Origin of the sequence: Streptomyces alanosinicus (assembly GCF_014650595.1) — a bacterium.
Lineage (GTDB): Bacteria > Actinomycetota > Actinomycetes > Streptomycetales > Streptomycetaceae > Streptomyces > Streptomyces alanosinicus.
On the sequence record NZ_BMVG01000006.1, the window covers coordinates 286861 to 342235 of the forward strand.

Annotated in this window: 55 protein-coding genes, 1 tRNA gene and 2 pseudogenes (2 of these 58 running past the window's edge); 35 read left to right on the plus strand and 23 right to left on the minus strand. The window is 70.0% G+C overall.

Annotation, left to right across the window (positions count from 1 at the left end):
- Positions 1 to 422 carry the 3' portion of a peptidylprolyl isomerase gene (locus IE277_RS16460; protein ID WP_189953025.1) on the plus strand. Its footprint begins 112 nt before the window's first position, so the window shows 422 of its 534 coding nt (coding positions 113-534); its start codon lies beyond the left edge, outside the window; its stop codon occupies positions 420 to 422.
- A gap of 127 nt (positions 423 to 549) precedes the next feature.
- Positions 550 to 1440 (plus strand): rhomboid family intramembrane serine protease, encoded by an 891-nt coding sequence (locus tag IE277_RS16465; RefSeq protein WP_189953027.1) that lies wholly within the window; start codon positions 550 to 552, stop codon positions 1438 to 1440.
- Between the two features lie 245 nt (positions 1441 to 1685).
- Here the strand turns inward: IE277_RS16465 and crgA are convergent, their stop codons facing one another.
- Positions 1686 to 1940 carry a cell division protein CrgA gene (crgA, locus tag IE277_RS16470; RefSeq protein WP_189953028.1) on the minus strand — a complete coding sequence of 85 codons (255 nt, stop codon included), beginning with the start codon at positions 1938 to 1940 and terminating at the stop codon, positions 1686 to 1688.
- A gap of 152 nt (positions 1941 to 2092) precedes the next feature.
- Here crgA and IE277_RS16475 point away from each other — a divergent pair, with 152 nt between their 5' ends.
- Genes IE277_RS16475 through IE277_RS16500 form a run of 6 tightly spaced genes read left to right on the plus strand, consistent with a single transcriptional unit; the run spans position 2093 to position 6349 of the window.
- The gene (locus tag IE277_RS16475; protein WP_189953030.1) at positions 2093 to 2881 is read left to right on the plus strand and encodes a DUF881 domain-containing protein; all 789 of its coding nucleotides are present in this window, start codon (positions 2093 to 2095) and stop codon (positions 2879 to 2881) included.
- A 32-nt stretch (positions 2882 to 2913) separates the two neighbouring features.
- Positions 2914 to 3606, plus strand: coding sequence for a class E sortase (locus IE277_RS16480; protein WP_189953032.1), 693 nt, complete (start codon positions 2914 to 2916; stop codon positions 3604 to 3606).
- Positions 3607 to 3658: 52 nt separating this feature from the next.
- Positions 3659 to 3820 (plus strand): hypothetical protein, encoded by a 162-nt coding sequence (locus IE277_RS16485; protein WP_189953034.1) that lies wholly within the window; start codon positions 3659 to 3661, stop codon positions 3818 to 3820.
- On the plus strand, positions 3817 to 4455 hold the full coding sequence (locus IE277_RS16490; RefSeq protein ID WP_189953036.1) for an aminodeoxychorismate/anthranilate synthase component II: 639 nt from the start codon (positions 3817 to 3819) through the stop codon (positions 4453 to 4455). The genes IE277_RS16485 and IE277_RS16490 overlap by 4 nt, the downstream gene beginning before the upstream one ends.
- Complete coding sequence (locus IE277_RS16495) at positions 4452 to 5564, plus strand: class E sortase (protein ID WP_189953038.1); 1113 nt, start codon at positions 4452 to 4454, stop codon at positions 5562 to 5564. Before IE277_RS16490 ends, IE277_RS16495 begins: the two co-directional genes overlap by 4 nt.
- Positions 5565 to 5593: 29 nt before the next feature.
- Complete coding sequence (locus IE277_RS16500; protein WP_189953040.1) at positions 5594 to 6349, plus strand: class E sortase; 756 nt, start codon at positions 5594 to 5596, stop codon at positions 6347 to 6349.
- Between the two features lie 20 nt (positions 6350 to 6369).
- Here the strand turns inward: IE277_RS16500 and IE277_RS47185 are convergent, their stop codons facing one another.
- The 9 genes from IE277_RS47185 to IE277_RS16540 all read right to left on the minus strand — a co-directional run bounded on the left by IE277_RS47185 (position 6370) and on the right by IE277_RS16540 (position 16136).
- A complete protein-coding gene (locus tag IE277_RS47185; protein WP_229881594.1) occupies positions 6370 to 6537 on the minus strand; it encodes a hypothetical protein in 168 nt (55 codons plus the stop codon).
- A gap of 81 nt (positions 6538 to 6618) precedes the next feature.
- The gene (locus IE277_RS47190; protein ID WP_229881597.1) at positions 6619 to 6804 is read right to left on the minus strand and encodes a hypothetical protein; all 186 of its coding nucleotides are present in this window, start codon (positions 6802 to 6804) and stop codon (positions 6619 to 6621) included.
- A gap of 555 nt (positions 6805 to 7359) precedes the next feature.
- Positions 7360 to 7719 (minus strand): peptidase inhibitor family I36 protein, encoded by a 360-nt coding sequence (locus tag IE277_RS49530; protein ID WP_373310801.1) that lies wholly within the window; start codon positions 7717 to 7719, stop codon positions 7360 to 7362.
- A gap of 182 nt (positions 7720 to 7901) precedes the next feature.
- Positions 7902 to 9896 (minus strand): Stk1 family PASTA domain-containing Ser/Thr kinase, encoded by a 1995-nt coding sequence (pknB, locus tag IE277_RS16515; RefSeq protein WP_189953043.1) that lies wholly within the window; start codon positions 9894 to 9896, stop codon positions 7902 to 7904.
- A 172-nt stretch (positions 9897 to 10068) separates the two neighbouring features.
- Positions 10069 to 11538: a peptidoglycan D,D-transpeptidase FtsI family protein gene (locus IE277_RS16520; protein WP_189953045.1), complete on the minus strand. Its 1470-nt coding sequence runs from the start codon at positions 11536 to 11538 to the stop codon at positions 10069 to 10071.
- Positions 11535 to 12986 (minus strand): FtsW/RodA/SpoVE family cell cycle protein, encoded by a 1452-nt coding sequence (locus tag IE277_RS16525; protein WP_189953047.1) that lies wholly within the window; start codon positions 12984 to 12986, stop codon positions 11535 to 11537. Before IE277_RS16525 ends, IE277_RS16520 begins: the two co-directional genes overlap by 4 nt.
- A gap of 27 nt (positions 12987 to 13013) precedes the next feature.
- Complete coding sequence (locus IE277_RS16530) at positions 13014 to 14594, minus strand: Stp1/IreP family PP2C-type Ser/Thr phosphatase (protein ID WP_189953049.1); 1581 nt, start codon at positions 14592 to 14594, stop codon at positions 13014 to 13016.
- A 140-nt stretch (positions 14595 to 14734) separates the two neighbouring features.
- Positions 14735 to 15268 carry an FHA domain-containing protein FhaB/FipA gene (locus IE277_RS16535; RefSeq protein WP_189953051.1) on the minus strand — a complete coding sequence of 178 codons (534 nt, stop codon included), beginning with the start codon at positions 15266 to 15268 and terminating at the stop codon, positions 14735 to 14737.
- Positions 15269 to 15278: 10 nt separating this feature from the next.
- Complete coding sequence (locus IE277_RS16540) at positions 15279 to 16136, minus strand: FHA domain-containing protein (RefSeq protein WP_189953053.1); 858 nt, start codon at positions 16134 to 16136, stop codon at positions 15279 to 15281.
- Between the two features lie 523 nt (positions 16137 to 16659).
- Here IE277_RS16540 and IE277_RS16545 point away from each other — a divergent pair.
- Positions 16660 to 16743: transfer RNA gene (locus IE277_RS16545), tRNA-Leu, on the plus strand.
- A 423-nt stretch (positions 16744 to 17166) separates the two neighbouring features.
- Here IE277_RS16545 and IE277_RS16550 read toward each other — a convergent pair.
- Positions 17167 to 17784 carry a TetR/AcrR family transcriptional regulator gene (locus IE277_RS16550; protein WP_189953055.1) on the minus strand — a complete coding sequence of 206 codons (618 nt, stop codon included), beginning with the start codon at positions 17782 to 17784 and terminating at the stop codon, positions 17167 to 17169.
- Positions 17785 to 17946: 162 nt separating this feature from the next.
- Here IE277_RS16550 and IE277_RS16555 point away from each other — a divergent pair, with 162 nt between their 5' ends.
- From IE277_RS16555 to IE277_RS16575, 5 genes are all read left to right on the plus strand, one after another.
- Complete coding sequence (locus IE277_RS16555) at positions 17947 to 18375, plus strand: nuclear transport factor 2 family protein (protein ID WP_189953308.1); 429 nt, start codon at positions 17947 to 17949, stop codon at positions 18373 to 18375.
- On the plus strand, positions 18372 to 19214 hold the full coding sequence (locus tag IE277_RS16560; protein WP_189953056.1) for an NmrA family NAD(P)-binding protein: 843 nt from the start codon (positions 18372 to 18374) through the stop codon (positions 19212 to 19214). The genes IE277_RS16555 and IE277_RS16560 overlap by 4 nt, the downstream gene beginning before the upstream one ends.
- A 239-nt stretch (positions 19215 to 19453) precedes the next feature.
- Complete coding sequence (locus tag IE277_RS16565) at positions 19454 to 20908, plus strand: DUF2252 domain-containing protein (protein ID WP_189953058.1); 1455 nt, start codon at positions 19454 to 19456, stop codon at positions 20906 to 20908.
- A gap of 178 nt (positions 20909 to 21086) precedes the next feature.
- On the plus strand, positions 21087 to 21899 hold the full coding sequence (locus IE277_RS16570; RefSeq protein WP_189953061.1) for a hypothetical protein: 813 nt from the start codon (positions 21087 to 21089) through the stop codon (positions 21897 to 21899).
- A 50-nt stretch (positions 21900 to 21949) separates the two neighbouring features.
- Positions 21950 to 22297 (plus strand): rhodanese-like domain-containing protein, encoded by a 348-nt coding sequence (locus IE277_RS16575; RefSeq protein WP_189953063.1) that lies wholly within the window; start codon positions 21950 to 21952, stop codon positions 22295 to 22297.
- 132 nt (positions 22298 to 22429) lie between these two features.
- On the opposite strand, the gene IE277_RS16580 is transcribed toward IE277_RS16575, so the two are convergent.
- The 6 genes from IE277_RS16580 to paaA all read right to left on the minus strand — a co-directional run bounded on the left by IE277_RS16580 (position 22430) and on the right by paaA (position 27431).
- Positions 22430 to 23572, minus strand: a complete 1143-nt coding sequence (locus IE277_RS16580) for an acyl-CoA dehydrogenase family protein (protein ID WP_189953065.1) — start codon at positions 23570 to 23572, stop codon at positions 22430 to 22432.
- 167 nt (positions 23573 to 23739) lie between these two features.
- Entirely contained in the window at positions 23740 to 24804 is a 1065-nt protein-coding gene (locus IE277_RS16585) for a 2Fe-2S iron-sulfur cluster-binding protein (protein WP_189953066.1), read from the minus strand.
- Complete coding sequence (gene paaD / locus IE277_RS16590) at positions 24804 to 25370, minus strand: 1,2-phenylacetyl-CoA epoxidase subunit PaaD (protein WP_189953068.1); 567 nt, start codon at positions 25368 to 25370, stop codon at positions 24804 to 24806. Before paaD ends, IE277_RS16585 begins: the two co-directional genes overlap by 1 nt.
- The gene (gene paaC / locus IE277_RS16595) at positions 25364 to 26095 is read right to left on the minus strand and encodes a 1,2-phenylacetyl-CoA epoxidase subunit PaaC (protein ID WP_189953070.1); all 732 of its coding nucleotides are present in this window, start codon (positions 26093 to 26095) and stop codon (positions 25364 to 25366) included. The genes paaD and paaC overlap by 7 nt, the downstream gene beginning before the upstream one ends.
- Positions 26092 to 26379 carry a 1,2-phenylacetyl-CoA epoxidase subunit PaaB gene (gene paaB, locus IE277_RS16600; protein WP_014673816.1) on the minus strand — a complete coding sequence of 96 codons (288 nt, stop codon included), beginning with the start codon at positions 26377 to 26379 and terminating at the stop codon, positions 26092 to 26094. Before paaB ends, paaC begins: the two co-directional genes overlap by 4 nt.
- Entirely contained in the window at positions 26376 to 27431 is a 1056-nt protein-coding gene (gene paaA / locus IE277_RS16605) for a 1,2-phenylacetyl-CoA epoxidase subunit PaaA (protein ID WP_189953071.1), read from the minus strand. The genes paaB and paaA overlap by 4 nt, the downstream gene beginning before the upstream one ends.
- A 728-nt stretch (positions 27432 to 28159) precedes the next feature.
- Here paaA and IE277_RS49535 point away from each other — a divergent pair.
- From IE277_RS49535 to IE277_RS16620, 3 genes are read left to right on the plus strand one after another with little or no spacing between them, the layout of a single operon-like run.
- A complete protein-coding gene (locus IE277_RS49535) occupies positions 28160 to 28798 on the plus strand; it encodes a DUF5819 family protein (RefSeq protein WP_373310802.1) in 639 nt (212 codons plus the stop codon).
- Complete coding sequence (locus IE277_RS16615; protein ID WP_189953076.1) at positions 28795 to 30006, plus strand: HTTM domain-containing protein; 1212 nt, start codon at positions 28795 to 28797, stop codon at positions 30004 to 30006. Before IE277_RS49535 ends, IE277_RS16615 begins: the two co-directional genes overlap by 4 nt.
- Before the next feature lie 10 nt (positions 30007 to 30016).
- Positions 30017 to 30772, plus strand: a complete 756-nt coding sequence (locus IE277_RS16620) for a TrmH family RNA methyltransferase (protein ID WP_189953078.1) — start codon at positions 30017 to 30019, stop codon at positions 30770 to 30772.
- A gap of 16 nt (positions 30773 to 30788) precedes the next feature.
- Here IE277_RS16620 and paaN read toward each other — a convergent pair whose 3' ends face one another.
- Positions 30789 to 32480 carry a phenylacetic acid degradation protein PaaN gene (paaN, locus tag IE277_RS16625; RefSeq protein WP_189953080.1) on the minus strand — a complete coding sequence of 564 codons (1692 nt, stop codon included), beginning with the start codon at positions 32478 to 32480 and terminating at the stop codon, positions 30789 to 30791.
- A 160-nt stretch (positions 32481 to 32640) separates the two neighbouring features.
- Between paaN and IE277_RS16630 the strand changes: the two genes are divergently transcribed.
- Positions 32641 to 34155, plus strand: coding sequence for a 3-hydroxyacyl-CoA dehydrogenase (locus tag IE277_RS16630; protein ID WP_189953082.1), 1515 nt, complete (start codon positions 32641 to 32643; stop codon positions 34153 to 34155).
- On the plus strand, positions 34152 to 34739 hold the full coding sequence (locus tag IE277_RS16635) for a TetR/AcrR family transcriptional regulator (protein ID WP_189953084.1): 588 nt from the start codon (positions 34152 to 34154) through the stop codon (positions 34737 to 34739). Before IE277_RS16630 ends, IE277_RS16635 begins: the two co-directional genes overlap by 4 nt.
- A gap of 94 nt (positions 34740 to 34833) precedes the next feature.
- Here IE277_RS16635 and IE277_RS16640 read toward each other — a convergent pair whose 3' ends face one another.
- Entirely contained in the window at positions 34834 to 35319 is a 486-nt protein-coding gene (locus IE277_RS16640) for an Lrp/AsnC family transcriptional regulator (RefSeq protein WP_189953086.1), read from the minus strand.
- A 190-nt stretch (positions 35320 to 35509) separates the two neighbouring features.
- Between IE277_RS16640 and pdhA the strand changes: the two genes are divergently transcribed.
- The 8 genes and pseudogenes from pdhA to IE277_RS16680 all read left to right on the plus strand — a co-directional run bounded on the left by pdhA (position 35510) and on the right by IE277_RS16680 (position 43065).
- On the plus strand, positions 35510 to 36664 hold the full coding sequence (gene pdhA / locus IE277_RS16645; protein WP_189953089.1) for a pyruvate dehydrogenase (acetyl-transferring) E1 component subunit alpha: 1155 nt from the start codon (positions 35510 to 35512) through the stop codon (positions 36662 to 36664).
- Positions 36661 to 37665, plus strand: a complete 1005-nt coding sequence (locus tag IE277_RS16650) for an alpha-ketoacid dehydrogenase subunit beta (RefSeq protein WP_189953091.1) — start codon at positions 36661 to 36663, stop codon at positions 37663 to 37665. Before pdhA ends, IE277_RS16650 begins: the two co-directional genes overlap by 4 nt.
- The gene (locus IE277_RS16655) at positions 37665 to 39071 is read left to right on the plus strand and encodes a dihydrolipoamide acetyltransferase family protein (protein WP_189953093.1); all 1407 of its coding nucleotides are present in this window, start codon (positions 37665 to 37667) and stop codon (positions 39069 to 39071) included. Before IE277_RS16650 ends, IE277_RS16655 begins: the two co-directional genes overlap by 1 nt.
- Positions 39072 to 39141: 70 nt before the next feature.
- On the plus strand, positions 39142 to 40053 hold the full coding sequence (locus IE277_RS16660; RefSeq protein ID WP_189953096.1) for an NTP transferase domain-containing protein: 912 nt from the start codon (positions 39142 to 39144) through the stop codon (positions 40051 to 40053).
- Complete coding sequence (locus IE277_RS16665; protein WP_189953098.1) at positions 40050 to 41399, plus strand: molybdopterin molybdotransferase MoeA; 1350 nt, start codon at positions 40050 to 40052, stop codon at positions 41397 to 41399. The genes IE277_RS16660 and IE277_RS16665 overlap by 4 nt, the downstream gene beginning before the upstream one ends.
- Positions 41396 to 41875: pseudogene (locus IE277_RS16670) on the plus strand (potassium channel family protein); the annotation flags it as partial. The gene IE277_RS16665 and the pseudogene IE277_RS16670, both read left to right, overlap by 4 nt.
- 279 nt (positions 41876 to 42154) lie before the next feature.
- Positions 42155 to 42601 (plus strand): hypothetical protein, encoded by a 447-nt coding sequence (locus tag IE277_RS16675; protein WP_189953100.1) that lies wholly within the window; start codon positions 42155 to 42157, stop codon positions 42599 to 42601.
- A 239-nt stretch (positions 42602 to 42840) separates the two neighbouring features.
- On the plus strand, positions 42841 to 43065 hold the full coding sequence (locus IE277_RS16680; protein ID WP_373310803.1) for a hypothetical protein: 225 nt from the start codon (positions 42841 to 42843) through the stop codon (positions 43063 to 43065).
- A 630-nt stretch (positions 43066 to 43695) separates the two neighbouring features.
- Here IE277_RS16680 and IE277_RS16685 read toward each other — a convergent pair.
- Positions 43696 to 45006 carry an NsdA family TPR-like regulatory protein gene (locus IE277_RS16685; RefSeq protein WP_229881599.1) on the minus strand — a complete coding sequence of 437 codons (1311 nt, stop codon included), beginning with the start codon at positions 45004 to 45006 and terminating at the stop codon, positions 43696 to 43698.
- A 261-nt stretch (positions 45007 to 45267) separates the two neighbouring features.
- Here IE277_RS16685 and IE277_RS16690 point away from each other — a divergent pair, with 261 nt between their 5' ends.
- Positions 45268 to 45831, plus strand: coding sequence for an ATP-binding protein (locus tag IE277_RS16690; RefSeq protein ID WP_189953310.1), 564 nt, complete (start codon positions 45268 to 45270; stop codon positions 45829 to 45831).
- Between the two features lie 338 nt (positions 45832 to 46169).
- Entirely contained in the window at positions 46170 to 46439 is a 270-nt protein-coding gene (locus tag IE277_RS16695) for a hypothetical protein (RefSeq protein WP_229881600.1), read from the plus strand.
- 431 nt (positions 46440 to 46870) lie between these two features.
- Here IE277_RS16695 and IE277_RS16700 read toward each other — a convergent pair whose 3' ends face one another.
- Complete coding sequence (locus IE277_RS16700; protein WP_189953107.1) at positions 46871 to 47650, minus strand: GntR family transcriptional regulator; 780 nt, start codon at positions 47648 to 47650, stop codon at positions 46871 to 46873.
- 168 nt (positions 47651 to 47818) lie between these two features.
- Here IE277_RS16700 and IE277_RS16705 point away from each other — a divergent pair, with 168 nt between their 5' ends.
- From IE277_RS16705 to IE277_RS16720, 4 genes are all read left to right on the plus strand, one after another.
- Positions 47819 to 48166 (plus strand): SCO3933 family regulatory protein, encoded by a 348-nt coding sequence (locus IE277_RS16705; RefSeq protein ID WP_189953109.1) that lies wholly within the window; start codon positions 47819 to 47821, stop codon positions 48164 to 48166.
- Positions 48166 to 49467 carry an FtsK/SpoIIIE domain-containing protein gene (locus IE277_RS16710; protein ID WP_189953111.1) on the plus strand — a complete coding sequence of 434 codons (1302 nt, stop codon included), beginning with the start codon at positions 48166 to 48168 and terminating at the stop codon, positions 49465 to 49467. Before IE277_RS16705 ends, IE277_RS16710 begins: the two co-directional genes overlap by 1 nt.
- Positions 49464 to 49661 carry a hypothetical protein gene (locus tag IE277_RS16715; RefSeq protein ID WP_189953112.1) on the plus strand — a complete coding sequence of 66 codons (198 nt, stop codon included), beginning with the start codon at positions 49464 to 49466 and terminating at the stop codon, positions 49659 to 49661. The genes IE277_RS16710 and IE277_RS16715 overlap by 4 nt, the downstream gene beginning before the upstream one ends.
- Before the next feature lie 296 nt (positions 49662 to 49957).
- Positions 49958 to 51319, plus strand: a complete 1362-nt coding sequence (locus IE277_RS16720) for a replication initiator (RefSeq protein ID WP_189953312.1) — start codon at positions 49958 to 49960, stop codon at positions 51317 to 51319.
- A gap of 147 nt (positions 51320 to 51466) precedes the next feature.
- On the opposite strand, the gene IE277_RS16725 is transcribed toward IE277_RS16720, so the two are convergent.
- Positions 51467 to 53146: a recombinase family protein gene (locus IE277_RS16725; RefSeq protein ID WP_189953114.1), complete on the minus strand. Its 1680-nt coding sequence runs from the start codon at positions 53144 to 53146 to the stop codon at positions 51467 to 51469.
- 18 nt (positions 53147 to 53164) lie between these two features.
- Between IE277_RS16725 and IE277_RS16730 the strand changes: the two are divergent.
- Both IE277_RS16730 and IE277_RS16735 read left to right on the plus strand, forming a co-directional pair.
- Positions 53165 to 53863: pseudogene (locus tag IE277_RS16730) on the plus strand (potassium channel family protein); the annotation flags it as partial.
- A gap of 74 nt (positions 53864 to 53937) precedes the next feature.
- Positions 53938 to 54918 carry an NAD(P)H-quinone oxidoreductase gene (locus tag IE277_RS16735; protein ID WP_189953116.1) on the plus strand — a complete coding sequence of 327 codons (981 nt, stop codon included), beginning with the start codon at positions 53938 to 53940 and terminating at the stop codon, positions 54916 to 54918.
- A 21-nt stretch (positions 54919 to 54939) separates the two neighbouring features.
- Here IE277_RS16735 and IE277_RS16740 read toward each other — a convergent pair whose 3' ends face one another.
- On the minus strand, positions 54940 to 55375 hold the 3' portion of the coding sequence (locus tag IE277_RS16740; RefSeq protein WP_189953118.1) for a hypothetical protein. It continues 302 nt past the right edge of the window; 436 of the gene's 738 nt are visible here — the last part of the coding sequence; the start codon falls outside the window, past its right edge — the gene reads right to left on this strand; its stop codon occupies positions 54940 to 54942.

Genomic DNA, 55375 nt, shown 5'->3' on the forward strand with positions numbered 1-55375 from the left:
GTCAGCGCGAGTGGACGAACCCCAGCACGGGTCAGAAGACCACCGCGCCGCTCTACGACGGCACGGTCTTCCACCGCGTCATCAGCGGTTTCATGATCCAGGGCGGCGACCCGCTGGGCAACGGCACCGGCGGCCCCGGCTACCAGTTCAAGGACGAGTTCCACCCGGAGCTGTCCTTCAACAAGCCGTACCTGCTGGCCATGGCCAACGCCGGCCCGGGCACCAACGGCTCGCAGTTCTTCATCACCGTCTCCCCGACGACGTGGCTGACCCGCAAGCACACCATCTTCGGTGAGGTCACCGACGAGGCCAGCCAGAAGACGGTCGACACGATCGCCGGCGCGCAGACCAACCCGCGCAACGACCGTCCGGTCAAGGACGTGGTCATCGAGTCCGTCGTCATCGAGACGCGCGAGGGCTGAGCCCACCGCTCCCCGGACCGAGTTCCCCGGACCGATCCCACGGGGAACCAAACGCCCCGCTCGTCCGTACCAACGATGAGCGGGGCGGGGTACTGCCGGGGCAGCCCACGACAAGCAAGGGGAACCGATGGAAGAGGCCGCAGCAGCCGCACAGGACGCTCACCGCGTGCCCGTGTGCTACCGGCACCCGGACCGTGAGACCGGCGTGCGCTGCACCCGCTGTGAGCGCCCCATCTGCCCCGAGTGCATGGTCAGCGCCTCGGTCGGCTTCCAGTGCCCCGAGTGCGTACGCGGCGGCAGCGGCACAGGACACGCACCGACGGCGTCCCAGCCGCGCACCCTCGCCGGCGGCACGGTCATGGCCGACCCGCGGCTGCTCACCAAGGTGCTGATCGGCATCAACCTCGCCGTCTTCCTGGTGCAGCTCTCCGTGGGCGACAGCTTCACCAACCACTTCGAGCTGATCGGCCGGGCCCAGTACTCCCTGTTCGGCCCCGTCGAAGGCATCGCCGAGGGCCAGTACTACCGCCTGCTGACCGCGATGTTCCTGCACGGCGGCTACACCCACATCCTGTTCAACATGCTCAGCCTGTGGTGGATCGGCGGCCCCCTGGAAGCGGCCCTCGGCCGCGCCCGCTATCTCGCGCTGTACTTCGTCTCGGGACTGGCCGGCAGCGCGCTCACCTATCTCCTCGCCGAGCCCAACATGCCCTCGCTCGGCGCCTCCGGCGCGATCTTCGGCCTCTTCGGTGCGACCGGCGTGCTGATGCGCCGCCTCAACTACGACCTGCGCCCGCTGGTCGCCCTGCTGGCGATCAACCTGATCATCACCTTCACCCCGGGCTTCAACATCGCCTGGCAGGCCCATATCGGTGGTCTCGTCGCCGGTGTCGCCGTGGGCTATGCGATGGTCCACGCTCCGCGCGAGCGCCGGACGCTCGTCCAGTACGGCGCCTGTGCGGTCGTACTCGCCGTCGTGGTGGTGCTGACGCTGGTCAGGACCGCTCAGCTCACCTGATCCACACCTGATACCGAACCGTTGTCCACAGCCTGTGGCGGATCTTGTGCATGCCGTGCGGGCACAGTTGTGCCCCCTGTCGCTCGGATGTGTTTCCGCAGGTCAGACAGGGGGCGAACTGGTGTATGGGGGCCGGTAGGTCAGTCACACCGGCGTCAACCCTCGATGAGTTATCCACAGATCGTCTTTCTTTTCCCCATGTGGAAAACGGCTGTGGATAACTGGGTGGATAGCCCTGGGCAGAGCTACTTCCACTGCGTGGAGACACCGAAGCCGGCGGCGATGAAACCGAAGCCGACCACGATGTTCCAGTTGTCCAGGGCGTCGATGGGCAGCGAGCCATCGGTCACATAGAAGACGACGATCCAGGCCAGACCGATCACGAACATGGCCAGCATGACCGGCGCGACCCAGGCACGGCTGTTCAGCTTGATCGTCTGTGTCTGCTTCGCCGTCGGCGGCGTGTAATCGGCCTTCTTGCGGATACGTGACTTCGGCACGAGGGTCTCTCCTGTCGATGCGCTGCGTGGCCGCGCAGATAGCTGGGTCGGGCTCGGGGCAGCGTACAAGGGCGCAATATGACGACTCTGTGTGCTCCCCCGGGCGTCCGTTAGCGTAGTGCTTCCGTGGCGCCGAAGGAGATAAGGGTACGTTGAGCAATTCTGCCGACTCCCCCGGGACGCAATCAACGGCCTCCGGCTATAGCAGCCGGCCGCGTCTTCGCCCTGCGCGGATGCTCACGGCGGCCGTCTTCGCCCTCGCGGGGCTCATCTTCTTCACCAGCTTCAACACGGCCAAGGGCACCGACATCCGCCAGGACGGCTCCCTGCTGAAGCTGTCCGACCTGATCCAGCAGCGCAGCCGTAAGAACAAGGAGCTGGACGAGTCCAACGCGGCCGTGCGCGGGAGCCTGGAATCCCTCGCCGAGAGTGACGACGGCAGCACCAAGGCGCAGGACCGCAAGCTCAGCGGTCTGGAGCGGAGCACCGGCACCCAGCAGCTGACCGGGCACGGCATCACCGTCACCCTGAATGACGCCCCGCCCAACGCCACCGCCAAGCTCCCCGGCTATCCCGAGCCGCAGCCCGACTATCTGGTCATCCACCAGCAGGACCTGCAGGCCGTGGTGAACGCGCTGTGGCAGGGCGGCGCCCAGGGCATCAAGGTCATGGACCAGCGGCTGATCTCCACCAGTGCGGTGCGCTGCGTCGGCAACACGCTGATCCTCCAGGGTCGGGTCTACTCGCCGCCGTACAAGATCACGGCGGTCGGGGACCCGGACAAGCTGCAGCAGGCGCTCGCGGCGAGCAAGGCGATCCAGACCTACATGGTGTACGTCAATGTCTATGGCCTCGGCTGGAAAGTCACCGACGACGGGACGGTGACTCTTCCCGGCTACTCGGGCACAGTGGATCTGCACTACGCGAAGCCCGTGCAGTAGCCATCCGTCAGCCGTCCGTCACGGAGGCGCCGGTGCGCGTGATCGTCCGGACCGTCAGCGAACTGTGCATCACCGTCGGCACCCTGATCGTGCTCTTTGTTGCCTATGTGCTGTTCTGGACGGGCGTGCGGGCCGACGGTGCCATGAACGACCAGATCGATCAGCTGCACCGGCAGTGGTCGCGGGGGAGCATGCAGCCGGCGGCCGCCGCGGGCGAGCGGAAGCCGGGCGCCGAGACGAAACCGGCGCCGTACCGCTACGGCAAGGCCTTCGCGATCATGTACATCCCGCGGCTTGGTTTCACGTGGAACAAGCCGGTCCTGGAGGGCACCGGACGGGATGTGCTGGAGAAGGGGCTCGCTCACTACGCGCGCACCGCGCGGCTCGGCGAGGAGGGGAACTTCGCGGTGGCCGGTCACCGGCGCACCTACGGCGATCCGTTCAAGGACTTCCCCGAGCTGCGCCCCGGGGATGCCGTCGTCCTCACGGACGGGACCACCTGGTTCACGTATCGGATCGACAAAGGGCCTTACAAAACCGTCCCCACGGACGTTGAGGTGATCGACCCTGTGCCACGTAAGTCCGGGTATACGCGTCCGGGCCGTTATCTGACGCTGACCACGTGCGATCCGGAATGGGGGCACAGTCACCGGCTGATCGTCTGGGCGCACCTGGACTCCACACAGTCTGTGGAGGCAGGCGAACCGGAAGCTCTGCGCCGCTAGTCTGGTGCCGTACGGCGTGAGTCTGGTGCCGTGGGGAGACGGAAGGAACGGCATGTACGGCTGGATCTGGCGGCATCTGCCCGGGAACGTATGGGTGAGGGCGCTCATCTCGCTTCTGCTGGTCCTGGCCGTGATCTACGTCCTCTTCCAATACGTCTTCCCGTGGGCCGAACCGCTGCTGCCCTTCAACGATGTGACGGTGGACAACCAGTGAGTGCGCGCATTCTCGTCGTCGACAACTACGACAGCTTCGTCTTCAACCTGGTCCAGTACCTGTACCAGCTGGGTGCCGAGTGCGAGGTGCTGCGCAACGACGAGGTGTCGACGGCGCACGCCCAGGACGGCTTCGACGGAGTGCTGCTCTCGCCCGGCCCGGGGACGCCGGAGCAGGCGGGCGTGTGCGTGGACATGGTCCGCCACTGCGCCGCGACCGGCGTCCCGGTCTTCGGAGTCTGTCTGGGCATGCAGTCGATGCAGGTGGCGTACGGCGGTGTGGTGGACCGGGCGCCCGAGCTGCTGCACGGAAAGACCTCGCTGGTGGAGCACGAGGGCAAGGGCGTCTTCGCGGGCCTGCCCACCCCCTTCACGGCGACCCGGTATCACTCGCTGGCCGCCGAGCCGGCGACGGTGCCGGCCGAGCTGGAGGTGACCGCCCGCACCCACGACGGCATCATCATGGGCCTGCGCCACCGCGAACTCCCGGTCGAGGGTGTGCAGTTCCACCCGGAGTCGGTGCTGACCGAGCATGGTCATCTGATGCTGGCCAACTGGCTGGTGGAGTGCGGTGACCAGGGTGCCGTGGCGAGGTCGGCGGGGCTTGCCCCGGTGGTGGGCAGGGCCACGGCGTGACCGCGCTGCGCCCGGAGCGCAAGACCGATGCCTCGTACGGGGATCAGTCGTACGAGGCTTCCGGTGCGCTTGGGGACGGGGACGGGGACAGGTACGGCGAGGCGTACGGCGGCCCCTACGGTCCCTACGACTATGACGAGCGGCACGAGGAACCGTTCCGGCCCGCTCGGGACGACGAGACGATGGCGCTGCGGATTCCCGATGCGCCGCTCGGCCCGGAGAGCGAGCCTATACGCGCCTCTGCGGCCTCAGCTGCCTCCTCGGCCACTGGGCCCACGGTCGGCGGCCGTGCCGCCCGCAGAAAGGCCGCCAAGCGGCGCGGTGGCCGCCATGGCGGCGGCCGTGAGGCGACGACCGCCGAGACACCGCCGGAGGACGCGGGGTCCGGCCGGCCGCTGTCCCGGGTGGAGGCGCGGCGGCAGGCGCGGCTGCGCAAGGCGAGCCCGGCCGTCATCGCGAGCCGGGTGATCGGCGAGGCGTTCATCACCACCGGCGTCCTGATGCTGCTGTTCGTCACCTACCAGCTGTGGTGGACCAACATCCGTGCCCAGGCGCAGGCGGGCAGCGAGACGCACCAGCTGCAGAACGACTGGGCCAGCGGCAAGCGCAACCCGGGTGTCTTCGCCCCAGGGCAGGGCTTCGCCATCCTGCACATCCCCAAGCTGGATGTGGTCGCGCCGATCGCGGAGGGCGTCAGCACCGAGAAGGTGCTCAACAAGGGCATGGTCGGGCACTACGGCGAGGCCCCGCTGAAGACGGCGATGCCCGACGCGAAGACCGGAAACTTCGGTCTCGCCGCGCACCGCAATACGCATGGCGAGCCCTTCCGGTACATCAACAAGCTCAAGCCCGGCGACGCGATCGTGGTCGAGGAGCAGGACACATATTTCGTGTACAAGGTGACCAGCACGCTGCCGATGACCTCGCCGGGCAACACGGGCGTGCTGTCGCCCGTTCCGCCGGGCTCGGGTTTCACCGAACCGGGCCGTTACATCACCCTCACCACCTGCACGCCGGAGTTCACCAGCAAGTACCGGTTGGTCGTCTGGGGCAAGATGGTCGAGGAACGCCCGCGCGCCAAGGGCAAGCCGGACGCGCTCATCGAGTAGGGCTTCAGCGAGTAGGGGCAGAGAAAACTGTGGCAGCGACCGCCGACGACACCGCAGAACACACGGACGCGTCCGACCCGAGTCCCGCCCCGGGCGGCCGTCGGCCCGGCCGGATCGCGAAGACGGTCAGCGTCTTCGGTGAACTCCTCATCACGGCGGGGGTGTTGCTCGCCCTGTTCGTCGTCTACTCGCTGTGGTGGACGAACGTGATAGCGGACCGCAAGGCGGACAAGCGTGCCGACAAGGTCCGCGACCACTGGGCGCAGACGACGGACTCCGGTCCGGGCGCGCTGGACACCAAGGACGGCATCGGCTTCCTGCATGTGCCGTCGATGAAGAACGGCGCGGTCCTGGTGGAGAAGGGCACGGGCACGGACGTCCTCAACGACGGCGTGGCCGGCTACTACCTGGACCCGGCCAAGGCCACGCTTCCCACCACCGGCAAGGACGGCAACTTCACCCTTGCGGCCCACCGGGACGGGCACGGCGCGAAGTTCCACAACATCGACAAGGTGAGGACGGGCGACCCGATCGTCTTCGAGACGCGGGACAACTGGTACGTCTACAAGGTCTACTCGATCCTTCCGGAGACCTCGAAGTACAACGTCAAGGTCCTCTCGGCGGTCCCGAAAGAATCCGGCAAGACCAAGCCGGGCCACTACATCACCCTGACGACCTGCACTCCCGTATACACCTCGGAGTACCGCTACGTGGTCTGGGGCGAACTGGTCCGCGTCCAGAAGGTCGACAGCAAGCGGACGCCTCCGGCGGAGCTGCAGAGCTAGGATCCCGAAAGCCCGAAGCCTCAACCATCACTTGCGGCTTCGGGCCCGTGGCACAGTGGCGTGACCGCTACTCCAAAATGACCAATGCGGTCCCAGAACTCCACTTCTCCAGCCTGCTGGACGCCGGTGCGGAGCGCGATGAGTTCCCGCCGGTGCTCGCCCGACGTTTCGATCAGGGTGTTGAACATTGGTACGACCGTCTTGTCGAGGATGTGGGTGATGCGGGGAGAAGAAGGCAGGGATGGGATGTAAGACCGAATCCCACTGAGTTACTTGAAGTCACTCAGTTCTGCGCCTGTCAGGACCCGGTAGCCGTTCGTCTCCAGCTCGGTTCGGTGGTCATGCACGAGTGCTCGGATAGCCTGCTCAGCGACGCTGAAGTATGCCGCCACCATCGCCGTCGTCACGTGCATCCCGTCCGGCAGCAGTGACAGCGCCTTGACTCTGCCGAGCATGTCCGTGCGATCTAGCACGTTGTTGCGCAGGGCCTGGATTTCCGCAGCACTGTTTCGTCGATCACGTTCTGCCCCCTCCCACTCGCCTCGTGGCCATACGACCGGGGCAGAGACTCCATCTCTCACCTCACCTGATCAACGAGTAGCAGCGTATGAAAGACGCGATCGGCGAAGGAACTGCTGTGCGATCGCAAGGTGTAGGAAAAGGCGGGGCACTACATAGCCCTGACGACGTGCATCCCGCTTTTATGTGAGCACTATCGGTGTGTGGTGTGGGGCGAACTGGTCCGGGTGGAGAAGGTAGACAGCAAGCGGACTTCGTCGCGCGAACTGCGCTGACAGACCTCCTTCGACCGAGCCCGTCACTTAGCACGACGAAGGACCGAAGCAGCAACTTGCTCTTGCGGCTTCGGTCCTTCGTTGGTTCAGGACTATCGCAAACACCGTGAGGGGTAGCCCGGCGTTCTACGCTTCGACTCGTGGTGCCACCGCACTTACCCCGCCAAGCTCGGCGAAGGAATAGATTCCTATTGGGGCAAGCTCGTGATTTCACCCCTATGAGATTCGTTTGTAGCTCCAGACGGGCCACCCGGTTTGTGCCTCTATATCGTAGTAGCCCCATGGACTGTCGAAATGAAGGCTTGAGGCGCAGTTTTTGTCCGGGTAGTAGCGAACGTTGTACCTCTTCTTATTGACCAATGAACGTACTCTGCCGTCAAAGTAGCACGTCCCCTGGTGAAGGCCCGACCAGGTCTCCGCGCCCTTGTAATTCGCCTTGGGCCAGCTGCACATATTGGAGGAGCATGAAGGCTCCCTGGGTGGGGCCGCATAAGCGGAGTTTGTGGTGCTTGTCAGTAAGACGCCCGAAGCTATGCTTGCCAGCAGAGCGGTAATGACTCTTCTCTTCATCGCCATTTCCTAGTCAAGGGTGCCGTTTTGATCCGCAAGAAGCGAAGCGATCATAATATTTTTCCGCGCTTCGGGGTGTGGATATTTCGGCCAACTTTGACGTGGTCGGGGCGTTGAGAGGGTATGGAAAGAATGGGCGTTCCACGCCTATTGGCGTGGAACGCCCATCTAGCCCTCTGTATGGGGCGTCAGCCGTTGTTGCCGCCGAGGAAGCCGCCGCCGCCGTTGTTACCGCCGCCGCCGATGTCCAGGGTGGTCAGGACGATCTGGGTGGTGGCGGGATCGGCCTGGGTGCCCGCGGTCGGGGTCTGCTGGATGACCCGGGCCTTGTCGTCGTTCGAGCCGCTGACCTGGATGTTCGTGTAGCCGCTCTGCTGCAGGGTCTGCTCGGCCTGCTTCAGGGTCTGGCCCGTGACGCTCGGCACCTGGCCCTGGGTCTGGCCGCCGCCCTGGAACTTGCCGACGTTGATCGCGACCGGCGTGTTCTTGGCGACCTGCTGGCCCGCGGCCGGGTTGGTCGACAGGACCTTGCCGTCCTGGGTCTGGTCGGTGGTGGGGGTCTGGGTGCAGTCGCCGGGCGCCAGGCCCAGGTTCTGCAGCTCGCTCTTCGCGTCGTCGCAGGACTTGCCGACGAGGTCGCCCGGGATGGTCACCTTGTCCGCGGCCTTGGCGACCGTGAGGGTGATCGTGGTGCCCTTCTCCTGGCTGGAGCCGCCCTTCGGGTCCTGGTCCATGACCACGCCGGGTGTCTGGGTCGACTCCTGGGTCTGCTTCTCGACCTCGAAGCCCTTCTCCTTGAGGAGGGACTGGGCCGCGGCGAACTGGCTGCCGCGCACGTCCGGGACGGTGACCTTGGGCGCGCCCGTCGAGACGACCAGATTGATGATGGTGCCCTTGGCGACCTTGCCGCTGTCCGGATCCTGCGAGCACACATTGCCCTTGGGCTGGTTGTCGCAGGGTTTGTGGGAGCTGCTGACCTTCAGGTCGACGTTCTCGGCCATCTTCTTGGCCGTGCCCTCGGACTGGCCGACGAAGTTCGGTACCGGCACCCTGCCGTCCCCCGTGTTGTGGCCGGTCGCCACCCACTTGCCGATCAGGATCGCGCCGATCAGGACCAGGATGCCCGCGACCACCAGCAGGATCGTGGAGGTGTGGGACTTCTTCGGCTGGCGGCCGCGGCGGCCCGGGGCGTCGTCGTAGCCGTAGCCGCCGTCGTCCGGGTTCATCGGCGGGAGCATCGTGGTCGCTCCCCCGCCGCCGTCGGGGCGCAGCGCCGTGGTCGGCTGGTCGTCGGGGTAGCCGCCGTAGCCCGCGGCGCCCATCGCGGCCGTCGCTCCGACCGGCTGGCCGTCCAGACAGGCCTCGATGTCGGCGCGCATCTCGTCGGCCGACTGATAGCGGTAGTTCGGGTCCTTGACCAGCGCCTTCAGGACGATCGCGTCCATCTCGGGGGTGATCTCGGGGTCGAAGACCGACGGAGCCTGGGGCTCCTCGCGGACATGCTGGTAGGCCACGGCCACGGGGGAGTCGCCGACGAAGGGCGGGCGGACCGTCAGCAGCTCATAGAGGAGGCAGCCCGTCGAGTACAGGTCCGAGCGGGCGTCCACCTGCTCGCCCTTCGCCTGCTCCGGCGAGAGGTACTGGGCGGTGCCGATCACGGCCGCGGTCTGGGTCATGGTCATGCCGGAGTCGCCCATGGCGCGGGCGATGCCGAAGTCCATCACCTTGACCTGGCCGTTGCGGGTCAGCATGACGTTGGCCGGCTTGATGTCACGGTGGACGATGCCGTTGCGGTGGGCGTACTCCAGACCCTGGAGGATGCCGACGGTCATCTCCATCGCGCGCTCCGGCAGGAGCTTGCGACCGGAGTGAAGAAGCTCACGGAGCGTGGAACCGTCGACGTACTCCATCACGATGTACGGGATGGAGACCCCGTCGATGTAGTCCTCGCCCGTGTCGTAGACCGCGACGATCGCGGGATGGTTGAGCGAGGCGGCCGACTGGGCCTCCCGGCGGAACCGGGCCTGGAAGGACGGATCACGCGCGAGGTCCGCGCGCAGCGTCTTCACCGCCACGGTGCGACCGAGCCGGGTGTCATGCGCGAGGTAGACCTCCGCCATGCCACCACGACCGAGCACCTGGCCCAGTTCGTACCGGCCGCCGAGGCGACGCGGCTCTTCCATAGCTACCTACCAGCCCTCTCCGTCGGTCCCGGCCGCGCACCGTCGTGCGCCGCCGGAGGCTGCCGTCCGGGCCTACCGTACCCGGCTCGCTTTGTGTGACCTGGCCAAGCCCGCAACCCGATACAGGACCGGTATCGCAACGTGCAACGATGTGAAGGAGGCGTGACGGGTGTCACTTCTTGGACTTGATGACGGCCTCCATGACGTCCTTCGCGATCGGTGCCGCGAGGCCGCCGCCGGAGATGTCGTCGCGGTTGGCGCTCTCGTCCTCGATGACCACGGCCACGGCGACCGGCGAGCTGCCGTCGGGCAGCTTGGCGTAGGAGAGGAACCACGCGTACGGGTTGGCGCTGTTCGCCACACCGTGCTGCGCGGTACCGGTCTTGCCGCCCACCGTGACGCCGGGGATCTTCGCGTTCGTACCGGTGCCCTTCTCGACCACCGTCTGCATCATGTCCTGCAGGATCTGCGCGTTGGCCGAGGACAGCGGCCGGCTCAGCTCCTTCGGCTCGGTCTGCTCGACGGTGTCGACGTTGGGCGACTGGAGCTTGTCGACCATGTACGGCTTCATCAGCTTGCCGTCATTGGCGACCGCCGAGGCGACCATGGCCATCTGCAGCGGGGTCGCGGCGGTGTTGTACTGGCCGATGGAGGACAGCGCGGTCTGCGACGGGTTCATGTGGTCGGAGAACACCGAGGCGTTCGAGCGGACCGGGGTGAACTGCTCGGAGTCGAAGCCGAACTTCTTCGCCTCAGCCAGCATCTTGTCGTTGCCGAGGTCGGACCCGATCTTGCCGAAGACGGTGTTGCAGGAGTACTGCAGCGCCGTCCGCAGGTCGGCGTCCTTGCAGGGGATGTTGCCCTCGTTCTTCAGCTGGGTCGTGGTGCCCGGCATGGTCCACGGCAGCGGCGAGTCCGTCTTCTCGTCGGCCGAGGTGTACTTGCCGTTCTCCAGCGCGGCCGCGGCCGTGACCACCTTGAACGTGGAGCCCGGCGGGTAGGTCTCGCGCAGCGCCCGGTTCAACATCGGCTCGGCCTTGCTGTTCTTCAGCGTGTTCCAGGCCTTGGAGTCGCCGTCGCGGTCGCCCGCGAAGGCCGAGGGGTCGTACGACGGGTAGGAGGCCAGCGCCAGGATCTTGCCGGTGGACGGCTCCAGGGCGACGACCGCGCCCTTGCCGCCCTGCTTGGACAGCCCGTCGAACGCTGCCTTCTGAGCGGGCGCGTTCAGTGTGGTGACCACGTTGCCGCCCTGCTTCGGCTTGCCCGTGATCATGTCGAGGGTGTTGCGGAAGAAGAGCCGGTCGTCGTTGCCGGAGAGGATGCCGTCGTCGAGCTTCTCCAGTTGGCTGCTGTCGAAGGCCTGCGAGGAGTAGCCGGTCACCGGGGACCACATGGCCCCGTCCTTGTAGGTGCGCTTGTACTTGAACTGTCGGCCCTTGACCTCGGTCGACCCGGTTATCGGGTTCCCGTCGACGATGATGTCGCCGCGCGGGTGGGCGTAGCGCTCGATGCGGACTCTGAGGTTGTCCTTGTCAGCGGCGAGCTGGTCGGCCTTGACGTACTGGAGATAGTTGTCGCGGATCAGCAGGGCCAGCACGAGGAGGCCGCAGAAGATCGCGATCCGGCGCAGGGGCTTGTTCATGACGGGCGGACCACCTGGGTCATCTCGGCGTCGGGGTTGCCGGCGGGCATGGGCGCCGGGCGGCGGGCGGTGTCACTGATGCGGATCAGGATGCCGATCAGCGCCCAGTTGGCCAGCACGGAGGAACCGCCGTAGGCGACGAACGGCATCGTCATACCGGTCAGCGGGATGAGGCCCATCACACCGCCGGCCACGACGAACACCTGCAGGGCGAAGGCGCCGGACAGGCCCACGGCGAGCAGCTTGCCGAACGGGTCGCGGGCGGCGAGGGCGGTGCGCACGCCGCGCTCCACGATCAGGCCGTAGATCAGGAGCATCGCCATGATGCCCGCCAGGCCCAGCTCCTCGCCGAAGGTCGCGAAGACGAAGTCGGAGTTGGCGGCGAACTTGATCAGGTCCGAGTGGCCCTGGCCCCAGCCGGTGCCGAGGGTGCCGCCGGAGCCGAACGCCCACAGGGACTGCTGCAGCTGGTCGGAGTGGAGGATGCCGTCGTGGGTGACCTGGCGGCTGAGCTGGTACTCGCGCATCGGGTTGAGCCAGGCGTTCACACGCGTCTGGATGTGCGACTCGAAGCTCGCCACACCGACCGCGCCGACGGCGGACATCAGCAGACCGAAGACGATCCAGCTGGTTCGCTCGGTGGCGACGTACAGCATGATCACGAACATGCCGAAGAACAGCAGCGAGGTGCCGAGGTCGGTCTCGAAGACCAGGATGAGGATCGACATCGCCCAGACGACCAGGATCGGACCGAGGTCGCGGCCGCGCGGCAGGTACAGGCCCATGAAGCGGCGGCTGGCGAGGGCCAGGGCGTCCCGCTTGACCATCAGGTAGCCGGCGAAGAAGACGGCGAGGACGATCTTCGCGAACTCGCCGGGCTGCAGGGAGCCGAGGCCGGGGACCCTGATCCAGATCTTGGCGCCGTAGATGTCGGCCCCGAGGCCCGGCACCAGTGGAAGAAGCAGCAGGACCAGGGCGCAGACCATGGAGATGTAGGTGTAGCGCTGCAGGGCGCGATGGTCTTTCAGGAAGATCAGCACTGCGGCGAACATGGCGATGCCCAGCGCGCTGTACAGCAGCTGGCGAGGCGCGGCCGCGGCGAAGTGGGGCAGCGACTGCAGCAGCTTCGACTGGTCCAGCCGCCAGATGACGACGAGCCCGAGCCCGTTGAGCAGGGTGGCCAGCGGCAGCAGCAGCGGGTCGGCGTACGGCGCGAACTTCCGTACGGCGAGGTGGGCCACGCCGGCCAGCAGACCGAGGCCGAGGCCGTACTCCAGCAGTCCGGCGGGTACCTGGTTCTTGATGGCCAGGCCCACGTTGGCATAGGCGAACACCGGGATGGCCACGGCGAAGACCAGCAGGGCCAGCTCGGTGTTGCGGCGGCTCGGTGCGCCGATGGCGCCGATCGTGGAGGTGTGGTGCGTCGGCGGGTTAGTCGTACTGCTCATCGTGTGACAGGGCCTCTCGCGGCTTCGCTACTGCTTGCCGCACTGATCGACGACCTTCTGCTCATCCTCGGAGAGGCTCGGGCCGGGGTTCGGAGTGGCGGTCGGGGACGGGGACTTCGAGGACGTTGTCGGGGGCTTCTTCGACGTCGTGCCCGTCGTACCTGTCGCACCTGTCGTACCTGTAGACGGGTTGGGCGTCGGTGATGCCTTGGACGTGAAGGCGGTACGGGTGGTTCCCGTGGTGCCTCCGGCCTCGCCCTGGCCCGTTCTGGCGTTCCGCTCGGACTCGGCGGCCTGGCGCTGCGACTGCTTGCGGCATGCGGAGGCCTGCACGGACAGTGCCTCGATCTTCGCCTGGGCCTGTTGCAGACCGCCCGCGGCGATCGTCGACTTCACCTGCTTCTGCTGGTACGGCGGCAGGTACTTGAGTTCGATCTCGGGGTGGTCCTTCTCCACCTTCGAGAGCGACACCCAGGCCAGGTCCTGGCTGATCCCGCGGTACAGCGCCACATGCTCGTCCTTGGCGCCGACGTAGTACTGCGTCTGCGTCCAGCGGTAGCCGCCGTAGAGGCCGCCGCCGATGACGGCGAGCGCGAGCGCGCCGTAGAGGGTGCCCTTCAGCCATGTGCGGCTCTTGCGCGGCTTGGTGAAGTCCTCGTCGGTGTAGTCGCCGAAGCTGCCCGCCGGGACGTAGCCGGTGGTGTCGCCGGAGCCGGGCGGGCCGAACTCGCCGCCGCCGTGCCCGTGGGCGTGCCGGCCCAGGTGGGCGGCGCGGCCGGCCGGGGTCTGCATGATGCCGTTGTCGTGCAGGTGGTGCTGGTTCTCGGCGACGGCGCCGACCACGATCGGCTGGTCGGACAGCTGGACGGCGAGGGTGTCACCGGTGTCCAGGTCGAGGACGTCGGCGACGATGACGGTGATGTTGTCCGGGCCGCCGCCGCGCAGCGCGAGCTGGATCAGCTCCTGCACGGTCTCCTGCGGGCCCTGGTAGCTGGCGAGGGCCTCTTCCATCGTCTGATGGGAGACGACCGCGGACAGCCCGTCGGAGCAGATCAGATAGCGGTCGCCGGCGCGGACCTCGCGGATCGACAGGTCGGGCTCGACATGGTCGCCGCTGCCGAGGGCGCGCATCAGCAGGGAGCGCTGCGGGTGAGTGGTGGCCTCTTCCTCGGTGATCCGGCCCTCGTCGACGAGCCGCTGCACCCAGGTGTGGTCCTGGGTGATCTGGGTGAGCACCCCGTCCCGCAGCAGATAGGCGCGGGAGTCGCCGACGTGGACCAGGCCGAGCCGCTGGCCGGTCCACAGCAGGGCGGTGAGGGTGGTCCCCATGCCCTCCAGCTGGGGGTCCTCCTCGACCATGGCGCGCAGCTGGTCGTTGGCGCGCTGCACGGCCTCGTCGAGGGAGGTGAGGATGTCGGAGCCGGGCACGTCGTCGTCGAGCGTGACCAGGGTGGAGATGACCTCGGAGGAGGCGACCTCGCCGGCCGCCTGGCCGCCCATGCCGTCGGCGATCGCGAGCAGTCGGGGACCGGCGTAACCGGAGTCCTCGTTGCCCTCGCGGATCATGCCCTTGTGCGATCCGGCGGCAAAGCGCAGTGACAGACTCATGCGCACCTCGCCCGTCGGCTCCGAATGCAGCCGGTCGTGTCGAGCCACACTGCCCACCCTCCGGTCGGGAGCGCACCGCAGACCGGAGTGCGGCCTGCCGCTGCGTGCTCGCTCCGCTCGCGCTCACTCATGATGTAGCACTACTTCCGCAGCTCGATGACGGTCTTGCCGATGCGGATCGGCGAGCCCGGCTGGATCGGCGTGGGGGTCGTCAGCCGGGACCGGTCCAGGTAGGTGCCGTTGGTGGAACCCAGATCCTCGACGATCCACTGACCGTCGCGGTCCGGGTAGATCCTGGCATGGCGGCTGGAGGCGTAGTCGTCGTCCAGCACGATCGTGGAGTCGTGCGCCCGGCCCAGAGTGATCGTCTGGCCCTGCAGCGCGACGGTGGTGCCGGTCAGTGTGCCTTCGGTCACCACCAGCTTGGTGGGGGCGTTACGGCCGCGCCGGCCGCCGCCCTGCTGGCCTCGCTGCTGGTTTCGCTGCTGCGGGGGCGCGGCTGGCTGCTGCCGGGCCGCCTGCTGCTGCTGGCGGCCGGCCTCCCTGCGCGATCCGCGCTGGGTGACGCGCGTACCGAACAGGTCGCTCCGGATGACCTGCACGGCCACGATCACGAACAGCCACAGTACGGCCAGGAAACCCAGCCGCATGACCGTGAGGGTCAGCTCTGACATTGCCCCCGCTTCACCCTTCGGCTTGCCTATAGATAACGGTGGTGCTGCCCACGACGATCCGCGAGCCGTCGCGGAGCGTAGCGCGGGTGGTGTGCTGCCCGTCCACCACGATGCCGTTGGTGGATCCGAGATCCTGGATCGTCGAGGGCGTCCCGGTCCGGATCTCGCAGTGCCGGCGGGAGACGCCGGGGTCGTCGATCCGCACGTCGGCGTCGGTGCTGCGGCCCATCACCAGCGTCGGTCGGGAGATCTGGTGGCGGGTGCCGTTGATCTCGATCCAGTAGCGGGGGCGTCCGCCGCTCGTGGGTGTGCCCGTGGGCCGCTGGCCGGCGGGCTGGGGGTAGCCGGAGCCGCCGGGGCGGGCGCCGGGCGGCGGCGTGGCCGGCATCGGGGGCGCACCGGCGGGCGCGGCGGGCGGGTAGCCGTATCCGCCGCCCTGGGCGCCCTGCGCGGGGCGGCCGGGGGCCGGGGCCGCGGGGGCCTGCTGGCTGCTGGAGGAGGCCAGGGTGCGCGAGCGCACCCGGTACAGACCCGTGTCCAGGTCCTCGGCCTTCTCCAGATTGACCTTGATCGGGCCCATGAAGGTGTAGCGCTGCTGCTTGGCGTAGTCGCGCACCATGCCGGCCAGCTCGTCACCGAGCTGCCCGGAGTAGGGGCTGAGCCGCTCGTAGTCCGGCGCGCTCAGCTCCACGATGAAGTCGTTGGGTACGACGGTCCGGTCGCGGTTCCAGATGGTCGCGTTGTTGTCGCACTCGCGCTGGAGCGCGCCGGCGATCTCCACGGGCTGGACCTCGGACTTGAAGACCTTGGCGAAGGTGCCGTTCACCAGACCTTCGAGACGCTGCTCGAACTTCTTCAGGACTCCCATGGGGCACCTCCTCCGTCCCGGTCGTCTGCGTTGCCCTGTTGTGTAGCCGCTGCCTTGCCTGTACTGCCTGTTCCGCTGGTGCTGCTTGCCGGTGCTGCTTACTGATCGTATCTACGCGCCCGGCAATCAGCCGGTTCCCCCAGCGGTTCCCCTTCGAACTCCCGGCGGGCACTCCTGCTGCCATGGATCGTAGAGGTGGGTGAAGACCAGTGTCCCGCACCTGGCTGTGGACCCGGCCCGCCTCCTGGGGAGATGCCCGTCACCGGTACGAGGTTGATACGTGAAGCGGGTCTCACTGATACGTGTCCGGGGGCGGCGAGGGGGCGGTGGGGGGGCGGCGATGAGGGGCTGCGCGGCAGGTGGCCCCGGGTGCCGGAGGGCGGGCATAGCCGCGGGTGGCGGGCCCGGCCGATGCCGGGCGGGGGCCCGGAAGGGATGTGAACCCACCCCGTACGACGTGCTAATGTTCTGGGTGTCGGAAGGGGCCAGCCCGAAAGGGCCGGGACCGGAAGACACACCCAATGCGCGGGTGGCGGAATAGGCAGACGCGCTGGATTCAGGTTCCAGTGCCCGCAAGGGCGTGGGGGTTCAACTCCCCCCTCGCGCACCGACGAAACGGTCGGCATCGTAATCACGATGCCGACCGTTTCTCTTTGTGCTGGTGCGGGGCGGGGGCGCCGTCCGGTGGGGGTCCGTGCCGGCGGGTGGCCGACGGCCGTCGGCGGCAGGGGTGTTGTTCTTCACTCGCCGCTGCCGCTTCTCTGTCGTCTCGTCTCCGTCTCCGTCTCCGCCTTCTCCGCCCTGAGTGCTGATGTGACTTCTCTCTCACTTCTCCCTCACATCTCTCCCGCGTCTCCCTCACGTCTGTCACGCGGGGCCTCTCCGGGGGTGGTGAGGTGGCGCGGTCGGGGTGGGGTGGGCCCGCCCTGTGGAGTGCCGTGGGGAGTAGTGCCGTGGGCCACATCGAGGGGATGCCCGAACTGGTCCTGGCGCGCGGGGGATTCGCGGCCGGCCCGTGATCAGTGGTCGCCTAAGAGGACTCCTGGGTGTCCTGGTGTCCTTGGGTTCCCTCGGCGCCGAGGATCCTGGCGGTGAAGCCTGCCAGTCGCGCCCGCATCTCGTCGCGGGGCAGGCCCTGCTCGCCGGCCAGGTGCTCGACGAGGTCGGCGCGGGTGGCGGCGAGCAGGGCGTGGGCGGTGAAGTCGCTCTCGGGCAGCCCCGGAATCCGCTCCAGCAGCGTGCGGAGCAGGGTGTGGCACCAGGCGTAGTACTCCGCGCCGTAGGGACTGTCGCTGCCGGTCTGCTCCAGGGCGAGGGCGAGGTGGCGGTTGTCGAGCTTGAGGCACAGGACGGCGTCCAGCAGGGCCGGCACCCGCACCAGGGGCTCGGCGTCGGGCCCGAGCGGCGGCGGGCCCTGTTCGACCGCCGTTCTGACCGGTTCCAGGCGTGCGGCGTACAGGGCGCGGATCAGTCCGGTGCGATCGCCGAACGCGCGGAAGAGGGTCGCCTTGCCGACGCCGGCCGCGACCGCGATGTCGGCCATCGTGACGCTGTCGGGGCTCTGACAGTCGGCGAAGAGCGCGTCGGCGGCGGTGAAGACGGCCGCCCGGTTCCGCAGGGCGTCCTTGCGGGGTCTGCGCTCGCTCACGTGGTTCCTCCCGGAGGGGTTCGGCCCCGGCGCGGGGTCCTCCCGCGCCGGGGGTGCCGGGCGCCGGTTCCCCGTGTTGCGAACCGGACCAACGGTCCGTATCGTCGATCAAACCGGACCAAGGGTCCGTATCGTACGGGACGGACGGAGGGATCCATGCCCATGCCCCCGCACACCTCAGCGGAAGAGCTCTACCGCCACAGCCTGCGGCTGCTCCTCGACAAGGACATCGCCGGCTGGGTCGGCCTGTGGGCCGAGGACGGCGTGATGGAGTTCCCCTTCGCGCCGCCGGGCTGGCCCGGCCGGCTCGAAGGCCGGGACGCGATCGCCGCTTATATGCGTGACTATCCCGACCACATCGACCTGCACGGCTTCCCCGAGCTGCGGATCCACCGGACCGCGAGCCCCTGGACCATCGTGGTCGAGATGCGGGGCGTGGGCCGGCTGGTCGAGACCGGGGCGCCCTTCGACATGACCTACATCGCCGTCGTGTCCGCCCGGGAGGGACGCTTCACCTCCTACCGGGACTACTGGAACCCGCTCGCCGTCCAGCAGCCCGGCCTGGACTTCGCCGGAAGCGGTGCCCGATGACCGCCGCCGGCACCGTCCTGGTCATCGGGGCCACCGGCACCACCGGCGGCCGTACCGCGGCGCGGCTGACCGCCGCCGGCCATGCCGTCCGGGCGGCGAGCCGCCGGGCCACCCCGCTGCCGGGCGCGGAAGCGGTCCGCTTCGACTGGTACGACCCCGCCACCCACGGCGCCGCCCTCGCCGGGGCCGTGCGCGTCTACCTCGTCCCGCCGGTCGGCGACCCCGACCCGGCCGCCGTCATGCTGCCCTTCCTCCGCCGGGCCCGCGCCGCCGGCGTACGGCGTGCCGTGCTCCTCAGCTCCTCGGCCGTCCCCGAGGGCGGCCCGGGGGCGGGGGCGGTGCACCAGGCCCTGCCCGCACTGTTCGACGAGTGGGCGGTACTGCGGCCCTCCTGGTTCATGCAGAACTTCACCGGCGCGCACGTCCACGCCGACAGCATCCGCGAGGACGGCGTCATCCTGACCGCGGCCGGGTCCGGCCGGGTCGGATTCGTCGACGCCGACGACATCGCCGCCGTCGCGGTCCGTGCCCTGACCGACGAGCGGGCGCACAACAGCGACGCGGTCCTGACCGGACCGGAGGCGCTCCGCTACGACGACATCGCCGCCGTCCTCACGGAGGTCACCGGCCGGCCCGTGGTCCACCGGCGGCTGACGTACGAGCAACTGCGCGACCGGCTGGCCGCGCGGATGCCGCCGGAGTTCGCCGCCATGCTGGCCGGGATGGACCGCGCCATCGCCGAGGGCGCCGAGGACCGCACCACCGACACCGTGCGGCAGCTCACCGGCCGTCCACCGCACAGCTTCCGAGCCGTCGCCGTACGGGAGTTGAGGGCCTAGGCCCCGGGGCAGCGCTTGGGGCAGGGCCTGGGGCAGGGCCTGGTCCGACGCACCGACGAGCGGGGCGGTGGCCGGCGACCAGGTCGGCAACCAAGTCGGCAACCAAGTCGGCGACCAGGTCTGCGGTCGTCGGCCGGATCGGTGATCGACGCATATCGGTCGTCGGTTGTACGGTCTGCACGAGTTGATGTTCGTGCCGGCCGTTGACGGCCGGCGGCTGTACGGGGGAGGCGGTCGCGATGACCGGTGCCGGTGGGGACGTGGCGGACGCGGTGGCGGACACGGCGGCGGACACGGTGGAGCGTGGCGCGCGGCGGCTGCCGCGGGTGAGCGGGTTCGCCCAGTGGCCGCGGCAGGGCTCGCCCAAGGACGAGGGCAAGGCGCTGCGCACCAGCGTGCCGCGCAGTGCGCACCGCGCGCTCGACGTGGACGCCACCCGCCCCGACGCGGTCCGCGCGGTCACCGAGTCCAACGCCGGCCGTATCCCCGAGCTGACCCCCATCCGCGTCGGCCGGATGGCCGCCACCCCGTTCGCCTTCCTGCGCGGCTCGGCCGGACTCATGGCGTACGACCTGGCCCGCACCCCCATGACCCGGATCGGCACCCAGATATGCGGGGATGCCCACGCGGCCAACTTCGGCCTGTACGGCGACCCCCGCGGCGATCTCGTCATCGACCTCAACGACTTCGACGAGACCGTGCACGGCCCCTGGGAGTGGGACCTGAAGCGGCTCGCCGCCTCGCTGGTGCTCGCCGGACGGGAGGCCGGCGCCGACGAGGACACCTGCCGGGCCGCCGCCCAGGACACGGTCGGCGCCTACCGCCGCACCATGCGGCTGCTGGCCAAGCTGCCCGTGCTCGACGCGTGGAACGCCATCGCCGACGAGGAACTGGTCTCCCACACCGACGCCCACGATCTCCTCGGCACCCTGCAGCGGGTCTCGCAGAAGGCCCGAGCCAACACCAGCGGCCGGTTCGCGGCGAAGTCCACGGAGGCGGTCGAGGACGGCGGGCGCCGCTTCGTGGACGCCGCGCCCGTGCTGCGCCGCGTCCCGGACGAGGAGGCCCACGCGGTCGCCGCGTCCCTGGAGTCGTACATCCACACGCTCAGCGAGGACCGGCACCCGCTGCTCGCCCGGCACGCCGTGCACGACGTGGCCTTCCGGGTCGTCGGCACCGGCAGCGTCGGCACCCGGTCCTACGTCGTGCTGCTCCTCGACCACCGTGAGCAGCCGCTGGTGCTCCAGGTGAAGGAGGCCCGGCCCTCCGCGCTCGTCCCGCACCTGGCCACGGCCGGGTTCGAGGCGCCGGCCGTGGAGCACGAAGGCCGCCGCGTGGTCCTCGGGCAGAAGCGCATGCAGGTCGTCAGCGACATCCTGCTCGGCTGGACCACCGTCGACGGGCGGCCCTTCCAGGTGCGTCAGTTCCGCAACCGCAAGGGCAGCGTCGACCCCGCCGCCCTCGCCGCCGACCATGTCGACGACTACGGCCGGATGACCGGCGCGCTGCTGGCCCGCGCCCACTCCCACAGCGCCGACCCGCGGCTGATCGCCGGGTACTGCGGCAAGAACGAGGAACTGGACGAGGCGATAGCCGCCTTCGCCGTCGCCTACGCCGACCGCACGGAGGCCGACCACGCCGAACTGGTGACGGCGGTGCGGGCGGGGAGGATCCCGGCCGAGTCGGGAGTGTGAGGTGTCGGTTATCTGGGTGCGAGGGGCCGGGTGTCCGGGCATGAGGGGCTGGGTGTTCGAGCATGAGGGGGCGAGTGTTCGGGCATGAGGGGCCTCGGCGCCGAAGGGGGGCCGGGGGCGGGCCGGGGGCGTGAAGGGCTTTTGAGGGGGCGGGACCGCGGCCCCCTATGCTGTTCGCGTGACGACCCCGGAACCCGATCAGTCCCAGGCACCGCGGCCCGAGGAACGGCTCGAACAGGCCGTACGGGCCGCCGAACAGGCATTGATCGAGTACGAGATCGCCGTGGAGACATTCCGGGTCGAGGTCGAGAACTTCTCCCGGCTGCATGAGCGGAAGCTCGGCCCCCTCTACCTCCGTATCGAGGAGCTGGACGCCGAGATCGCCGAGGCGAAGGCCGCCCGCACCGGCGACCCGGAGGACATCCGCCGCGCCGAGGAGGCCCGCGCCCGCGTCCTGCCGATCCCCGGCGTCGAGGAACTGCTGAACGGCTGGATGGACGGCCACGGCCTGTTCCCGGAAGCCGCCGCCATGCTCACCGACCAGGCCGTACGGCCCCCGGAGCGGGTGCGGCCCAGCGAGGAGGCCCGCAAGCTCTACCGCGAGCTGGCCCGCAAGGCCCACCCCGACCTCGCCCAGGAGGAAGCGGAACGGCAGCGGCGCGAGGAGTTCATCACCCGCGTCAACGCCGCCTACGCCCGCGGCGACGCGGCCCTGCTGAAGGAGCTGGCCGAGGAATGGGCGGCCGGGCCGGTACCGCCCGAGCGGCGCCCGAGCCCCGCCGAGGAGCTCTACGCCCGCCTCGAATGGCTCGCCCAGCGCAAGGAACTCCTCACTCTCGTCGCCCGCGAACTGGAGGAGGGCGCCATCGCCGGCATGCTGCGGCTCGCCCCGGACGACCCCGACGGGCTCCTCGACGAGATCGCCGGAAAGCTGCGCTCCGACATCGCCCAGCGGGAGGCGGAACTGGCGGCCCTGCTGGCGCAGGACTGAGCCCCCGCTCCCCCCGCCGGTGCCCGGAGGCTTCGGGTAGCGTCGGGGACATGAATTTCGCAGCTCGTGTACCCACGGTCGAGGTCATGGACCTCAAGGACGGCGACTTCCTGCTGGACGTCCGCGAGGACGACGAGTGGCAGGCGGGCCACGCCGAGGGGGCGCTGCACATCCCCATGAGCGACTTCGTGGCCCGCTACGGCGAGCTGACCGAGGCCGCCCCGCAGGACGGCCGCGTCCACGTCATCTGCCGCTCCGGCGGCCGCTCGGCCCAGGTCACCATGTACCTGGTCCAGCAGGGCATCGAGGCGGTCAACGTCGACGGCGGCATGCAGATCTGGCAGACCTCGGGCCGCCCGGTCATCACGGACGAGGGCCAGCCCGGCTTCGTGCTGTAGCCCCGCGACCGCGCCGGGGCGCCCGTCCTCCGCGCCGGGGCGCATGCTGCCCGAGGGCGCGTGCCGTCTCGCAGGGTGTGCGGGGCAGCCCACAGACGCAGCCCACAGGACGCAGCTCACGGGATGTGCGGGTCAGCCCAGTGGATGGGCGGCCAGCAGGTCCCCGAGCCGCTCCTCGTGCGCCGCCGCCGGGCCGAGCGCCAGCTCCAGGTGCTTGGCCCAGGCGTGATACCGGTGCAGCGCATAGTCGGTGTCGGCGCCGAACCCGCCGTGCAGATGCTGTGCCGTCTGCACCACCCGGCGGACCCCCTCCGCCGCCCAGATCTTCGCCACCGCCACATCCCCGGCCGCGGGCAGCGCCCCCGGCGCCCCCGAGGCGATCCGCCAGGCGGCCTGCCAGAGCGTGGCCTCCATGGCGCGCAGATCGATGTACCGGTCCGCGGCCTGCACCGCCACCGCCTGGAACGTCGCGAGCGGAAACCCGAACTGCTCCCGCTTCCCGGTGTACTCGGCCGTCATCCCCAGCACCCGCTCGCCCAGCCCCAGCGCCAGCGCACAGGTGCCGGTCGTGAGCAGCGCATGCAGCCACTCCCAGGCACCCTCGGCCTCGATGACGTCGGCCGCGTCGATCCGCGCGGACGTGAGCCGCAGTTCGGCCAGCCGCTCCCCGCTGGTGGAGACCTGCTCGGCGAGGACCACCCCGTCCCGCTCGCGCGGTACCAGCGCGAGCACGGTCCGCTCGGCGCCCGTCCCCTCCACATGCGCCGGTACGACGACGAGGTCCGCGTCGTACGCCCACGGCACCGCCGTCTGCACCCCGTCCAGCACCCAGGCCGCGCCGTCCCGTCGTGCGCCGACGGCCAGTTCGGCCGGGTCGTGGCCGCTGCGGCCGTTCGCCGCGACCGTCAGCACCAGCTCGCCCCGCCCGGCCCGAGCCGGCACCCGCCCCGCCAACTCCGGCCCGCCGTACGCCTGTACGGCCGCTGCCGCCGCGCTGTGCTCCAGCAGCGGCACCCGGGCGAGCACCTTGGCGGACTCGCGCAGCACCAGGCACAGCGCGATCGCGTCCAGCCCGGAACCGCCGTGTGCCTCGTCGAGCAGCAGACTCAGCAGGTCCGCCTCGGCCAGCCGGGACCACAGGGCCCGGTCGAAGCCCTCGGCCACGGCACCGGTGGTGAGCGCCGGGCTGGGCACCGCGTCCGGTGCCACGCCGGCGAACACCCCGCGGGCCGCCTCGGCCGCCGCCCGCTGCTCCTCGGTGAAGGTGAAGTCCACGGCCTGTCCTTCCGGCGAGTCCGGTGAGCTGACGGTGCGTCAAGATAGAACAGGTTCTAGAAGAAGGGAATGGCCTCCGGAAGAAGGGATGGTTTCTGGGAGGAGGAAGGGATGGCGTCTGGAAAGAGGGAACGGCGCGGGCTTCCCGTCCTCAGCGGTCGAATACCTCAGCGGTCGAAGTCCAGCTCCACCTGCTCCGTCAGCGGATGCGACTGGCAGGCCAGCACATATCCGGCTTCCGTCTCCTCCGTCTCCAGCGCGAAGTTGCGGTCCATGCGGACCTCGCCGGAGACCAGGAAGGCGCGGCACGTCCCGCAGACTCCGCCCTTGCAGGCGTAGGGCGCGTCGGGGCGGTTGCGCAGGACCGTCTCCAGCAGGGACTCTCCTTCCTGCACGGGCCAGGTCCCGCCGCGCCCGTCGAGCCGCGCGGTGACCGTGCTGTGCGCGGGGGTCCCGGCGGTGCCGGCCGACGTGGAGCCCGCGTCCACATGGAAGATCTCCTGATGGATACGGGAGCGGTCCACGGAGAGCTCCCGCAGCGCCTGCTCCGCGCCCTGCACCAGCCCGTACGGTCCGCACAGGAACCAGCCCGCGACCCGGTCGACCGGCAGCAGCGCGGGCAGCAACGCGCTGAGCCGCTCACGGTCGAGCCGGCCGGACGGCAGGCCCGCCTGCTGCTCCTCGCGGGAGAGCACGGTCACCAGCTGAAACCGCTCGGGATAGCGGTCCTTCAGGTCGGCGACCTCCTCCAGGAACATCGTCGAGGCCGCCGTGCGGTCACTGCGTATCAGGCAGAACCGGGCCGCGGGCTCACGTGCCAGCAGCGTGGAGACGATGGACAGCACCGGGGTGATGCCGCTGCCGCCGACGACCGCCGCGTAGAGGCCGGGCGTCGGTTCGAGGGTGAAGCGGCCGGCCGGGATCATCACATCCAGCACGTCGCCGACGTTGATCTCCTTCAGCGCGTAGGCGGAGAAGGTGCCGCCCTCCACCAGCCGCACACCCACCCGCAGCGTGTCCGGGCCGGCGCCGGCCGGATCGGGTGCGGGGGAGCAGATCGAGTACGTGCGCCGGATCTCGGTGCCGTCGACCTGCCGGCGCAGTGCCAGGTGCTGGCCGGGTGCGTGCCGGTACTCCGCGCGCAACTCGGGCGGGACGGTGAAGGTGAGGGCGACGGCGTCGTCGGTGATCCGGTCGACCGCGGCCACCGGGAGCGGGTGGAAGCGCGCCATCACAACTCCTTGAAGTGGTCGAACGGTTCACGGCAGGCCAGGCAGCGGCGCAGTGCCTTGCACGCGGTGGAGGAGAACCTGCTCAGCAGCTCGGTGTCGGCGCCGCCGCAGTGCGGGCAACGGACGGGATCGGTGAGCTCGGTGGGCTCGATGGGCCGGCTGGGCTCGGTGGTGGGTCCGTCGTCGGTCCGGGTCGGGCCGAGGGACAGCGGGACCGGGCCGAAGGCGCCGCGCGTCCGCGGGGGAGCGATGCCGAACTCCCTGAGTTTGCGGCGTCCTTCGGGGCTGATGTCGTCGGTCGACCAGGCGGGCGTCAGCACGGTGCGGACCGTGACCTCGCGCATGCCATGGGCGAGCAGCACCTGTTCGATGTCCACGCTCATCGCCTCGATGGCGGGGCAGCCGGTGTAGGTGGGGGTCAGGTCGACCTCGACGGTGTCGTCGTCGTGGAGGCGCACCGCGCGCACCACGCCCAGCTCCTGGAGTGTGAGCACCGGCAGTTCGGGGTCCGGCACCGAGCCGGCCAGCTGGAGCAGCTCCGCCTCCAGGGCGGTGGCGGTCACCATGTCGCCCCCGGGTGGCTGCGGTGCAGATGCTGCATCTCGGCGAGCATCCGCCCGAACGGCTCGGTGTGCAGGCCCTGTCGGCCGGCGCCGGCCGACCAGGCGCCGGTGCGCGGCCCTTCGGGCAGGGGCAGCGTGGCGCGGCCGAGCACCTCTGTGACGGATTCCTGCCAGCGCCGGTCCAGGCCGGTCGGGTCGATGTCGAGGCCCTCGACCGGCTGGAACATCTCACCGGTGAACTTCCACAGGGCCTCGCAGGCCCGGCGCATCCGCTCGTGGCTGGTCTCGGTGCCGTCGCCGAGGCGGAGGGTCCATTGCTCGGCGTGGTCGCGGTGGTAGGCGACCTCCTTGACTGCTTTCGCGGCGAGGGGCGCGAACGGGCCGTCGCCTGCGGCCAGTTCGGCGTAGAGCAGTTCTTGGTAGGTGGAGAAGTACAGCTGGCGGGCGATCGTGTGGGCGAAGTCGCCGTTCGGCTGCTCGACCAGCTGGAGGTTGCGGAAGGCCCGCTCCTCGCGCAGATAGGCCAGTTCGTCCTCGTCGCCGGCCATGGACAGCAGGACCCGGGCCTGGCCGAGCAGGTCGAGGGCGATGTTGGCGAGGGCGACCTCCTCCTCCAGGACGGGGGCGTGCCCGGCCCACTCCCCCAGCCGGTGGGAGAGCACCAGGGCGTCGTCGCCGAGGGCGAGCGCGGCGGTCACCGGGACGGTGGCGGGGCCGGTGGCGGTCACAGGTGCTTCACCCCTTCCGGGATCTCGTAGAAGGTCGGGTGCCGGTAGGGCTTGTCGGCGGCCGGTTCGAAGAACGGGTCCTTCTCGTCCGGTGAGGACGCGGTGATCGCGGCGGCCGGCACCACCCAGATCGACACGCCCTCACCGCGGCGGGTGTAGAGGTCGCGGGCGTTGCGCAGGGCCAGCTCCGCGTCGGGGGCGTGCAGGCTGCCGGCGTGGGTGTGGGAGAGGCCGCGCCGGGAACGCACGAAGACCTCCCACAGGGGCCAGTCGGTGGTGCTCATGCTCGCTCCGCTTCTGTCTCGCCTGTCGTGAGTGCGGTGCCGTCGGTGCCGTCGGCGGCGGTGGTGCCGCTGGTGTGCTTGGCCGCGTGGGCCGCGGCCGCTTCCCGGACCCAGGCGCCCTCGTCGTGGGCGTGTGTGCGCTGGGTGATCCGCTGTTCGTTGCACGGGCCGTTGCCCTTGAGGACCTCCCAGAACTCCGTCCAGTCGATGGCGCCGAAGTCGTGGTGTCCGCGTTCCTCGTTCCACCGCAGGTCCGGGTCGGGGAGGGTGAGGCCCAGGGACTCGGCCTGGGGGACGCAGATGTCGACGAAGCGCTGGCGCAGCTCGTCGTTCGAATGGCGCTTGATCTTCCACTCCATCGACTGCGCCGAGTGCTGGGAGGCGTCGTCGGGCGGGCCGAACATCATCAGCGAGGGCCACCACCAGCGGTCCACCGCGTCCTGCGCCATCGCGTGCTGTTCCGGTGTGCCCTTGCTCAGGGCCAGCAGCAGTTCGTAGCCCTGGCGCTGGTGGAAGGACTCCTCCTTGCAGATCCGGACCATCGCGCGGGCGTACGGGCCGTAGGAGCAGCGGCACAGCGGGACCTGGTTGGTGATCGCGGCGCCGTCCACCAGCCAGCCGATCGCGCCGACGTCGGCCCAGGTCAGGGTCGGGTAGTTGAAGATCGAGGAGTACTTCTGGCGGCCGCTGTGGAGCTTGTCGAGCAGCTCGTCGCGGCCGGTGCCGAGGGTCTCGGCGGCGCTGTACAGATACAGGCCGTGGCCGGCCTCGTCCTGGACCTTGGCCATCAGGATCGCCTTGCGGCGCAGGGAGGGGGCGCGGGTGATCCAGTTGGCCTCCGGCTGCATGCCGATGATCTCTGAGTGCGCGTGCTGGGCGATCTGCCGGACCAGGGTCGCGCGGTAGGCGTCGGGCATCCAGTCGCGCGGTTCGATGCGCTCGTCCGCGGCCACGGCCGCGTCGAAGGCGTGCTGGTAGGCCGCCGTGTCGACGGTGTCCGCCGCGCCGCCCGCCTGTGTGCGGGCCGTGCGCCGCGGGGCTGCTGTGGCCATGCGATCCCCCTGACCTCGGGCTTTTTGGTGAATCTGTCCCGACCGATCGTTCGGTCCGTGCGCAATAATGGTGTGCCGGGGTGCCGTGGGGTGTCAACCGCTGTGGAAAACTCCGCCGACGGCCTGTGGACAACGTGTGGCGGAGCGGTCGAGGCCCGGTGTCGACGTTGTACGGCGTGGCGAGGACCACGGACCTGGCCTGTACCCGGGGCTGCGCCCGGTGGTCGGGGCTGAGTACCGTTCCGTGGGGACGCCAAGGAGTGGCGTGCGTGCAGCGTGGGGCGCTCGTGGCAGCGCCGCGGCACTGAGCTGGACACTGAGCCGAACGACTGAGCCGAAACGGGGGACGGGCCGGAATGGACGCGTACGACGAGGACCCGGGGGCCCGAACCCGCCCTGGCGGGTCGGGCCCCCGGGCGCGTCTCCCGGAGACTCCCCCGGCTGACGTCGACAGCACGACGGGCGTGGCCGGTCCGGTCGGCGTGGGCTCCCCGGCCGGTGCGGATGTGCCGCGTGGCGCGGAAGAGGCCGTAGGCCAGGACGCGGCTGTCGGCGAAGATACGGCTGTCGGCAAGGATGCGGCTGTCGGCGAAGACACGGCTGTCGGCGAGGATGCGGGTGCCGGCGAGGATGCCTCCGTAACGTCGCCCGCACCCGGTACCTCCGTGCTGCCCGGTACCTCCGCTTCGCCCCACGACCCCGTGCCGCCCCACCCGCCCCGTACCGGCGTGGCCGCCCTCTCCCCCCGTTACCAGGTCGTCGCGGCGCTGGCGCTCGCGGCGGTCGGTGTCGCCGCCTGTGTGCATCTGCTGATGGTGTTCCTCAGCCTCGCCCCCGCGAACACGGTGACCAAGCGGCACGGCACGATGGTCTCGCAGTGGGTGTACCCGGAGTTCGAGCAGAACTGGAAGCTGTTCGCGCCGAACCCGCTGCAGCAGAACATCGCCCTCCAGGTGCGTGCCGTGGTGCGGTCGAAGGACGGCGGACTGCGCACCACCGGGTGGACCGACCTGTCCGCCCAGGACGGTGCCGCGATCGACGGCAACCCGGTGCCCAGCCACACCCAGCAGAACGAGGTGCGCCGCGCCTGGGACTTCTTCACCGCCACGCACAGCGCCGACAACCGCTCCCTCGGCATGCGCGGCTCCCTGTCCGAGCAGTACCTGCGCCGGATCGTGGTGATGCGCCTGTACCGGACCTACCCGGCCGACCGCGACGGCGTCGTCCAGCGCGTGCAGATCCGTTCCAGCACCACCAATGTCCAGCCGCCCGAGTGGAGCCGTGAGCGCGTGTCCGACAAGCCCGTCTACCGCGTGCTGCCCTGGTGGAACGTGACCGCCGGCGAGGCAGCGGGAGGTGTGCGGTGAACAGGCTCTCCCTGATCCTCTCGCGCGGCATCGCCCGGGCCACCGGGTCGGCTCTCGGGCCGTACCAGAGTGCCGTGATCCGTATCGGGTTCGCCGGGACCTGGCTGCTGTTCCTGCTGCGCGAGTTCCCCCACCGCCAGGAGCTGTACGGCCCGGCCGGACCGTGGGGCTGGAACCTCGCCAAGGAGCTGACCGCCGACAACCACGCGTTCACCGCTCTGCTGTGGTCCGACGGGCAGGCGTGGTTCGAGTGCTTCTACCTGCTGGCGATGGCCGCCAGCGCGGCCCTGCTGCTCGGCTGGCGCACCCGGACCGCGTCCGTGCTGTTCATGGTGGGCGTGCTGTCGCTGCAGAACCGCAGTGTGTTCGTGGGCGACGGCGGGGACAACGTCCTGCACCTGATGTCCTTCTACCTCGTGTTCACGCGCTGCGGCCAGGTGTGGTCCCTGGACGCACGGCGTGCGGCACGCGCGCAGGCGGCACACGCGCGTGGGGAGCGGGTCCCCACCGACCTGGCGGGACCGGCCCTGTGGGCGGTGTCCGGCCTGGTGCTCGTCCTGGCGACGTTCACCGGCCGGTTCGACAACGGCTGGCTGATTCCCGCGCTGCTGTGGACCGCCTGGGCCGTGCTCGGCCTGTGGTGGGCCGTCGGCCGTTGGGTGAAGTCGCCGGAGCCGCGGATCCTGCTGGACGTCATCGCCAACGTCCTGCACAACGGTGGCCTGCTGGTGATCATGGCCGAGGCCTGTCTGATCTATGCGACGGCCGGCTGGTACAAGATCCAGGGTTCGCGCTGGCAGGACGGCACCGCCGTCTACTACCCGCTCCACCTGGACTACTTCTCGCCCTGGCCCGGACTCGCGGACCTGATGTCCGCCAGCGGCACGATCATGATGATCGTGGCCTACGGGACGGTCATGGTGCAGGTCGCCTTCCCGTTCACCCTGTTCAACCGGCGGGTCAAGAACGTCCTGCTGGTGCTGATGATGATCGAGCACGCGGTGATCGCGGTCGTGCTCGGGCTGCCGTTCTTCTCGCTGGCGATGATCACCGCGGACGCGGTCTTCCTGCCGACGCCGTTCCTGCGCCGGCTGGGCGCGCTGGTGACACGCGCGCGTGGGCGCATAGACCGGCGTGGCGTGCCCAGGGTGCCCGCGCCGCGCTCCCCGCAGGAGAGCGCGCACGAGAGCCCGCAGGGGGCCGCGTAGGGTGCACGGCATGACCGACCCGCTGACCCGCTGGCGGGCGCACGCCGACGCCGGTGTGCTGCTCGACGGCTTCCACGCCCTCAAGCACGCGCTGCGCTTCGGGGCCGAGGTCCCGGTGGCGGTCACCACCGACCGGGCGGCCACGCTCGTCCTGGCCGAGGAGCTGGCCGGGGACGTACGGGACGCACTGGACGCGCTGCTCACGCAGGTGCCGGCGGAGACGTACGCCTCGCTCGTCCCCCGGCCCCACCCGACCGGTGTGGCCGCGCTCGCCGTACGGCCCTCCCGCACGGCCAATCTGCGCACGCTCGCCCGCACCCCGCGCACCGCGCCGGTCGTGGTCCTGGACAACCCGCGCAACCTGGGCAACGCCGGCGCCGTGATCCGCCTGGCCGCAGGCTTCGGGGCCACCGGAGTGGTCACGACGGGCACGCTCGACCCCTGGCATCCCACGGTGGTGCGCGGCGGCGCCGGACTGCACTTCGCGACCGCCGTGGAACGCCTCGGCGTCGACGAGCTGCCGACCGGCCCGCTGTTCGCCCTCGATCCGGAGGGGATGGACATCCGGGGCACCGAGCTGCCCGACGACGCCGTCCTGGCGTTCGGCTCGGAGCGCAGCGGGCTGTCGGCCGAGCTGCGCGCGCGTGCCGACCATCTGCTGGCGCTGCCGATGCGCCCCCAGGTCTCCAGTTACAACCTCGCCACCAGCGTGGCGATGACGCTGTACCACTGGAGCGCGACCGGGGGCGCGCACGGCGCTCCCTGAGCGGTCCTTTCCGCTCCTACGCCTCCCGGCGGACCTCCACCACCCGGAACCGGTTCGCCACGAACGCGCCGTCGGTGAGGGCCGCGTTGGCCGCCGGGTTGCCGCCGGAGCCGTGGAAGTCGGAGAAGGCGGCGGTCTGGTTCACATACACCCCGCCGACCAGGTTGAGCGACAGCTGGGCCGCCTCCTGGAGGCACACCTCCTCGATCGCCTGCTCGACCTCGGGGTCGGTGGTGTAGGCACCGACCGTCATCGCGCCCTTCTCACGGACCGTGCGGCCCAGCAGCTCCACCGCGTCGGCCGTCGAGTCGACCGCGACGGCGAAGGAGACGGGGCCGAAGCACTCGCTCATGTAGGCGGCCTGGTCGTCCGGCTTGGCGCCGTCCAGCTTGACGAGGACCGGGGTGCGCACGACCGCGTCGGGGAACTCGGGGTTGCTGATCTCCCGGGAGGCGAGGGCGACTTCGCCGAGGCCGGCCGCGGCCTCCAGACGGGCCTTGACGTCCGGGTTGACGATCGCGCCCAGCAGGGCGTTCGCACGCGCGTCGTCGCCGAGGAGGCCGTCGACCGCGCGGGCGAGGTCGGCGGCGACCTCGTCGAAGGTCTTGGGGCCTTCGTCGGTGCGGATGCCGTCCCGGGGGATGAGCAGGTTCTGCGGGGTGGTGCACATCTGGCCGCTGTACAGGGACAGCGAGAACGCCAGGTTCGACAGCATGCCCTTGTAGTTGTCGGTGGAGTGCACGATCACCGTGTTGACGCCGGCCTTCTCGGTGTAGACCTGCGCCTGGCGGGCGTTGGCCTCCAGCCAGTCGCCGAAGGCCGTCGACCCGGTGTAGTCGATGATCCGGACCTCGGGGCGGGTGGCGAGGGTCTTGGCGATGCCCTCGCCGGGGCGCTCGGCGGCCAGCGCCACCAGGTTCGGGTCGAAACCGGCCTCGGTGAGCACCTGGCGTGCGATCTGCACGGTGAGGGCGAGCGGCAGCACCGCGCGCGGGTGCGGCTTGACCAGGACCGCGTTGCCGGTCGCCAGGGAGGCGAACAGGCCCGGATAGCCGTTCCACGTCGGGAAGGTGTTGCAGCCGACGAGCAGGGCGAGACCGCGCGGGACCGCGGTGAACTGCTTCGTGAGGGCCAGCGGGTCGCGCTTGCCCTGGGGCTTGGTCCACTCGGCCGTCTCGGGCGTGCGGACCTGCTCCGCGTACGCGTACGCCACTGCCTCCAGGCCGCGGTCCTGGGCGTGCGGGCCGCCCGCCTGGAACGCCATCATGAACGCCTGTCCACTGGTGTGCATGACCGCGTGCGCCAACTCGTGCGTCCGGTCGCTGATCCGCTTGAGGATCTCCAGGCACACGACCGCCCGGGTCTCGGCGCCCGCGTCCCGCCAGGCCCGCTGCCCGGCCTTCATCGCGGGGATCAGCACGTCCACGTCCGCGTGCGGATAGCCGACGCCCAGTTCGATGCCGTACGGCGAGACCTCGCCGCCCACCCAGTCGTCGGTGCCGGGCTGGCCGAGGTCGAGCCGGGTGTTCAGCACGGCGTCGAAGGCGGCCTTGCCCGCCGCCGCGTCCAGGCTGCCGCTCTCGCCGTAGGCCTTCGGGTGCTCGGGATGCGGGGACCAGTAGGCCCGCGTGCGGATCGCTTCCAGCGCCTGGTCCAGGGTGGGCCTGTGCTTGGCGATCAGATCGTGGGCGGTCATTTCGGCGGCCATGCGGGACCAACTCCTCGTCTGGAGAACTCGTCGTCGAGTTCACGACCTGGGAAGAAAATGGCGCGGGATCGAGCGGTCAGAGCTAGAGTAACCGAACGATCGGTCGGGACAAGGGGGCCTGCCGCATCTGTGGACAACGTCGTGCGGGAGGATCGCGCACATGACAGCACTCGACCTCAGCAGCCCCGTGGCCGTCGTCGGCACCGGCACCATGGGCCAGGGCATCGCCCAGGTCGCGCTCGTCGCCGGCCACCCGGTGCGGCTGTACGACGCCGTCGCCGGGCGCGCCCGGGACGCGGCCGCGGCGATCGGCGCCCGCCTCGACCGGCTCGTGGAGAAGAACAAGCTCGCCGCCGCCGACCGGGACACCGCCCGCGCCCGGCTCCGGCCCGCGGAGAGCCTCACCGAGCTGGCGGACTGCGGGCTGGTCGTCGAGGCCGCCCTGGAGCGGCTGGACGTCAAACAGCAGCTCTTCGGCGAACTGGAGGAGATCGTCGCCGAGGACTGCCTGCTCGCCACGAACACCTCCTCGCTCTCGGTGACGGCCATCGCCGGCGGCCTGCGCCATCCCGGCCGCCTCGTGGGCCTGCACTTCTTCAATCCGGCCCCGCTGCTGCCGCTGGTCGAGGTCGTCTCCGGGTTCGCCACCGACGTCTCGTCCGCCACGCGCGCGTACGAGACCGCCCGTGCCTGGGGCAAGACCCCGGTGGCCTGCGCCGACACCCCGGGTTTCATCGTCAACCGGATCGCCCGGCCCTTCTACGCCGAGGCGTTCGCGGTCTACGAGGCCCAGGCCGCCGACCCGGCCACCATCGACGCGGTCCTGCGCGAGTCCGGCGGCTTCCGGATGGGCGCCTTCGAACTGACCGACCTGATCGGGCAGGACGTCAACGAGTCGGTGACCCACTCCGTGTGGCAGTCCTTCTTCCAGGACGTGCGCTTCACCCCGTCCCTGGCCCAGCGCCGGCTGGTGGAGTCCGGCCGCCTCGGCCGCAAGACCGGGCACGGCTGGTACGACCACGCCGCCGACGCCGAGCGACCCGAACCCCACACCGCCGACAAGGAGCAGCCGCCCGCCTACGTCGTCGCCGAGGGCGGCCTCGGCCCCGCGGCCGAGCTGCTCGCGCTGATCCGCGAGGCGGGCATCCAGGTCCGCGAGGAGGACGAGGACAACGGCACCCGCCTGGTGCTGCCCAGCGGCGGCCAGCTGGTCCTCGCCGACGGCCAGACCTGTGTGGAGTTCAAGGACGTCGTCTACCTCGACCTCGCCCTGGACTACCGCGCGGCCACCCGCGTGGCCCTGTCCGCCTGCCACGAGACCTCGCCGCGGACCCTCGCCGAGGCCATCGGCCTGTTCCAGGCGCTCGGCAAGGACGTCAGCGTCATCGGCGACGTCCCCGGCATGATCGTCGCGCGCACGGTCGCCCGGATCATCGACCTCGCCCATGACGCCGTCGCCAAGGGCGTCGCCACCGAGGAGGACATCGACACCGCCATGCGCCTCGGGGTGAACTACCCGCTCGGCCCCTTCGAGTGGGACCGCAGGCTCGGCCGCGAGTTCGCCTTCGACGTCCTGGACGAGATGCACGAGCGCGACCCCTCCGGACGCTACGCCCCCTCCCTCGCGCTCTACCGCCACGCGTACGCCATCGACAAGCGGGAGAGCACCCCATGACCACGGTCAAGCGCGACACGTACACGCCCGAGACGCTGCTCTCCGTGGCCGTCCAAGTCTTCAACGAACGCGGGTACGACGGCACGTCCATGGAGCACCTGTCCAAGGCGGCCGGGATCTCCAAGTCGTCGATCTACCACCACGTCAGCGGCAAGGAGGAACTGCTGCGCCGGGCCGTCAGCCGCGCCCTGGACGGCCTGTTCGCCATCCTGGACGAGGAGCACGCACGCGTGGGGCGGTCCGTCGACCGGCTGGAGCACGTCGTACGGCGCATGGTCGAGGTGCTCATAGGCGACCTGCCGTATGTGACGCTGCTGCTGCGCGTGCGCGGCAACACCGAGACCGAGCGGTGGGCGCTGGAGCGGCGGCGCGACTTCGACCACCGGGTCGCGGAACTGCTGAAGGCCGCGGCGGCCGACGGGGACGTCCGCGGCGATGTGGAGGTCCGCCTGGCCACCCGGCTGGTCTTCGGCATGATCAACTCGATCGTGGAGTGGTACCGGCCCGACGCGCGCGGTGCCAGCGACCGCGAGGTGGCGGACGCGGTGGTCCGCCTGGTCTTCGCGGGCCTGCGCCGGGACTGACGTCAGGCCGGGGGGCAGACCTCCGGCACGCCTTCGACGCCTCCCGTCAAGCCTGTTACGCCTCCGGATGCCCTTTACGCCTCCGGCACGCCTTTTACGCCTCCGGCTCCAGGTCCTCCTCCTCGAACACCAGCAGCGTGCGGGTGCTGAGCACCTCGGGGATCGCCTGGAGCCGCGTGAGCACCAGCTCGCGCAGTGCCCTGTTGTCGGGTGTGTGCACCAGCAGCAGCACATCGAAGTCGCCGCCCACGAGAGCGATGTGGGAGGCGCCGGGCAACTGCCTGAGCTGCTCGTGGACCGTGCGCCAGGTGTTCTGGACGATCTTCAGGGTGACGTAGGCCGACGTGCCGTGCCCCGCCCGCTCGTGGTCCACGCGCGCGCTGAAGCCGCGGATGACGCCGTCCTCGACGAGCCGGTTGATGCGCGCGTAGGCATTGGCGCGCGAGACATGGACGCGCTCGGCGACGGATCGTATCGAGGCGCGGCCGTCCGACTGCAAGATCTTCAGGATGTCCTGGTCGATGGCGTCCAGCGGACGCGGCGGCGGCAGCGGGATGCCGTCCTGCGGTCTGTCGGCCATTTGTTCAGATGCCATTGCCCTCCGCTCTCTCGCCGTGGACGTCCTGCGTTCATTCCAGGCTGTGGAGAACCGTTTGTCCACAGCCTGGAGGGGCCTGTAGCCAAAATGTGCCGACGACCGAACAATCGGTTGGTGAGGCGCCTCACAGCCGACGCGCCTCCCGTAGCCGCTCCCACGAGGAGGTGCCGTCATGACGGTCATGGAGCAGCGGGGCGCGTACCGGCCTTCGCCGCCGCCCGCCTGGCAGCCCCGTATGGACCCCGCGCCGCTGCTGCCCGACGCCGAGCCCTACCGCGTCCTCGGTACGGAGGCGGCCGCCAAGGCCGACCCGGACCTGCTGCGCCGGCTCTACGCCCAGCTGGTGCGCGGCCGCCGCTACAACACACAGGCCACCGCGCTCACCAAGCAGGGCCGCCTCGCCGTCTACCCCTCCAGCACCGGCCAGGAGGCCTGTGAGGTCGCCGCCGCCCTCGCGCTGGAGGACCGCGACTGGCTCTTCCCCAGCTACCGCGACACCCTCGCCGTCGTCGCCCGGGGCGTGGACCCCGTCGAGGCGCTCACCCTGCTGCGCGGCGACTGGCACACCGGTTATGACCCGCACACCCACCGCGTGGCCCCCCTCTCCACCCCCCTGGCCACCCAGCTGCCGCACGCCGTCGGCCTCGCACACGCCGCCCGCCTCAAGGGCGACGACGTGGTAGCGCTCGCCCTCGTCGGCGACGGCGGCACCAGCGAGGGTGACTTCCACGAGGCGCTGAACTTCGCCGCCGTCTGGCAGGCACCCGTCGTCTTCCTCGTGCAGAACAACGGCTTCGCGATCTCCGTCCCGCTCGCCAAGCAGACCGCCGCGCCCTCCCTGGCCCACAAGGCCGTCGGATACGGCATGCCGGGCCGCCTGGTCGACGGCAACGACGCGGCGGCCGTGCACGAGGTCCTCAGCGACGCCGTACGCCACGCGCGCGCGGGCGGCGGCCCGACCCTGGTGGAAGCGGTGACCTACCGGATCGACGCCCACACCAACGCCGACGACGCCACCCGCTACCGCGGCGACGCGGAGATCGAGACCTGGCGTGCGCACGACCCCCTCCAACTGTTGGAGGGGGAGCTGACCGCCCGCGGACTGCTCGACGAGGCCGGCATCGAGGCCGCCCGGCAGGACGCCGAGGAGATGGCCGCCGACCTGCGCAGTCGTATGAACCGGGATCCCGAACTCGACCCCATGTCCCTCTTCGACCACGTCTACGCCGAGACCACCGCGCAACTGCGCGAACAGCGCGCCCTGCTCAGGGCCGAACTGGAAGCCGAGCAGGAGCAGCACGGCGAGCGGGAAGGCGGTGCCCGATGACCACCGTGGCCGTCAAGCCCGCCACCATGGCGCAGGCCCTCACGCGCGCGCTGCGCGACGCGATGGCCGCCGACCCCGCCGTGCATGTCATGGGGGAGGACGTCGGCACCCTCGGCGGGGTCTTCCGGGTCACCGACGGCCTCGCCAAGGAGTTCGGCGAGGACCGCTGCACCGACACCCCGCTCGCCGAGGCCGGCATCCTCGGCACCGCCGTCGGCATGGCCATGTACGGGCTGCGGCCGGTGGTGGAGATGCAGTTCGACGCGTTCGCCTACCCGGCGTTCGAGCAGCTCATCAGCCATGTCTCCCGGATGCGCAACCGCACGCGCGGCAGGATGCCCCTGCCGATCACGGTCCGCGTCCCCTACGGCGGCGGCATCGGCGGCGTCGAGCACCACAGCGACTCCTCCGAGGCGTACTACATGGCCACGCCCGGACTGCACGTCCTCACGCCCGCCACCGTCGCCGACGCCTACGGCCTGCTGCGCGAGGCCATCGCCTCCGACGACCCGGTCGTCTTCCTGGAGCCCAAGCGGCTGTACTGGTCCAAGGACACCTGGGACGCCGAGCATCCGACGGACGTCGAGCCCATCGGCCGGGCGGTCGTCCGGCGCTCGGGCCGCAGCGCCACGCTCATCACCTACGGCCCCTCCCTGCCGGTCTGCCTGGAGGCCGCCGAGGCCGCGCAGGCCGAGGGCTGGGACCTGGAGGTGGTCGACCTGCGTTCGCTGGTGCCGTTCGACGACGAGACGGTCTGCGCGGCCGTGCGGCGCACCGGACGCGCGGTCGTCGTCCATGAGTCCACCGGGTTCGGCGGGCCGGGCGGCGAGATCGCGGCCCGGATCACCGAGCGCTGCTTCCACCACCTGGAGGCGCCGGTGCTGCGCGTGGCCGGCTTCGACATCCCCTACCCGCCGCCCATGCTGGAGAGGCACCATCTGCCCGGCGTCGACCGCATCCTGGACGCCGTGGCCCGGCTGCAGTGGGAGGCCGAGGGCTGATGGCACAGGTGCTGGAGTTCAAGCTGCCCGACCTCGGCGAGGGTCTCACCGAGGCGGAGATCGTCCGCTGGCTGGTCGAGGTCGGTGACGTCGTCGCTGTCGACCAGCCGGTCGTCGAGGTCGAGACGGCCAAGGCGATGGTCGAGGTGCCCTGCCCCTACGGCGGTGTCGTCACCGCGCGCTTCGGCGAGGAGGGCACCGAACTGCCGGTCGGCGCACCACTGCTGACGGTGGCTGTCGGCGAGTCGGCGGCGGAGCCGGAGGGTTCCGGTAACGTCCTGGTCGGCTACGGCACCTCCGAGGCGCCGGCACGCCGCCGCCGGGTGCGGTCGGCCGCCGCCGCGAACGGGCAGGCGAAGTCCGCGCCCGCGCCCTCCGCGGCCGCGCCCTCCGCGCCCGCGCCCTCCGCGCCTGCGGCACCCGCCCCCGAACCCGTCCCTGTTTCCTCCGCGCCCGCACCCGCTCCCGAGGCCCTGCGCTGCGAAGGCCCGGTTCCCGTGATCTCCCCGCTGGTGCGCAAGCTCGCCCGTGAGGGCGGTGTGGACCTGCGGCAGCTGGCGGGGTCGGGCCCGGACGGGCTGATCCTGCGTGGGGACGTCGAGGACGTCCTGCGGGCGGCCAAGGCGGCGCCCGGCAGCCGTACGGCCGGGGCGCCCGGCGCGGCGGCCTCCGCCGTCCCCACCCCGCCCGCGCCCGCCTCGTCGGCCCCGCGTGCCGCGGGCATCCGCGTCCCCCTCAAGGGCGTGCGCGGTGCCGTCGCCGACAAGCTCTCCCGCAGTCGTCGGGAGATCCCGGACGCCACCTGCTGGGTCGACGCCGACGCGACGGAACTCATGCGCGCGCGTGCCGCGCTGAACGCGGGCGGGGGACCGAAGATCTCCGTCCTCGCGCTGTTCGCGCGCATCTGCACGGCCGCGCTCGCCCGGTTCCCCGAGCTGAACTCGTATGTCGACCTCGATGCCCGCGAGGTCGTCCAGCTCGACCACGTCCACCTCGGGTTCGCGGCGCAGACCGAGCGCGGGCTCGTCGTGCCGGTCGTCAGGGACGCCCACGCGCGTGACGCCGAGTCGCTGACCGCCGAGTTCGCCCGGCTCACCGAGGCCGCCCGCACCGGATCACTGACCCCCGGGGAACTCACCGGCGGGACCTTCACGTTGAACAACTACGGGGTCTTCGGCGTCGACGGCTCCACCCCGATCATCAACCACCCCGAGGCCGCCATGCTCGGCGTGGGGCGGATCATCCCCAAACCATGGGTGCACGAAAGCGAGCTGGCGGTCCGTCAGGTGGTCCAGCTCTCGCTCACCTTCGATCACCGGGTCTGCGACGGCGGCACGGCCGGCGGCTTCCTACGGTACGTGGCGGACTGCGTGGAGCAGCCCGTGGTGCTCCTGCGCACGCTCTGACGCCCCCGGGGCCCGGACGGAGGGCCCCACGGGCGGATACAAGCAGGGCCGCCCGGGACATACTCGGGGGGTGAGCGACAACACCCCCGAGACCTTCGGGACGCCTGTGCCGTACGACGCCGTCGTGCTGGCCGGCGGCGCCGCCCGGCGGCTCGGCGGGGCCGACAAACCCGGTCTGCGGGTCGGCGGCCGGGCGCTCATCGACCGGGTCCTCGCGGCCTGCGCGGGCGCCGGCACAACCGTCGTCGTGGCCGCCCGGCGGCCCACCGCGCGGCCGGTGCGCTGGGCGCGTGAGGAGCCGCCCGGCGCCGGACCGGTCGCCGCGCTGGAGGCCGGCCTGCGGCTCACCACCGCCGAGCACGCCGTCGTCCTCTCCGCCGACCTGCCCTTCCTCCGACCGGCCACGCTGCGGCACCTGTTGACCGTCCTGGGCGAGACCGGAGCCGATGGCGCGCTGCTCACCGACGCCGACGGCCGCGACCAGCCGCTCGTGGCCGCCTATCGCACCGCCGCGCTCCGCCGCGAGCTGGCCGCCCTCGCCACCGGGCCCGACGGCCTGACCGGACTGCCCCTGCGCCGGCTGACCGGGGCCCTCCGCCTCACCCGCGTCCCGGACCCGCTCGCGTCCTTCGACTGCGACACCTGGGACGACCTCGTCAACGCCAGGGCACGCATCAGGGAGCATGGGCACGTGTTGGATGAATGGATCTCCGCAGTCAAGAACGAGCTGGACATCGACCTGGATGTTGACACCGGCACCCTGCTCGACCTGGCCCGTGACGCCGCGCACGGCGTGGCCCGGCCCGCCGCCCCGCTGACCACCTTCCTCGTCGGCTATGCCGCGGCCCAGGGCAAGGGCGGCCCTGAGGCGGTCGCCGAGGCGGCCCGCAAGGCGGCCGCGCTCGCGCTGCGCTGGGAGGAAGAGAACAACGCGGGCGGGAGAGACGGCGGCACGGGCCCGAGCGCCCCGGACGCCGGATGACGGCCCCTGGAACGCGGGCCGGGGCGCCCGCCGAGGACAGCGACGACCTTGATGTCGAGGAGGCCCTGGCCCTGGTGAGGGAAGCCAAGGACGACCCCACGGGCCAGGTGCCCGCACCGGCGCCCGGAGCGCACGGCGAGGGACACCGGGCCATCCCCTGGCGCCAGGCCCGCGAGATCGCCGCCCGTGCCGGGCGCGCCCGAGTCCGGCGCGCCCCCGTCACCGTGCCGCTCGGCGACGCTCTCGGCCTTGTCCTGGCCGCCCCTCTGGAGGCGCTCACCGACCTGCCCCCCTTCGACACCTCGGCGATGGACGGCTGGGCGGTCGCCGGGCCCGGCCCCTGGGACGTACGGGACGAGGGGGTGCTCGCCGGGCACGCGCAGCCGGAGCCGCTCACCGACGGTGAGGCGGTGCGGATCGCGACCGGCGCCCGGATCCCCGCCGACACCACCGCGGTGCTGCGCAGCGAGCACGGACGCACCGACACTCAGGGCCGGCTCCACGCCGGACGGGAGCTGGCGCACGGCCAGGACATCCGCCCGCGCGCCCAGGAGTGCCGCAGCGGTGACCAGTTGCTGCCCGTCGGCACCGTGGTCACCCCCGCCGTCCTGGGCCTGGCCGCAGCGGCCGGATACGACTCCGTCACCGCCGTACCGCGTCCCCGTGCCGAAGTCCTCGTCCTCGGCGATGAATTGCTGACCGAGGGCCTGCCGCGCGACGGGCTGATCCGGGACGCGCTCGGCCCCATGCTGCCGCCCTGGCTGCGCGCGCTCGGTGCCGAGGTTGTCGCCGTGCGCCGGATCGGCGACGACGCCGCGGCCCTGCAGCGGGCCATCACCGGCTCCTCGGCCGATCTCGTCGTCACCACCGGCGGCACCGCCGGGGGACCCGTCGACCATGTCCATCCCGTCCTGGAACGCATCGGCGCCGAACTGCTCGTCGACGGCGTCAAGGTGCGCCCCGGCCACCCCATGGTGCTGGCCCGCACCGAGGAGGGCCGGCATCTCGTCGGCCTGCCCGGCAACCCCCTCGCGGCCGTCTCCGGCCTGCTCACGCTCGCCGAGCCGCTGCTGCGCACCCTGGCCGCCCACCCGGCCCCCGAGCCGTACACGCTGCCGCTCACGGAGGCGGTGCACGGGCATCCGTACGACACCCGGCTCGTCCCGGTGGTGCTGCGCGGCGATCGCGCCGCGCCGCTGCACTACAACGGTCCGGCCATGCTCCGCGGTATCGCGGCCGCCGACGCACTCGCCGTCGTACCGCCCGGCGGGGCCCGGCAGGGTGAGGAAACAGAGCTGCTGGACCTGCCGTGGGCGGCTGCCGGGATCGAGGTGTGTTTCACGTGAAACTTCCGGGCCATGACGCCATCGCCCGGCAGCCCGGCGATCATCTGGTGACCCATCGGGTGAGACTCCCGACGAAAGTGGTGGACCGCCCGATCCGTCAGGTCGTCAAACGGCTCCTCATGGCCCTGCTCGTGCTGGTCGCCACCGCGCTGGTCGTCTACGCCGACCGCGACGGCTACCACGACAACGCCAACGACTCGGTCGATCTGCTCGACGCCTTCTACTACGCCACCGTGACGCTCTCCACCACCGGATACGGCGATATCACCCCGGTCAGCGACGGCGCCCGGCTCACCAACATCTTCGTCATCACGCCCCTGCGCGTGCTGTTCCTGATCATCCTGGTCGGCACCACGCTGGAAGTCCTCACCGAACGCACCCGGGACGAATGGCGCCTGAACCGCTGGAGTCAACGGTTTGCTAGATGCGCCACAACCGCAACAAGGGGTACGTCGTGGCTGGGGCGGTCGGCTCTGCTGGGCGGGACCCGCACCGCAGGCGGCTGCCTGTCCTTCGACTGAGAAGCGGAAAGATTGCCACGGAGAGTAGTCGGACTGCTTAGACCCGAGGTGACGAGAGAAACAGGCAAATGCAGTGCGAACATTTTTTCGATGAGAAGAACACTCTTTCGAGATTAGGGTGAGCCGATTGGCCGACTTCCAGTGACGGCTACCTGCGGCATATGCCCAGGCTTGTTGCGTGGTCGACGTGACCGCAAGCACCCAGTGCACGACAAGCAAGAGGAGACCGTCTCGATGACTACACAAGCCGACTTGGAGCAGTTCCAGAAGTTCCAGGAGTTCATGAAGTGGCAGCAGATGCAGGGTGGCCAGCAGCCCGGCGGCAGCACCGCCAGCGTCGCCACCCCGGTCGTCAAGAAGCACGTCCGGCTTGAGGCGACCGCCACCAAGGGAACCGTCGTCGGCCAGGCCACGGGCACCGTAAAGGCAACGCTCCGTGACACCGACGGCGAACCGCTCCAGGACAAGGAGATCGTCTTCATCCTCACCACCAGCCGCCAGGAACTCGGTCGGACGGCCACCGACCCCAACGGCGTCGCCCAGCTCAGCGCCGGTTCGAACATCGGCGACCCACAGCTGTGGATCGAGGCACTCGGCACGGGGTTCACCGCCCAGTTCGCGGGAACCAAGGAGTACTACCCCGCCGAGGCCAAGGCCACCGTCCGCGCATCGATCTTCTGAGGCGCATGACGTGAAAGCCGGGCCCCGCGTCCACCGCCGGAGGGTGGCTGACGCGGGGCCCGGTGCCGCGACGGGGCGGGACATGGAGTTGCCACACCGCCCGGCGTGTCGGCGACGGTCACGATTCACCCGTCGCCGACACTGCGCCGCCGCTCGGCTCCATATCTCCGCCACCGCCACGCGACGCCCCACCAACGCTCACGCCTCAAATACCTGAAGACCGGGCAGCAGGACGCGTAATGAAGCCGCCCAGCCAGCATCCGGCCTCTTCGGCCAGAGGCCGCAGGCGAAGCGCGGCCCGTGTCTGGCAATCGGGCCCGCGCCGATTGTGGGACGAAGCCGAAGCCGCCTACGACTGGTGGCTCAACAACGACAGGACCAGCCGCGAACGCTTCGGGCTCACCGTCACGGCAGAAGGGCAAAGCGTCTGGCTGGACGACCCGGCAGACTCCTGGACGGTGTGATCAACAAGCACAAGAGAGGCGCCTACCGATGATGTTCGGCAGGTGCCTCTTCCAGGCCGGTCACCGGGTAGTTCGATGCCCAAACTGTCCGACAAGTCGCGGAGATCTTCAACGGGGATGACGGGGCTTTGGTCTCTTGTTGGTCCGCCCAGAGTTCCAAGATCTCGTCCATGGCGGCTTTGATCTGAACTTTCTCCAAATGTCTTGACTTAAGATCCTGACCGCCAACAGGGGCCGCTTGCTCCAGTCGGGTTGAACCGTGGCGGCGTACTGAGGTCACGACGTTCCGAGTAAAGACATGCGGCCCGTCCAGGCGTGCGGCGAAAATGAACATATCCCCCGAATGTAATTTTTAGGTAGCGACCCAAAAAGGCAAGGCCAGGCAAAGAGTGAGTATCGACCGCCCGGTCAGGCATGGGTCATTTCACGCCAAGATCATCTTGTGTTGCGTTACTCAGTCCCGCCAAATAGTCAGATTTCGGGCGTTTGAGATGCATTTTGCGCCAGGATTTGAGGGGACTCTAAATCGCTTTACACATTCAGTTCCGATTCCGGCAACCTCAGATCCAGCTCAGACATTAACTTTTCATCTAAGGTTTCCTATGTGGGCCCGACTCGTGGGTGCCTTGATCAGAACGGAAGCTCGGGACTGACGGCCCCTCGCTTGATCGTCATCACTTGCTCGTGGAAGTCACGGCTGGCGGCTTCGCGGGGATACCTGGACCTGAGTTCCTTGTCCAGCTCGTCAGCGACTAAAAGCAGGGACGGGAGGGACTTGCGGTCGGCTTCCAGGGCCTTGGTGCCCATGCCGATGGCGTCCTCGATCTCGCCCATGCGGGCGGCGGCGACTCCGAGTGTGAGGCGGGCCTCTGCGGCGCGCATGGGGGAGATCTCGGTCCCGTCCGGGCCGGTGCTGATGCGGATGACTGATCGGGAGTGGGCGGCGGCGCGCTCGTCGTCTCCGAGGAGACGGTAGGCGTCCATCTCGTAGAAGTCCCACTTGTCGGGGTCGATGATGAAGTGGTGTTCGGGGTGGTCAGGCTTGGGGAGTCGGTCCAGCCTGGCTCGGCCGGCATCTAGGGAGTCTCGGACGAGACGGCCGTCACCCATGCGTGCTGCGGCTCGGGCCTTGTGTGCGTAGAGCTGTACGCCGACCGAGTGAGTCTGGTCCGCCATGTGTCCGGCCTCGACGGCGTTGAGCATGTCTTGCCAGCGGCTCTGGGTGAGGGCGAACCATGCCTCGATTTCCCATGCCCATGCCTTGATCTCGCCGTGCCCGGCTTCCTCTCCGATGCGGAGTGCGGCGGCCTTACTGAGGTTGGCTGCTTCGCGCTGGCCCCGGTCGTACTGGACGCACGCGTTGAGCAGGAAGAGCCATCCGGTGTCGACCAGTAGCTCTCGGTGCTGGCGCAGGGTCATGCGGCCTTCGAGCTGTTTGGTGACGTACTGGAGTCCGTTGCGGGTGCGTTCGTGGAGGTAGTCGGCGTCGGCGTACGGGTAGGCACGGGCCAGTTGATCAATGCCCTGTTCGATCGACTCCAGGGCGGCGCTGTTGATGCTGGACATCTCCGTGCGGCGCAGCATCTCTGCGATGTCCCATATGCCTGCGCCTCCCTGCGCTATCAGAGCGCTCGGGTCCTCGGGCTGCGTAGTCCTGGCCGGTCGGTCCAGCTCCCACGGGCGTGGTGCGAGTCCTGCGAGATGACCGGGGATGCGGAGGCCGTCCACTACTTCAAGGATCTTGTGGAATTGGATGATCCGTGGCCGGACACCCTTGCCGTCGGTCTCTGGCCGGGCCATCTTGCCGATGTGCTCGCTCTTGTAGCCGACAGCCTCGGCGATCTTGGCGTAGCTGACATTTCCGTGGATCTTGGCGAGTCTGAAGACCTCGCCGAAGTCGTGGTTGGCGATCGCCGACCGCACGTCTGCGCGTTCCAGCACGTGAGGCGGGAGAGCTGCCGGTGTGGGTGCAGTTGTGGTCATCTCACTTCCCCATTGTGACTGACCTGACGTCTGATCCTGTTCGGTCTTCTTTTTCGATCATCGCGCCCTACCTGTTTCGCGAGTGTACCCAGGGGGTCCCCAAGAGGGGGGTCCCCAAGTGGGGGGAGTCACGGCCGGGCGCTGTGGTGCACCCTCGGGTCACCCTGCCGGGAGAGCCTCGGCAGGATGTGATCAGAGATGGTGGTCCATGTCATGGTCATGGACGCGAGGAAAACTCGGCGGTCTGAAGACCTCGCGCACGATCTAGACGCATACGCCCACTGGTTCGTCGCGCCGGATCCGTCCATTGGGCACTTCCTGGCGTTGACCCTCTTCGCCGAGTGCCGTGGCACGGCCCGTGTCGCACGTGACACGACGTCCGTGTTCCTTCGCGGTGCGGTTCCGAAGGAGGTCATGTACGACGCGCGGCTGGTCGTCTCGGAGCTGGTCGGAAATGTCGTGAACCACGCGGTGCCGGACAGCTGCCGGGCCCGTCCCGGCGGCCTCCGGCGCATCGATGTGACCTTCAAGCGGTATCCGAAGTGGCTGTTCATCGGGGTCACGGACGAGGACTCGACACCCCCGCTGCTGCCCATGGGCGACTTTTACTCGCCAGAGCTGATGACGGAGCTCTCAGAAGCGGTCTTACCTGACAACGGCCGTGGGCTGATGCTCGCCCAGCGGATGGCGTCGGCGGTCTGGTGGACGCCAGAACAGCAGGGCGGCAAGACGGTCTGGTGCCGCTTCGATCTCGACGGAGGGGACGTCAGCAGTCAGCCCTGATGATCTCCGGTCTGCCGCCTCCGCGTTGCTCCCTCAGGAGCGGGTGGCAGACCGGGCCGGGGGATGATCCCTCTGGCGATCGGAGCGTGGCTCTTGGGGGACGGTCCGCCGGGTTCCCCACTCGGCGGCCCCGAGAGCCACGCTTCACAACCCCATTCCGAGACCGGACCACCCCGCGCCTGGCAGCAACCGGGGTGGTCCGGGAGGGGACACGACGATCCCCGGTGCCTGATGGTACCGGGGTCGTTGTGCTGTGCATTCGCCTTGGTGCCAAGAGAGTTGATGAACCGTTACAAGGCGGGAGTGGCAACGTGACTGGCGCGGGGGCTGAGTGGCCCATGGACGGCTCGGACGTGACGGGTACGGACTTCGGTCTGTGGGTGCGCGGCGTCGACTACATGACGGGCTGGCGTGAGGCCCGTGAGGCTGCCGACGAAGCAAACCTTGCGTTCCTCGGATCGGGCTTCGAGCCGTCCGAGTTGCGGGCCGTCGCAGCGACGGACGACGACGGTCGGGGAGTGGTGCGGCTGGTGGGTCACCCCACTGCCGTGATCCGACTCGCCGGGCTTCTACAGCAGTTTGCAGACGGCGACGGTGGTGCAGCGTGAGGTGCCCACGTACTGGTGAAGGGTTTGCGGGGGCGGCTCTCCCCGGCGCCCTGGCCCGCGACACGCGGCGGCTGGCTGGCGCTCGTCTGCTTGGCTCAACTCCTGCCGTGCTTGATGCCTCAGCCACGGAAAGTCAGCCACGAAGATGCCGTGTGACGAACGGGCTGGCGCGCGTATGTCTCGCTCAGCCACCCACCGGCAGCAACCACGCTTCCGTGTTCTTGGACGTCGAGGCCGGGACCGCCCGAGACTCGGCACCGGTGGTCGGCCGGCGCCCCGCTTTGTTAGGCGTGCTGCGGGCGGGGGCGTCGGCCGACCGGACGGGACCGGCGTCCACGCCGCACGCCCGGCCGGGGCGGCCGGGCGCCCCGGCGCGCCGCAGGCGCGCCCTTGAGGAAGTGAAGGCTGTTTCGACCGATTCTCGTCGGTGCTCAGGCGCGGGTGTGTCGCGCGGGCTGCTTGTCGGCGGTGATCCGGTAGGCGAGTTCGGCCCGGTCGGCGCCGAAGCGGAGTTGTTCGAGGAACAGCGGGCGGTCGTCGGCATCGTGCGCGATGCGGGCAACGTGCAGGATCGGGGTCGCGTCCGGGAGCTGGAGCGTGGTGCGTTCGTCGGGCAGGGGCATGCGCGCGCGTACGGTCTCGGTCCAGGTGAGCGTGTGCCCGGCCTGGGTGAGTACCCAGTAGATGGCGGCCGGAGGCTTGCACGGCTCCTTGCCGAGCAGCGGGACGGTCTCTGCGACCTCGAACGGGATCAGCGTCCGGTGCATGGCGCGCGTCCCGGTGCTGGGGTCGATGAGCAGCCGGTCACAGCCGAACAGCGCTTCTTCCTCGCCGAGTTGGAGCAGTCGGCCGGTGTCTTTCGTGGTGCGGGTGCGGTACGTGCTCGGCTGCTCGGCCTCTTGCCAGATGTCGCCGTTGGGCATGGCGAACTTGCCCTCGGCGGTGCGGCTGATGCGGCGCTCGATGGTGAGGACGGGCTGTCCGCTGGCGCGTACGAAGCTGCCCTTGCCGTGGCGGACATCGATGAGTCCTTCCGCGCGCAGAGCCGCGATGGCGTTGCGGACCGTCGGCCGCGAAACGCCGTACCGGGCCATGAGCTGGGCTTCGGACGGCAACAGGGAGTCGGGCGCGAACTCGCCCGACAGGATCGCTTCTCGGATCGCGGCTGCCACCTGTTGGTAGAGGGCTCCGGGGCGCTGGATTTCCGACATCTCGGTATCTCCGGGTTGTGGTCGTAGGCACGTCGCACGCGCGACATCACTCGTCAGCATAAGTACTTGCGCTGTCGCCGTACAGAGCCCCATAGTCGTAACTCATAAGGACAAGTGACGTCAGAATTAGATGATCTGGCGTCCTGACTGGCCAGGGAGGCCAAAGAAATGCAGTCCATTCCCGTGGACACGACGCGACTGGGCGTACTGCGGTGCGCCATCGCGCCGGAAGCAAAGCTCAGCAACACCGAGACGCAGGAGGTGAAGAGGGACCGGGAGGGCAACCCGGTCTGGACCGTGGCCGTCACCGTGCGGCAGGACCGACGGCGGATCTCCGTCATCGAGATCGCCGTGAGCGGCCAGCCGAAGGGCATCGAGGAAGGACAGATCGTCAAGGTCACCGGCCTGACGGCGTTCACCTGGTCGATGGGCGACCGGCACGGCGTCAGCTTCCGCGCCGACGCGATCACCCCCGTCACCGGCAGTCCCGCGCACGCCAAGGGCGGTGATGCCTGATGGGCCCCGTCCTGCTCACCCTCGGCCTCGCGGTACTGACGTGGGTGTTCGTCGTCGGTGACCTGGTCCGCCGGCACCGCCCGGCCTGGCACTGGTATCTGGTCGGCTACCCGGCAACCGCATGCCGGGTGGTGTTCACCTGGGGCAAGGTCGCCCAGCTCAACGACCTGGCCGTGGCCAAGCGCCCGCCGCGCGGGCTCCTCGGCGACCTGGTCGTCAAGGGTGACCCGCTGCGGCCGGTGGCCCCCCGGATCTCCTTCCCGCGCGCCACCCGTACGGGCCTGACCATGGTCGTGCGGCTGCACGCGGGCCAGACCCCGGCCACCTTCCTGAAGGCGGCGGATGCGCTGATGCACGCCTGGAAGGTCCACGCGGTCCGCGTCACCTCGCCGGAACGCGGGATCGTGCTGCTCACCGCGACGGCCACGGATCCGCTCCAGCGGCCCGGCTTAGCCTCGGCCCCCGCCGAGTTGCTATCCGCGCTCATCGGGGTCCTGGAGAGCGGCGGCGCCTGGGTGATGAACCTGCGGCTTGTGCCCCACTGGCTCATCGTCGGTGCCACCCGCTCGGGCAAGTCCACGCTGCTGGCCAGGTTGATCACTCAGCTCGCCTCTCAGCCGGTCGCCCTGGTCGGCATCGACTGCAAGGGCGGCATGGAACTGGGCCTGTTCGCCCGGCGGTTGAGCGCGCTCGCGACGTGCAGGCGTGAAGCGGTCGCCGTGCTCTCCGCGCTGGTGGTCGACATGCAGGACCGGATGAGCGCTTGCCGGGCGGCCGGGGTGCGCTCGATCTGGGAGCTGTCGGACAAGGCGCGGCCGGTGCCGGTCGTCGTGATCGTGGACGAGATCGCGGAACTGTACCTATCGGACGGCACCCGCGAGAGCAAGGCAGAGGCGGAGCAGTGCTCCACGCTCCTGCTGCGTATCGGACAGCTCGGCGCGGCGCTCGGCCTGCACCTGGTCGTCGCCGGACAGCGGGTCGGCTCCGACCTCGGCCCCGGCGTCACCGCCCTGCGCGCCCAGCTCGGCGGCCGCATCTGCCACCGCGTCAACGACCCCGGCACCGCCGAGATGACCCTCGGCGACCTCAACAAGGACGCGGTCGCTGTCGCCCAGTCGATCACGGCGGAGGAACGCGGCGTGGCCGTCTGCACCGGCCCCGACGGCGGCTGGAGCCGCGCCCGCTCCCACCTCACCCCGACCGACGAAGCCGTGACGACATCCCGGAAGTACGCCGCAACGACCCCGGAGCTGCCTGCCATAGGCCGCGCTCTCGCCGGTCTGGAAGGGGACGCCAAGTGATCAGCACCGGTACGGCCGTCTCGCTCGTCGTGGTCTTCGGGATCATCACCGTCCTCCTCGTCCGCGCTCGTGACGTGCGGATCTGGGAAGCGGCCTGCATCGCCCTGTTCGGCATGTACCTGGGCGAGACCCCTGTGGCCCTGACGGTCAACGGCTTCCTGACCTGGTTCCTCAGCGGCTTCCACCACTTCTGATCCGGAAGGACACACCGAGCATGCCCATGCCTCGCGTCAGGTGCCCCCACTGCAAGGGCGACGGAGCCCGCAAGACCTGGACCGGACGGATGCGCCGCTGTCGCATCTGCCGGGGCACCGGAACCATCCGCTGACCACCAACCCACCACCCCCCACACGGAGGTGATCCCCATGACCCACGGCGCACCACCCACCACCAACCGTGCCGCTTCGGCGGCCCACCCCGGAAGGTCACCACCATCACCCCGGAGTTCACCCCGGCTGACCGGCGCGCCGTTCTCGACCGCGCGGCGCGCCTGCGTCAGATCCCCGAATCCGACCGCGACGCCATCCGCCTCGCCCAAGACCCCAAGTTTCCGCGCCTGCTGGAGCAGATCACTGCAACCGGCGGCTGCTCCCACCCCATCCACCTCTCCGGCTCCGCCACCACAGTGGACGGCTCAACCGGCGAGATCCTCCACCACTACGACACCCGCAGCGAACCCGGCGAACGCCTCCTCGTCCGCTGCCGCAACCGCCGCGCCACCATCTGCCCGGCCTGTTCCCGCCTCCATGCCGGAGACACCTACCACCTCGTCCGCGCCGGCCTCCTCGGTGGCAAGAACGTCCCCGACACGGTCCGCCACCGTCCCCGGCTCTTCGTCACCCTGACCGCCCCGTCCTTCGGCCCCGTCCACCGGTCCGGGGAAACGTGCCGTCCCCGCCGCGATGGCGGCACCTGCGAACACGGACGCCCCCTTGGCTGCGGCGCCATCCATCCCCCGGACGCTCCGGCCGTCGGCCAACCGCTCTGCCTCGACTGCTACGACTACACCGCCCACGTCCTCTGGCACGCACACGCCTCCAAGCTCTGGGACCGCTTCGTCATCGACGTCCGGCGACGCCTGGCCTCCTCCGTCGGCCTCGTACAGTCCCGCTTCGCCCAGCACGCCCGGCTGTCCTTCGCCCGCGTCGCCGAGTACCAGAAACGCGCGGCCGTCCACGTGCACGCCGTCGTCCGCCTCGACGGCCCGAACGGACCCGACAGCAACCCCCCGGCCTGGGGCACCGCGGAACTGCTCATCGACGCGGTGCGCGCCTCCGCCCGGCGCGTCCTGGTCCACACGCCCTACAGCCCGGCCGTGGGGGAGCTGGCCTTGCGCTGGGGTGCTCAGGTCGACGCAAGACCTCTGCGCGTCGACGGCGACGGACCCGACGATGACGCGGTCGCCGCGTACGTCGCCAAGTACGTCACCAAGGGCGCAAGCGAGACAGGCGCCGGCCTCGACCACCCGCTCACCACCTGGGCGGACATCGAGTCGGCACCCGTCAGCGCACACGTCCGCACCCTCATCCAAGCCTGCTGGCGTCTCGGCGACCTGCCTGAGTACGAGCCTCTCCGCCTGCGGGCCTGGGCTCACACACTCGGATACCGAGGCCACATCCTCACCAAGTCCCGCGCCTACTCCACCACCTACGCCGCGCTCCGCGCCGAACGCGCCCACCACATGGGCCGTGTCGACCTTCCGGACGCGGTCACGGAACGGTACTGGCGCTACGTCGGGGCCGGCCACACCCCCGGCGCTGCCCTCATCGCCGCCGGCATCGCAGACGACCTTGCACAGAACCGAGAGACCGCCGCAGATGAATGGGCCAGCCGTGAGGGGAGGTCCGCTTGAGACTCCCTCTGGAAGGGGACGACGACTGGGCCTGGGCTCGGGAGCAAGCGCGCAAAGCGCCCGCGTGGTCGGACAACGACTGGCGACGGGCGAACACGATCCTCGGCCTGCCCGTCGCCTCACGTCCTGCTCGTCCTGACTCGGACGCTACTCGGAACCGTCCTGCGACGACGCTTCCGCCTGCTCCCCCTTCGGCCTCCACATCGGAGTCAGACGCTCGCGTACGGGCCTCCCGCGTCCGACTGCGGGTGCGACCAGTACGGCAAGCAACAAGTCCTCGACGTAGGCGCGCTGCTCGCTGAGCAACAAGTCGTTCCAGGTCTTCGCCAGATCGACGGGCGCTCTCTCCGCTGTGTGCTTGCTGCGCAGGATGCGGTTTCGCTCGTTCCTGAGACGACGCTTCTCGGCTTCGAGTTCCGCAAGCTGCGTGAAGTACGTCTCGGCGGTGATGATCCGGGCCTTACGAGCCTGCTTCAGATCCCCGATGTCCTCGTTGACCCGCGTCAGCTCCTCTTCCTTGTCCCACGTCATGGGCTCTGGCTCGGCCTGCCGCTTGGCCGTCTCCTCCTGGTGCTTCGCGATCACCATCATGGAGACGGCCTTGTCCGTCTCGGGGCCGCCGATCTTCGTTCCGCCGCACCCTGACGGAACGCTGCCGCTGCTGGGGCACGTGTAGTAGAAGTAACCCTCCGGCTTGTTGCGACTCTTCTCGGCCTTCCGGACCCGAAGCGGTGCGCCGCACCCGTCACGGTCGCAGCGCAGGGTGCCACGCAAGAGGTACTTCCGTGTGTTGTGGCCCAATCCCGGCTCGGGGTTCGGCCCGAGCATCTCCGTGACGGCCTCCCATTCCTCAACGGAGACAACGGATTCCCACTGCCCGATGACGGGCTTGCCCTCCGCGTCCAAGACGATCTCAACCCGTTTGTTCTCTGTGCCCGTCACCGGGTCGATGTCGATGACCTGGCGGGAGCGGTAGCCGCACAGGCGGGGATTCCTCACTACTGCCTTGAGCCCAGGATGCGACCACTTCCGGCCAGTCGACGTGGTCACTCCTGCATCGTTCAGCTTCCTGATGATGGCGGAGATCGGCTTTCCTTCGAGTAGCCAATGGACGATCTTCCGTAGCCACTCGGCCTCTTCTGGGTTCAGAGTGCGCTTGTCCTCCTTCCAGCCGAAGGGCCTGACCCCGCCGGTCGGAATCCCGGCCTGTTGCAGCGCGCGATGCTTGCGTGTCACCCGGCGGGCCGTGTCGGCGGACTGCTTGTTGGCGGTAGCGGTGACGATGCGCGCGACCGTGCGTCCGTTGTCGGTGAGGAGATCCAAAGTGCCCGTGATATCGATGATGGGGCGCTTGAAGTTCTCCACGACCTCGATCGCGTCTTCAAGGTGCCGGTTGTCGCGCGTGAGGCGGTCGATGTCGTAGACGATCAAACCGTCCAGCCGCTCGCCGTTCGGCGCGGTGCCTCGCTTCAGATCTTCAAGCGCACCTTCGAAGACGGGTCGGATCACCCGGTACCCGATCTCACCGTTGGGTAGACGGACGCGCTTGCGCTTCCACGCACTCGTGTCGGGCTCCTCGTACGTGAAGACGTACCGTCCCCCGCGCGACTCGACAAAGGACCGGTTGTCCTTCTCCTGCTCGTCCCGGCTCCGGATGTCCCGCCCGGTCATCGGCCGGAACGCGGCCTTGGCCTCCGTGGTGCCGGTAGCGTCGCTCTCACCGGTACCGGGGCCCTCGTCCACCTCGAAGGACAGCCGGACCAGTCCGGCCCAGTTCTGCCCTGCTAAGTCTCCCCAACGTGCGCGCTGTACAAGGTCGTTGTCCATGGCCTTAGGGTACTTCCGCGAAAGCGCTGGAGGTCCACCTTGCGCGACCACACCGTCGTGATCGGCTTCGGCACCAAGGGGCGGTCGGCGATCCAGACCGTCTGCGCGACAGGGCTGAAGAAGGAGCAGGTGGTCGTGGTGGACCCGAGCGCGAAGGCCGTCGACGCGGCGACCGCCGAGGGCTACGCCGGGGTCATAGGCGACGCCACCCGCAGCGATGTGCTCAAGCGGGCCGAACTGCACAAGGCCCGGCAGATCATCGTGGCCCCGCAGCGCGACGACACCGCCGTCCTCGTCACGCTGACGGCGCGACAGCTCAACCGGAGCGCGAAGATCGTCGCCGCCGTGCGCGAGGAGGAGAACGCGCCGCTGCTCCAGCAGTCCGGGGCCGACGCCGTCATCACCAGTGCCAGCGCCGCCGGCCGGCTGCTCGGCCTCTCCGTGCTCAGCCCCGCCGCCGGCATGGTCATGGAGGACCTGATCCAGCAGGGCAGCGGGCTGGACCTTGTCGAACGCCCCGTGGCCCGCGGCGAGGTGGGCAAGCGGACGCGCGACACCGACGACCTGGTGGTGAGCGTCGTACGAGGGCATCGGGTGCTCGGCTACGACGATCCGGCCGTCGGCGCGCTCCAGTTGACCGACCGGCTCATCACGATCGTCCGCGCGTCCCCCGGCAACCAGGTCACCCGGGACAGCCGGCCGCTGCCCCGCGACTGACGCGGCGTCCCGGACAGCCGGGAGCGAGCGGGTCTGCCCCGACGGCGCCACCTGTGGGGAGTAGCGTCGCGGGCATGCATGCGATCACGATTCCCGAACCTGGCGGTCCCGAGGCGCTGGTGTGGGCGGAGGTCCCCGACCCGGTGCCCGGCGAGGGCGAGGTGCTGGTCGAGGTGGTGGCCAGCGCCGTCAACCGTGCCGACATCCTGCAGCGGCAGGGCTTCTACAATCCGCCGGCCGGAGCGTCCCCCTTCCCCGGCCTGGAGTGCTCCGGCAGGATCGCCGAGCTCGGTCCCGGAGTGTCCGGCTGGGCCGTGGGCGACGAGGTGTGCGCGCTGCTCGCCGGTGGCGGCTACGCCGAGAAGGTCGTCGTACCGGCCGGGCAGCTGCTGCCCGTGCCCGAGGGCGTCGGCCTCACACAGGCCGCCGCGCTGCCCGAGGTGGTGTGCACGGTCTGGTCCAACGTGTTCATGATCTCCCATCTGAGGCCCGGTGAGACGCTGCTCGTGCACGGGGGGTCCAGCGGCATCGGCACCATGGCGATCCAGCTCGCCAAGGCCGTCGGCGCCAAGGTCGCGGTGACGGCCGGTACGAAGGAGAAGCTGGAGCGGTGCGCCGAGCTGGGCGCGGACATCCTCATCAACTACCGCGAGCAGGACTTCGTCGCCGAGATCAAGCAGGCCACCGGGGGTGCGGGGGCCGATGTGATCCTCGACAACATGGGTGCGAAGTACCTGGACCGCAATGTGCAGGCGCTCGCTGTCAGCGGTCGTCTCGCGATCATCGGTATGCAGGGCGGGATCAAGGGCGAGCTGGACATCGGCACGTTGCTCGGCAAGCGGGCCGCGGTCAGTGCGGCCTCCCTGCGGGCGCGGCCGCTGAGCGAGAAGGCGACCATCGTGGCCGCGGTGCGTGAGCATGTGTGGCCGTTGCTGGCCGCGGGCCATGTGCGGCCGGTCGTGGACCGTGAGCTGCCGATGCCGGAGGCGGCCGAGGGACACCGGGTGGTGGAGGCGAGCGGCCATGTCGGGAAGGTGCTGCTGGTGACGTCGTGAGCCGCCCGCCGGAGCCGGTCGTCAGCTCCTGCGGAGCCTCAGGCCCAGGAAGGCCAGGGCCAGGCCGAGGCCGATGAGGACCAGGCCGGTGCCCAGCGGGAGGATCTGCAGGACCGGCTGGGTGGCGGTCCTGCCCTGCCGGGCGCCGTTCTCGGTGCGGGGCTGATCGGGAACGGCATGGCCGGAGGTGTTCGAAGGCACCGGTGTCGCGGCCGGGAGGTTCGCGGTCTCCGGCTCCTCCGGCCGTCCGGAGGAGGGTGCCCGGGTGGTCACGGGATCGTCGTCGCCCTCGATCTCGGCCGGGGGCCCGTCCGGCCGGCCCGGCCGCATCCGCCCCTCACCGGCCCGGCTGCCCGCGCGGCTCGGCTCGACGGTGCGCCCGGGGCGGTACGAGGCGGAGGCGGAGTCGGTGGGCATGGGCGGGCGCGAGGAGTGGTCCGAGGGGTCGTGCCCCTGA

Excerpts from the sequence above, each read along its gene's own strand:
- pknB (WP_189953043.1), bottom strand. The coding sequence starts at position 9,896 with ATGGAAGAGCCGCGTCGCCTCGGCGGCCGGTACGAACTGGGCCAGGTG.
- pdhA (WP_189953089.1), top strand. The coding sequence starts at position 35,510 with ATGACGGTCATGGAGCAGCGGGGCGCGTACCGGCCTTCGCCGCCGCCC.
- IE277_RS16535 (WP_189953051.1), bottom strand. The coding sequence starts at position 15,268 with ATGTCAGAGCTGACCCTCACGGTCATGCGGCTGGGTTTCCTGGCCGTA.
- IE277_RS16725 (WP_189953114.1), bottom strand. The coding sequence starts at position 53,146 with ATGGACAACGACCTTGTACAGCGCGCACGTTGGGGAGACTTAGCAGGG.
- IE277_RS16705 (WP_189953109.1), top strand. The coding sequence starts at position 47,819 with ATGCAGTCCATTCCCGTGGACACGACGCGACTGGGCGTACTGCGGTGC.
- IE277_RS16680 (WP_373310803.1), top strand. The coding sequence starts at position 42,841 with ATGAAGCCGCCCAGCCAGCATCCGGCCTCTTCGGCCAGAGGCCGCAGG.
- IE277_RS16585 (WP_189953066.1), bottom strand. The coding sequence starts at position 24,804 with ATGGCGCGCTTCCACCCGCTCCCGGTGGCCGCGGTCGACCGGATCACC.
- IE277_RS16520 (WP_189953045.1), bottom strand. The coding sequence starts at position 11,538 with ATGAACAAGCCCCTGCGCCGGATCGCGATCTTCTGCGGCCTCCTCGTG.
- IE277_RS16465 (WP_189953027.1), top strand. The coding sequence starts at position 550 with ATGGAAGAGGCCGCAGCAGCCGCACAGGACGCTCACCGCGTGCCCGTG.
- IE277_RS16665 (WP_189953098.1), top strand. The coding sequence starts at position 40,050 with ATGACGGCCCCTGGAACGCGGGCCGGGGCGCCCGCCGAGGACAGCGAC.
- IE277_RS16640 (WP_189953086.1), bottom strand. The coding sequence starts at position 35,319 with ATGGCCGACAGACCGCAGGACGGCATCCCGCTGCCGCCGCCGCGTCCG.
- IE277_RS16630 (WP_189953082.1), top strand. The coding sequence starts at position 32,641 with ATGACAGCACTCGACCTCAGCAGCCCCGTGGCCGTCGTCGGCACCGGC.
- IE277_RS16530 (WP_189953049.1), bottom strand. The coding sequence starts at position 14,594 with ATGAGTCTGTCACTGCGCTTTGCCGCCGGATCGCACAAGGGCATGATC.
- paaB (WP_014673816.1), bottom strand. The coding sequence starts at position 26,379 with ATGAGCACCACCGACTGGCCCCTGTGGGAGGTCTTCGTGCGTTCCCGG.
- IE277_RS16650 (WP_189953091.1), top strand. The coding sequence starts at position 36,661 with ATGACCACCGTGGCCGTCAAGCCCGCCACCATGGCGCAGGCCCTCACG.
- IE277_RS16620 (WP_189953078.1), top strand. The coding sequence starts at position 30,017 with ATGACCGACCCGCTGACCCGCTGGCGGGCGCACGCCGACGCCGGTGTG.
- IE277_RS47190 (WP_229881597.1), bottom strand. The coding sequence starts at position 6,804 with ATGCTCGGCAGAGTCAAGGCGCTGTCACTGCTGCCGGACGGGATGCAC.
- IE277_RS16635 (WP_189953084.1), top strand. The coding sequence starts at position 34,152 with ATGACCACGGTCAAGCGCGACACGTACACGCCCGAGACGCTGCTCTCC.
- IE277_RS16540 (WP_189953053.1), bottom strand. The coding sequence starts at position 16,136 with ATGGGAGTCCTGAAGAAGTTCGAGCAGCGTCTCGAAGGTCTGGTGAAC.
- IE277_RS16690 (WP_189953310.1), top strand. The coding sequence starts at position 45,268 with ATGGACGCGAGGAAAACTCGGCGGTCTGAAGACCTCGCGCACGATCTA.
- IE277_RS47185 (WP_229881594.1), bottom strand. The coding sequence starts at position 6,537 with ATGTTCAACACCCTGATCGAAACGTCGGGCGAGCACCGGCGGGAACTC.
- IE277_RS16485 (WP_189953034.1), top strand. The coding sequence starts at position 3,659 with ATGTACGGCTGGATCTGGCGGCATCTGCCCGGGAACGTATGGGTGAGG.
- IE277_RS16555 (WP_189953308.1), top strand. The coding sequence starts at position 17,947 with ATGCCCCCGCACACCTCAGCGGAAGAGCTCTACCGCCACAGCCTGCGG.
- IE277_RS49530 (WP_373310801.1), bottom strand. The coding sequence starts at position 7,719 with ATGGCGATGAAGAGAAGAGTCATTACCGCTCTGCTGGCAAGCATAGCT.
- IE277_RS16525 (WP_189953047.1), bottom strand. The coding sequence starts at position 12,986 with ATGAGCAGTACGACTAACCCGCCGACGCACCACACCTCCACGATCGGC.
- IE277_RS16655 (WP_189953093.1), top strand. The coding sequence starts at position 37,665 with ATGGCACAGGTGCTGGAGTTCAAGCTGCCCGACCTCGGCGAGGGTCTC.
- IE277_RS16560 (WP_189953056.1), top strand. The coding sequence starts at position 18,372 with ATGACCGCCGCCGGCACCGTCCTGGTCATCGGGGCCACCGGCACCACC.
- IE277_RS16700 (WP_189953107.1), bottom strand. The coding sequence starts at position 47,650 with ATGTCGGAAATCCAGCGCCCCGGAGCCCTCTACCAACAGGTGGCAGCC.
- IE277_RS16735 (WP_189953116.1), top strand. The coding sequence starts at position 53,938 with ATGCATGCGATCACGATTCCCGAACCTGGCGGTCCCGAGGCGCTGGTG.
- IE277_RS16710 (WP_189953111.1), top strand. The coding sequence starts at position 48,166 with ATGGGCCCCGTCCTGCTCACCCTCGGCCTCGCGGTACTGACGTGGGTG.
- IE277_RS16575 (WP_189953063.1), top strand. The coding sequence starts at position 21,950 with ATGAATTTCGCAGCTCGTGTACCCACGGTCGAGGTCATGGACCTCAAG.
- IE277_RS16675 (WP_189953100.1), top strand. The coding sequence starts at position 42,155 with ATGACTACACAAGCCGACTTGGAGCAGTTCCAGAAGTTCCAGGAGTTC.
- paaA (WP_189953071.1), bottom strand. The coding sequence starts at position 27,431 with ATGGCCACAGCAGCCCCGCGGCGCACGGCCCGCACACAGGCGGGCGGC.
- IE277_RS16695 (WP_229881600.1), top strand. The coding sequence starts at position 46,170 with ATGGACGGCTCGGACGTGACGGGTACGGACTTCGGTCTGTGGGTGCGC.
- paaD (WP_189953068.1), bottom strand. The coding sequence starts at position 25,370 with ATGGTGACCGCCACCGCCCTGGAGGCGGAGCTGCTCCAGCTGGCCGGC.
- paaN (WP_189953080.1), bottom strand. The coding sequence starts at position 32,480 with ATGGCCGCCGAAATGACCGCCCACGATCTGATCGCCAAGCACAGGCCC.
- IE277_RS16565 (WP_189953058.1), top strand. The coding sequence starts at position 19,454 with ATGACCGGTGCCGGTGGGGACGTGGCGGACGCGGTGGCGGACACGGCG.